The 54,885-nt window shown below is 46.2% G+C and carries 56 protein-coding genes and 21 tRNA genes (2 of these 77 running past the window's edge); 32 read left to right on the top strand and 45 right to left on the bottom strand.

Annotated features, from left to right (window positions below):
- Together FIU99_RS12295 and flgP are read left to right on the top strand one after the other, a co-directional pair.
- Nucleotides 1-189, top strand: partial view of a FlgO family outer membrane protein gene (locus tag FIU99_RS12295; protein ID WP_019274762.1) — the final stretch only. Its footprint begins 447 nt before the window's first position; only the last 189 of its 636 coding nucleotides appear in the window; its start codon lies beyond the left edge, outside the window; the stop codon is at nucleotides 187-189.
- 9 nt (nucleotides 190-198) lie between these two features.
- Complete coding sequence (gene flgP / locus FIU99_RS12290) at nucleotides 199-630, top strand: flagellar assembly lipoprotein FlgP (RefSeq protein ID WP_006957411.1); 432 nt, start codon at nucleotides 199-201, stop codon at nucleotides 628-630.
- 65 nt (nucleotides 631-695) lie between these two features.
- Here the strand turns inward: flgP and FIU99_RS12285 are convergent, their stop codons facing one another.
- From FIU99_RS12285 to flgA, 3 genes are all read right to left on the bottom strand, one after another.
- Nucleotides 696-1,121 (bottom strand): flagella synthesis protein FlgN, encoded by a 426-nt coding sequence (locus tag FIU99_RS12285; protein WP_006957412.1) that lies wholly within the window; start codon nucleotides 1,119-1,121, stop codon nucleotides 696-698.
- A 12-nt stretch (nucleotides 1,122-1,133) separates the two neighbouring features.
- Entirely contained in the window at nucleotides 1,134-1,448 is a 315-nt protein-coding gene (gene flgM, locus FIU99_RS12280; protein ID WP_006957413.1) for a flagellar biosynthesis anti-sigma factor FlgM, read from the bottom strand.
- Between the two features lie 82 nt (nucleotides 1,449-1,530).
- Nucleotides 1,531-2,277 (bottom strand): flagellar basal body P-ring formation chaperone FlgA, encoded by a 747-nt coding sequence (flgA, locus tag FIU99_RS12275; RefSeq protein WP_006957414.1) that lies wholly within the window; start codon nucleotides 2,275-2,277, stop codon nucleotides 1,531-1,533.
- A gap of 81 nt (nucleotides 2,278-2,358) precedes the next feature.
- Here flgA and FIU99_RS12270 point away from each other — a divergent pair, with 81 nt between their 5' ends.
- The 15 genes from FIU99_RS12270 to FIU99_RS12200 all read left to right on the top strand — a co-directional run bounded on the left by FIU99_RS12270 (nucleotide 2,359) and on the right by FIU99_RS12200 (nucleotide 18,366).
- Entirely contained in the window at nucleotides 2,359-3,285 is a 927-nt protein-coding gene (locus FIU99_RS12270; RefSeq protein ID WP_152472295.1) for a chemotaxis protein CheV, read from the top strand.
- Between the two features lie 10 nt (nucleotides 3,286-3,295).
- A complete protein-coding gene (locus tag FIU99_RS12265) occupies nucleotides 3,296-4,123 on the top strand; it encodes a protein-glutamate O-methyltransferase (RefSeq protein ID WP_006957416.1) in 828 nt (275 codons plus the stop codon).
- Nucleotides 4,124-4,343: 220 nt separating this feature from the next.
- Entirely contained in the window at nucleotides 4,344-4,742 is a 399-nt protein-coding gene (flgB, locus tag FIU99_RS12260; RefSeq protein WP_006957417.1) for a flagellar basal body rod protein FlgB, read from the top strand.
- On the top strand, nucleotides 4,743-5,159 hold the full coding sequence (gene flgC, locus FIU99_RS12255) for a flagellar basal body rod protein FlgC (RefSeq protein ID WP_006957418.1): 417 nt from the start codon (nucleotides 4,743-4,745) through the stop codon (nucleotides 5,157-5,159). It begins immediately after the preceding gene.
- 16 nt (nucleotides 5,160-5,175) lie between these two features.
- A complete protein-coding gene (gene flgD / locus FIU99_RS12250; protein WP_019274764.1) occupies nucleotides 5,176-5,889 on the top strand; it encodes a flagellar hook assembly protein FlgD in 714 nt (237 codons plus the stop codon).
- A 28-nt stretch (nucleotides 5,890-5,917) separates the two neighbouring features.
- Nucleotides 5,918-7,222, top strand: coding sequence for a flagellar hook protein FlgE (flgE, locus tag FIU99_RS12245; protein ID WP_006957420.1), 1,305 nt, complete (start codon nucleotides 5,918-5,920; stop codon nucleotides 7,220-7,222).
- A gap of 215 nt (nucleotides 7,223-7,437) precedes the next feature.
- Entirely contained in the window at nucleotides 7,438-8,187 is a 750-nt protein-coding gene (locus tag FIU99_RS12240) for a flagellar basal body rod protein FlgF (protein ID WP_006957421.1), read from the top strand.
- 21 nt (nucleotides 8,188-8,208) lie between these two features.
- The gene (gene flgG, locus FIU99_RS12235; protein ID WP_006957422.1) at nucleotides 8,209-8,997 is read left to right on the top strand and encodes a flagellar basal-body rod protein FlgG; all 789 of its coding nucleotides are present in this window, start codon (nucleotides 8,209-8,211) and stop codon (nucleotides 8,995-8,997) included.
- A 24-nt stretch (nucleotides 8,998-9,021) separates the two neighbouring features.
- On the top strand, nucleotides 9,022-9,801 hold the full coding sequence (flgH, locus tag FIU99_RS12230) for a flagellar basal body L-ring protein FlgH (protein ID WP_006957423.1): 780 nt from the start codon (nucleotides 9,022-9,024) through the stop codon (nucleotides 9,799-9,801).
- Nucleotides 9,802-9,852: 51 nt separating this feature from the next.
- Nucleotides 9,853-10,944 carry a flagellar basal body P-ring protein FlgI gene (locus tag FIU99_RS12225; protein ID WP_006957424.1) on the top strand — a complete coding sequence of 364 codons (1,092 nt, stop codon included), beginning with the start codon at nucleotides 9,853-9,855 and terminating at the stop codon, nucleotides 10,942-10,944.
- A gap of 11 nt (nucleotides 10,945-10,955) precedes the next feature.
- A complete protein-coding gene (gene flgJ, locus FIU99_RS12220; protein WP_006957425.1) occupies nucleotides 10,956-11,870 on the top strand; it encodes a flagellar assembly peptidoglycan hydrolase FlgJ in 915 nt (304 codons plus the stop codon).
- Between the two features lie 264 nt (nucleotides 11,871-12,134).
- On the top strand, nucleotides 12,135-14,009 hold the full coding sequence (gene flgK, locus FIU99_RS12215) for a flagellar hook-associated protein FlgK (RefSeq protein ID WP_006957426.1): 1,875 nt from the start codon (nucleotides 12,135-12,137) through the stop codon (nucleotides 14,007-14,009).
- 12 nt (nucleotides 14,010-14,021) lie between these two features.
- Nucleotides 14,022-15,215, top strand: a complete 1,194-nt coding sequence (flgL, locus tag FIU99_RS12210) for a flagellar hook-associated protein FlgL (RefSeq protein ID WP_006957427.1) — start codon at nucleotides 14,022-14,024, stop codon at nucleotides 15,213-15,215.
- 374 nt (nucleotides 15,216-15,589) lie between these two features.
- Nucleotides 15,590-16,729: a flagellin gene (locus FIU99_RS12205; protein ID WP_006957428.1), complete on the top strand. Its 1,140-nt coding sequence runs from the start codon at nucleotides 15,590-15,592 to the stop codon at nucleotides 16,727-16,729.
- A gap of 503 nt (nucleotides 16,730-17,232) precedes the next feature.
- Nucleotides 17,233-18,366: a flagellin gene (locus FIU99_RS12200; RefSeq protein WP_006957429.1), complete on the top strand. Its 1,134-nt coding sequence runs from the start codon at nucleotides 17,233-17,235 to the stop codon at nucleotides 18,364-18,366.
- A 147-nt stretch (nucleotides 18,367-18,513) separates the two neighbouring features.
- Here FIU99_RS12200 and FIU99_RS12195 read toward each other — a convergent pair.
- The 26 genes from FIU99_RS12195 to lolB all read right to left on the bottom strand — a co-directional run bounded on the left by FIU99_RS12195 (nucleotide 18,514) and on the right by lolB (nucleotide 25,571).
- Nucleotides 18,514-18,598, bottom strand: a tRNA-Leu gene (locus tag FIU99_RS12195).
- Nucleotides 18,599-18,644: 46 nt separating this feature from the next.
- A tRNA-Met gene (locus FIU99_RS12190) sits at nucleotides 18,645-18,721 on the bottom strand.
- A gap of 13 nt (nucleotides 18,722-18,734) precedes the next feature.
- A tRNA-Leu gene (locus FIU99_RS12185) sits at nucleotides 18,735-18,819 on the bottom strand.
- Nucleotides 18,820-18,871: 52 nt separating this feature from the next.
- Nucleotides 18,872-18,946 (bottom strand) — tRNA-Gln (locus FIU99_RS12180).
- Nucleotides 18,947-18,976: 30 nt separating this feature from the next.
- A tRNA-Leu gene (locus tag FIU99_RS12175) sits at nucleotides 18,977-19,061 on the bottom strand.
- 53 nt (nucleotides 19,062-19,114) lie between these two features.
- A tRNA-Gln gene (locus FIU99_RS12170) sits at nucleotides 19,115-19,189 on the bottom strand.
- Between the two features lie 31 nt (nucleotides 19,190-19,220).
- Nucleotides 19,221-19,305, bottom strand: a tRNA-Leu gene (locus tag FIU99_RS12165).
- Between the two features lie 29 nt (nucleotides 19,306-19,334).
- Nucleotides 19,335-19,419, bottom strand: a tRNA-Leu gene (locus FIU99_RS12160).
- Between the two features lie 47 nt (nucleotides 19,420-19,466).
- A tRNA-Met gene (locus FIU99_RS12155) sits at nucleotides 19,467-19,543 on the bottom strand.
- A gap of 13 nt (nucleotides 19,544-19,556) precedes the next feature.
- A tRNA-Leu gene (locus FIU99_RS12150) sits at nucleotides 19,557-19,641 on the bottom strand.
- Nucleotides 19,642-19,693: 52 nt separating this feature from the next.
- Nucleotides 19,694-19,768 (bottom strand) — tRNA-Gln (locus tag FIU99_RS12145).
- A 30-nt stretch (nucleotides 19,769-19,798) separates the two neighbouring features.
- Nucleotides 19,799-19,883, bottom strand: a tRNA-Leu gene (locus tag FIU99_RS12140).
- 52 nt (nucleotides 19,884-19,935) lie between these two features.
- Nucleotides 19,936-20,010 (bottom strand) — tRNA-Gln (locus FIU99_RS12135).
- 30 nt (nucleotides 20,011-20,040) lie between these two features.
- A tRNA-Leu gene (locus FIU99_RS12130) sits at nucleotides 20,041-20,125 on the bottom strand.
- A gap of 62 nt (nucleotides 20,126-20,187) precedes the next feature.
- Nucleotides 20,188-20,262: transfer RNA gene (locus tag FIU99_RS12125), tRNA-Gln, on the bottom strand.
- Between the two features lie 31 nt (nucleotides 20,263-20,293).
- Nucleotides 20,294-20,378, bottom strand: a tRNA-Leu gene (locus FIU99_RS12120).
- 29 nt (nucleotides 20,379-20,407) lie between these two features.
- Nucleotides 20,408-20,492, bottom strand: a tRNA-Leu gene (locus FIU99_RS12115).
- Between the two features lie 47 nt (nucleotides 20,493-20,539).
- A tRNA-Met gene (locus FIU99_RS12110) sits at nucleotides 20,540-20,616 on the bottom strand.
- Between the two features lie 79 nt (nucleotides 20,617-20,695).
- Nucleotides 20,696-20,770, bottom strand: a tRNA-Gln gene (locus tag FIU99_RS12105).
- 31 nt (nucleotides 20,771-20,801) lie between these two features.
- Nucleotides 20,802-20,886 (bottom strand) — tRNA-Leu (locus FIU99_RS12100).
- 37 nt (nucleotides 20,887-20,923) lie between these two features.
- Nucleotides 20,924-21,000 (bottom strand) — tRNA-Met (locus tag FIU99_RS12095).
- A gap of 268 nt (nucleotides 21,001-21,268) precedes the next feature.
- Entirely contained in the window at nucleotides 21,269-22,360 is a 1,092-nt protein-coding gene (gene ychF / locus FIU99_RS12090) for a redox-regulated ATPase YchF (protein WP_006963107.1), read from the bottom strand.
- 10 nt (nucleotides 22,361-22,370) lie between these two features.
- Complete coding sequence (pth, locus tag FIU99_RS12085; protein WP_008075196.1) at nucleotides 22,371-22,961, bottom strand: aminoacyl-tRNA hydrolase; 591 nt, start codon at nucleotides 22,959-22,961, stop codon at nucleotides 22,371-22,373.
- A 149-nt stretch (nucleotides 22,962-23,110) separates the two neighbouring features.
- Nucleotides 23,111-24,055 carry a ribose-phosphate pyrophosphokinase gene (locus FIU99_RS12080; protein ID WP_006963105.1) on the bottom strand — a complete coding sequence of 315 codons (945 nt, stop codon included), beginning with the start codon at nucleotides 24,053-24,055 and terminating at the stop codon, nucleotides 23,111-23,113.
- 29 nt (nucleotides 24,056-24,084) lie between these two features.
- A complete protein-coding gene (gene ispE / locus FIU99_RS12075; RefSeq protein ID WP_006963104.1) occupies nucleotides 24,085-24,957 on the bottom strand; it encodes a 4-(cytidine 5'-diphospho)-2-C-methyl-D-erythritol kinase in 873 nt (290 codons plus the stop codon).
- On the bottom strand, nucleotides 24,954-25,571 hold the full coding sequence (gene lolB, locus FIU99_RS12070) for a lipoprotein insertase outer membrane protein LolB (RefSeq protein WP_006963103.1): 618 nt from the start codon (nucleotides 25,569-25,571) through the stop codon (nucleotides 24,954-24,956). Before lolB ends, ispE begins: the two co-directional genes overlap by 4 nt.
- A gap of 162 nt (nucleotides 25,572-25,733) precedes the next feature.
- Here lolB and hemA point away from each other — a divergent pair, with 162 nt between their 5' ends.
- From hemA to ybaK, 8 genes are all read left to right on the top strand, one after another.
- On the top strand, nucleotides 25,734-26,990 hold the full coding sequence (gene hemA / locus FIU99_RS12065) for a glutamyl-tRNA reductase (RefSeq protein ID WP_006963102.1): 1,257 nt from the start codon (nucleotides 25,734-25,736) through the stop codon (nucleotides 26,988-26,990).
- Nucleotides 26,991-27,042: 52 nt separating this feature from the next.
- Entirely contained in the window at nucleotides 27,043-28,131 is a 1,089-nt protein-coding gene (prfA, locus tag FIU99_RS12060) for a peptide chain release factor 1 (RefSeq protein WP_006963101.1), read from the top strand.
- A 3-nt stretch (nucleotides 28,132-28,134) separates the two neighbouring features.
- A complete protein-coding gene (gene prmC / locus FIU99_RS12055; protein ID WP_006963100.1) occupies nucleotides 28,135-29,004 on the top strand; it encodes a peptide chain release factor N(5)-glutamine methyltransferase in 870 nt (289 codons plus the stop codon).
- A 2-nt stretch (nucleotides 29,005-29,006) separates the two neighbouring features.
- Nucleotides 29,007-29,390 (top strand): SirB2 family protein, encoded by a 384-nt coding sequence (locus FIU99_RS12050; protein WP_006963099.1) that lies wholly within the window; start codon nucleotides 29,007-29,009, stop codon nucleotides 29,388-29,390.
- A gap of 19 nt (nucleotides 29,391-29,409) precedes the next feature.
- Nucleotides 29,410-30,219 carry a SirB1 family protein gene (locus FIU99_RS12045; protein WP_006963098.1) on the top strand — a complete coding sequence of 270 codons (810 nt, stop codon included), beginning with the start codon at nucleotides 29,410-29,412 and terminating at the stop codon, nucleotides 30,217-30,219.
- A gap of 44 nt (nucleotides 30,220-30,263) precedes the next feature.
- A complete protein-coding gene (kdsA, locus tag FIU99_RS12040) occupies nucleotides 30,264-31,115 on the top strand; it encodes a 3-deoxy-8-phosphooctulonate synthase (protein WP_006963097.1) in 852 nt (283 codons plus the stop codon).
- Between the two features lie 401 nt (nucleotides 31,116-31,516).
- Nucleotides 31,517-33,178 carry a bifunctional UDP-sugar hydrolase/5'-nucleotidase UshA gene (gene ushA / locus FIU99_RS12035; protein ID WP_006963096.1) on the top strand — a complete coding sequence of 554 codons (1,662 nt, stop codon included), beginning with the start codon at nucleotides 31,517-31,519 and terminating at the stop codon, nucleotides 33,176-33,178.
- 85 nt (nucleotides 33,179-33,263) lie between these two features.
- Nucleotides 33,264-33,737, top strand: a complete 474-nt coding sequence (ybaK, locus tag FIU99_RS12030) for a Cys-tRNA(Pro) deacylase (RefSeq protein ID WP_006963095.1) — start codon at nucleotides 33,264-33,266, stop codon at nucleotides 33,735-33,737.
- Nucleotides 33,738-33,808: 71 nt separating this feature from the next.
- Here the strand turns inward: ybaK and FIU99_RS12025 are convergent, their stop codons facing one another.
- Nucleotides 33,809-35,053 (bottom strand): uracil-xanthine permease family protein, encoded by a 1,245-nt coding sequence (locus tag FIU99_RS12025; protein ID WP_006963094.1) that lies wholly within the window; start codon nucleotides 35,051-35,053, stop codon nucleotides 33,809-33,811.
- A 249-nt stretch (nucleotides 35,054-35,302) separates the two neighbouring features.
- Here FIU99_RS12025 and FIU99_RS12020 point away from each other — a divergent pair, with 249 nt between their 5' ends.
- Entirely contained in the window at nucleotides 35,303-36,523 is a 1,221-nt protein-coding gene (locus FIU99_RS12020; protein ID WP_006963093.1) for a DUF2066 domain-containing protein, read from the top strand.
- Nucleotides 36,524-36,554: 31 nt separating this feature from the next.
- On the opposite strand, the gene FIU99_RS12015 is transcribed toward FIU99_RS12020, so the two are convergent.
- The 4 genes from FIU99_RS12015 to FIU99_RS12000 are packed head-to-tail and all read right to left on the bottom strand — an operon-like array spanning nucleotide 36,555 to nucleotide 39,388.
- A complete protein-coding gene (locus FIU99_RS12015; RefSeq protein ID WP_006963092.1) occupies nucleotides 36,555-36,974 on the bottom strand; it encodes a DUF2069 domain-containing protein in 420 nt (139 codons plus the stop codon).
- A gap of 3 nt (nucleotides 36,975-36,977) precedes the next feature.
- On the bottom strand, nucleotides 36,978-37,544 hold the full coding sequence (wrbA, locus tag FIU99_RS12010; RefSeq protein WP_006963091.1) for an NAD(P)H:quinone oxidoreductase: 567 nt from the start codon (nucleotides 37,542-37,544) through the stop codon (nucleotides 36,978-36,980).
- Nucleotides 37,541-37,885, bottom strand: a complete 345-nt coding sequence (arsC, locus tag FIU99_RS12005; protein ID WP_006963090.1) for an arsenate reductase (glutaredoxin) — start codon at nucleotides 37,883-37,885, stop codon at nucleotides 37,541-37,543. The genes wrbA and arsC overlap by 4 nt, the downstream gene beginning before the upstream one ends.
- 48 nt (nucleotides 37,886-37,933) lie before the next feature.
- On the bottom strand, nucleotides 37,934-39,388 hold the full coding sequence (locus FIU99_RS12000) for a M48 family metallopeptidase (protein ID WP_039952595.1): 1,455 nt from the start codon (nucleotides 39,386-39,388) through the stop codon (nucleotides 37,934-37,936).
- Nucleotides 39,389-39,689: 301 nt separating this feature from the next.
- Between FIU99_RS12000 and FIU99_RS11995 the strand changes: the two genes are divergently transcribed.
- From FIU99_RS11995 to FIU99_RS11985, 3 genes are all read left to right on the top strand, one after another.
- On the top strand, nucleotides 39,690-39,926 hold the full coding sequence (locus FIU99_RS11995; RefSeq protein WP_006963088.1) for a sulfurtransferase TusA family protein: 237 nt from the start codon (nucleotides 39,690-39,692) through the stop codon (nucleotides 39,924-39,926).
- Nucleotides 39,919-40,995: an AI-2E family transporter gene (locus FIU99_RS11990; RefSeq protein ID WP_006963087.1), complete on the top strand. Its 1,077-nt coding sequence runs from the start codon at nucleotides 39,919-39,921 to the stop codon at nucleotides 40,993-40,995. The genes FIU99_RS11995 and FIU99_RS11990 overlap by 8 nt, the downstream gene beginning before the upstream one ends.
- Nucleotides 40,996-41,204: 209 nt before the next feature.
- The gene (locus FIU99_RS11985) at nucleotides 41,205-43,076 is read left to right on the top strand and encodes a methyl-accepting chemotaxis protein (RefSeq protein WP_006963086.1); all 1,872 of its coding nucleotides are present in this window, start codon (nucleotides 41,205-41,207) and stop codon (nucleotides 43,074-43,076) included.
- 54 nt (nucleotides 43,077-43,130) lie between these two features.
- Here the strand turns inward: FIU99_RS11985 and bcp are convergent, their stop codons facing one another.
- Entirely contained in the window at nucleotides 43,131-43,601 is a 471-nt protein-coding gene (bcp, locus tag FIU99_RS11980; RefSeq protein WP_006963085.1) for a thioredoxin-dependent thiol peroxidase, read from the bottom strand.
- Nucleotides 43,602-43,613: 12 nt separating this feature from the next.
- On the bottom strand, nucleotides 43,614-44,156 hold the full coding sequence (locus FIU99_RS11975) for a glycine cleavage system protein R (RefSeq protein WP_006963084.1): 543 nt from the start codon (nucleotides 44,154-44,156) through the stop codon (nucleotides 43,614-43,616).
- Between the two features lie 300 nt (nucleotides 44,157-44,456).
- On the opposite strand from FIU99_RS11975, the gene dapA reads away from it, so the two are divergent.
- Together dapA and bamC are read left to right on the top strand one after the other, a co-directional pair.
- Nucleotides 44,457-45,335 carry a 4-hydroxy-tetrahydrodipicolinate synthase gene (gene dapA, locus FIU99_RS11970; protein ID WP_006963083.1) on the top strand — a complete coding sequence of 293 codons (879 nt, stop codon included), beginning with the start codon at nucleotides 44,457-44,459 and terminating at the stop codon, nucleotides 45,333-45,335.
- A 55-nt stretch (nucleotides 45,336-45,390) separates the two neighbouring features.
- Nucleotides 45,391-46,416 carry an outer membrane protein assembly factor BamC gene (gene bamC, locus FIU99_RS11965; RefSeq protein ID WP_006963082.1) on the top strand — a complete coding sequence of 342 codons (1,026 nt, stop codon included), beginning with the start codon at nucleotides 45,391-45,393 and terminating at the stop codon, nucleotides 46,414-46,416.
- Nucleotides 46,417-46,490: 74 nt separating this feature from the next.
- Here the strand turns inward: bamC and FIU99_RS11960 are convergent, their stop codons facing one another.
- Complete coding sequence (locus tag FIU99_RS11960) at nucleotides 46,491-47,816, bottom strand: Na+/H+ antiporter family protein (protein WP_006963081.1); 1,326 nt, start codon at nucleotides 47,814-47,816, stop codon at nucleotides 46,491-46,493.
- 28 nt (nucleotides 47,817-47,844) lie between these two features.
- Complete coding sequence (gene rnt, locus FIU99_RS11955; protein ID WP_006963080.1) at nucleotides 47,845-48,504, bottom strand: ribonuclease T; 660 nt, start codon at nucleotides 48,502-48,504, stop codon at nucleotides 47,845-47,847.
- A 204-nt stretch (nucleotides 48,505-48,708) separates the two neighbouring features.
- Between rnt and FIU99_RS11950 the strand changes: the two genes are divergently transcribed.
- The gene (locus FIU99_RS11950) at nucleotides 48,709-49,590 is read left to right on the top strand and encodes an OmpA family protein (protein ID WP_006963079.1); all 882 of its coding nucleotides are present in this window, start codon (nucleotides 48,709-48,711) and stop codon (nucleotides 49,588-49,590) included.
- Nucleotides 49,591-49,637: 47 nt separating this feature from the next.
- Here the strand turns inward: FIU99_RS11950 and FIU99_RS11945 are convergent, their stop codons facing one another.
- The 7 genes from FIU99_RS11945 to rsxC form a co-directional block, all read right to left on the bottom strand.
- Complete coding sequence (locus FIU99_RS11945; RefSeq protein WP_006963078.1) at nucleotides 49,638-50,075, bottom strand: DUF2753 domain-containing protein; 438 nt, start codon at nucleotides 50,073-50,075, stop codon at nucleotides 49,638-49,640.
- Between the two features lie 116 nt (nucleotides 50,076-50,191).
- Nucleotides 50,192-50,608, bottom strand: a complete 417-nt coding sequence (gene gloA / locus FIU99_RS11940) for a lactoylglutathione lyase (protein ID WP_006963077.1) — start codon at nucleotides 50,606-50,608, stop codon at nucleotides 50,192-50,194.
- Nucleotides 50,609-50,620: 12 nt separating this feature from the next.
- Nucleotides 50,621-51,262, bottom strand: coding sequence for an endonuclease III (gene nth, locus FIU99_RS11935; protein ID WP_006963075.1), 642 nt, complete (start codon nucleotides 51,260-51,262; stop codon nucleotides 50,621-50,623).
- Nucleotides 51,263-51,295: 33 nt separating this feature from the next.
- Nucleotides 51,296-51,988, bottom strand: a complete 693-nt coding sequence (locus FIU99_RS11930) for an electron transport complex subunit E (protein WP_019277143.1) — start codon at nucleotides 51,986-51,988, stop codon at nucleotides 51,296-51,298.
- The gene (gene rsxG, locus FIU99_RS11925) at nucleotides 51,981-52,616 is read right to left on the bottom strand and encodes an electron transport complex subunit RsxG (protein WP_152472294.1); all 636 of its coding nucleotides are present in this window, start codon (nucleotides 52,614-52,616) and stop codon (nucleotides 51,981-51,983) included. The genes FIU99_RS11930 and rsxG overlap by 8 nt, the downstream gene beginning before the upstream one ends.
- Nucleotides 52,617-52,624: 8 nt before the next feature.
- Complete coding sequence (gene rsxD / locus FIU99_RS11920) at nucleotides 52,625-53,671, bottom strand: electron transport complex subunit RsxD (protein WP_006963070.1); 1,047 nt, start codon at nucleotides 53,669-53,671, stop codon at nucleotides 52,625-52,627.
- Nucleotides 53,671-54,885, bottom strand: partial view of an electron transport complex subunit RsxC gene (rsxC, locus tag FIU99_RS11915; protein WP_152472293.1) — the 3' portion only. 1,557 nt of this gene lie beyond the right edge of the window; only the last 1,215 of its 2,772 coding nucleotides appear in the window; the start codon falls outside the window, past its right edge; it ends in the stop codon at nucleotides 53,671-53,673. Before rsxC ends, rsxD begins: the two co-directional genes overlap by 1 nt.

The following is a 54,885-nucleotide window of genomic DNA, read 5'->3' as shown; positions in this document are numbered from 1 at the left end:
GTTTTGGTTAACGCTCGTGTCGTCGGTATGCAGTCACGTGTGGTCGTTGCCACTGCTCAAGGTTTCTTACCTGCGGATCGAATTGGCCGTGACCTAGACACACTTAACAGTATCCGAACTGAAGATGGCGTTTTGATTCGCTCAGACCCTACAATAAGACAACCTTACACGGTTATTCTGCGTCCATAGGGAGTTGAGATGAAGAAGTTATTTTTACTGGCGGTTGCGTTGATTATGGTTGGCTGCCAACCTTTGCAGAATATGCGCCCAGATGATTGGTTAACAGCGGTTGGCTATGCCAATATCAGTGAGCAGAAAGGCCGCACAGATGAAGAGCGTCAGGTGCGAGCGATGCGCGCCTCTAAGATTGATGCCTATCGAGAACTGGCTGAGCAAGTATATGGTATGCGAGTGAGCGGACGTGCAGATTTACAGGATCAACGTTTAGGGACTGAACTAACCTCAGGTGCTGTAGATGGTGTCATTCGTGGTGCTGAAGTGGTGCGCAGTTACAAAGTGGGCGACAGTTACGTTACTGAATTGCGTTTGGACATCAAGAAGATGAACAAGCTCCGTGATTATGGTGAAGTGCAGGTCGTTCCGGAAAAACGCCAACAAACTCTTTTCTAAATTTCTCTCTAAATCTTCGATCAAAAAAAGCGGCAATCATTGCCGCTTTTTTGTTTTCAGGTTGGTTAGGCTTTGATATTAGTGCCTAAGGTAGTGACATTCTTGGTTTGACCCTCTGCTGTGTATGTCATACCCAGTTTGCCCTGAGTTTGTTGCATTAGGTTATTCAGCTTATTGAAGCTTAATTGTGCGCGTTGCAAAGCTTCACCGTTTACTGCATTCGCTTGTTGGCAATCATGGACGATAGAACGAATTTGATCGACTAGAGGGCTCAACTCTGGATCATTGGTCAAAGTCGCCACATCGGGATGCTGGCTAATACGTTGGTCAGTCTGTTGAAGCTGGTTAATTAAAGTGAGTTTTTCTTTGGCAAGCTGTTCGATTTCTTTAGCGACCCTGCTAGCGATCGCAGCTTTCTCTTTCTCTAACAGCAATGAAAGATCTGTTGCGCTTTTGAGTTGGAACTCAACTAAACTGCTTAGGGCTGCCATGACAGAAACTCGTTACTCGAAACCACCAAGTTCTTTCTCGAACTTGATCATATTATCAGCCAGCTTTTGCGGGTCAACGCTGTAAGAGCCATTTGCAATAGCTTCTTTGATAGCGGCAACTTTTGCTTGGTCAAAGCTTGGCTGGCTAGCAAGTTGGGTATGCATTTCACCGACTGCCTTACCTTGTTTACTTAAGGATACAGAGTCTTGTGCAACTTCTGACTTCTTTGCTGAATCAGTTGCAGAAGGGCTATTTTCATTACGCGCTGTGCTTCTTGTCGACGTTGTTACCGTCTGCCCAGAGCGTATGTTATCAATGCCTGCCATATGTGTGAGCCTTTCGTGTTTAGAATCTTATGTTGTCAATATCGACTAGAGTAGGGATTACTTTAGGCTTTTTTTAAATTGATCAGAAAATAACCGTCACTTCCGAGATCCCTGTGACTCTCCCTTCAATTATACGGTTGGATTTTGTATTTTTCACTCTTATCTGTTCACCATGTGACCCATCTGTGAGGGCTGTGCCCTTAGTTGTGATGGTCATACCAGACTTTACGGCTTTGATTGTGACCGTTTCATTGCGGCAAACTACGCATATATCATTGCTTTCAATAACTTCGCCAGCACGCAGGTTTTTCTTTGTTTTTGCGCCAATTACGGCATCAATGTTGGAAAAGCCTTGCCGCCTGAAGCGTTGCAAGTCTACCATATTAATAGTGACATCTTGTCGTGAGATAATCTGGCCTCGGCTAAGCGGCCCAACGAGCGTAACTTGAGGGCCAGAGCGCGTCAGTCTGACAGGAACATATAATTTCCAGTTATCTTCGCTACACTCTACTAACACAGTGATGTTACTGGCGTTGGGGTTGGTAGAGGAGGAAGAGGCGTCTAAATTGCTTGGGCAATCGGTGGCAAAGACACGGCTATCAATATTTGCCGCTCTTGCCTCTAACGTACCGCCTGTAGGCCATTCGATGGTCGATAAGACGTACTCTTCTGCTGCTTGTTGAATACTGATAATTTGCTCAGGCGTGGCTGATGTTGCTGAAAAACTAAAGAAAAAGCATAAAAAGACGATAGACTTATAAAAGTTTTTATAGAAAGCTCTACAATTAGTTATGGAAAATGAGCATAAGTGTGATTTTGAGTATGTCATTCTATTTCTCTAATAGTTTTACATGGCCGTTAGTAGACTACCATTTTTTTTAGCATGAAAGTTTGAGATGGAGATGAGCTTATGTCGGGTATTCTTGATTCGGTGAATCAGCGTACGCAACTCGTCGGTCAAAACCGATTGGAACTCCTAACGTTTCGTCTGATGGGGCGACAACGTTATGGAATTAACGTATTTAAAGTAAAAGAGGTACTTCAGTGCCCTAAGCTTACTTCAATGCCAAACTTGCACCACCTAGTCAAAGGGGTGGCTCATATCCGTGGCCACACTGTTTCAGTTATTGATTTAAGTTTAGCTGTTGGCGGCCGTCCGACTACTGACGTTGAAAAAGCTTTTGTTGTGATCGCTGAATTTAACCGTACGATTCAGGCTTTCCTTGTAACGTCCGTAGAGCGTATCATCAACATGCATTGGGAAGCGATCCTGCCACCACCTGAAGGTGCTGGTAAATCCAACTATTTGACTGCTGTCACCAACATTGATAATGAGCTCGTCGAAATTCTTGATGTAGAAAAGATCCTTGCAGAAATCGCGCCAGTGGATGAAACAATGGACGCTTCAATCGGTGAGGAGATAGCCCAGGTTGAATCAGAGAAAGAGATAGTTCGCCGTATTTTGATAGCTGACGATTCAACGGTAGCGCGTAAGCAGGTTGAACGTGCAATTACATCACTGGGTTTTGAAGCGATTGCTGTTATTGATGGTAAGCAAGCTTATGAGAAGCTGGTAGAAATGACAGCAGAAGGTAGTATCTATGACCAGATTTCTTTGGTTATCTCAGATATCGAGATGCCTGAAATGGATGGCTATACCTTAACAGCAGAAATAAGGCGTAACCCTGATCTTAAAGATCTTTATGTTATTCTCCATTCATCACTCAGTGGTGTATTTAACCAAGCGATGGTCGAACGTGTGGGAGCCAACTCCTTTATTGCGAAATTCAACCCTGATGAACTTGGTAATGCAGTGAAGACTGCGCTTACTGAATAAAGAGAAGTAAATGACAGCGATAACTATAAGCGATCAAGAGTATCGTGATTTCAGCCGTTTCTTAGAATCTCAATGTGGCATCGTACTAGGTGACAGTAAACAGTACTTAGTGAGGAGCCGGTTAAGCCCTCTTGTGACAAAGTTTAAGCTCAGCTCTTTGTCCGATCTGCTACGAGATGTTGTCACTGGCCGTAACCGAGAGTTACGTGTTGCCGCTGTTGATGCTATGACAACCAACGAAACACTGTGGTTTCGTGATACTTACCCGTTTGAAGTCCTTGCTAATAAATTATTGCCGGAAGCGGCGGCAAACAAACGACCAATAAAAATTTGGTCAGCGGCAAGTTCTTCTGGTCAGGAGCCGTATTCTATGGCAATGACCATTCTCGAAACCCAACAGCGTAAACCAGGAATGTTGCCGAGCGTATCTGTAACGGCAACGGATATTTCCGCAAGTATGTTGGATATGTGCCGTGCAGGTGTTTACGATAATCTTGCCTTAGGGCGTGGTTTGTCTCCTGAACGTCGTCGCAATTTCTTTGAAGATGCTGGCGATGGCCGGATGAAAGTTAAAGACAATGTTAAGCGTCTAGTTAATTTCCGCCCTCAAAATCTAATGGACAGCTACGCTTTGCTCGGCAAGTTTGACATCATTTTCTGTCGTAACGTATTGATTTATTTCTCTCCGGACATGAAATCACAGGTTTTAAATCAGATGGCTAACAGTTTAAACCCTGGTGGATACCTACTACTTGGGGCGTCTGAGTCTTTAACTGGGCTAACTGACCGTTTCGAGATGGTCCGATGTAACCCAGGTATTATTTATAAACTTAAATAAGCCGAATCCATTTAACTCAAGCCCAGCTACTCGCTGGGCTTTTTCGTATTTGGATTATTTCTCTATACTTACAATGACATTCCATTGCTCCACAATTTCACATTTTGGCGTGGTAATTGCTGATGAGCTTATAACAAAGAAATTACGATTCAATTAAAGTTGGTACGCTAATTGCTTTGTTATTCAGTAGTAACGGTCAGTTCTTTATGTAGAGGTTAACATGGCTATATCTTTCGACAATGCATTAGGTATCCACCAATACACGGTGGGCGTACGTGAGCGCAATGCTGAGGTGATTTCCACCAACATTGCTCAAGCGAACACTCCTGGCTACAAATCGAAAGGCATGGACTTCCAAAAGGCATTGCAGGCGGCAACATCGGGGGCAAGCATTGGGCTTAGTCGTACCGACAGTCGGCATATTCCTGCCTCTACGCAAGTGACAGGGGAAGTGCTTTATCGACTTCCGACTCAACCTGACACCGGTGATGGCAACACGGTGGATGTAGATTTAGAGCGTAACTTGTTTATGCAAAATCAAATCAGACACCAGGCATCACTTGACTTCTTAGGAAGTAAATTCAAGAACTTAACTAAAGCATTAAAGGGGAGTAACTAGATGAGCTTGTTTAACGTTTTCAATGTAACTGGTTCTGCCATGAGCGCTGAATCTGTTCGTCTAAATACCACCTCAAGCAACTTGGCAAATGCCGACAGTGTCTCTAGCTCTGCGAAAGATACTTATAAAGCTCGCCATGCTGTGTTTGGTGCTGAGTTAAGTAAGGCTAAGTACGGTCGAGACCATACGGTGCCGGTACAAGTGTTAGGGATAGTTGAAAGTGATAAACCGCTTGATGCGGAGTACAACCCAGAGCACCCACTCGCAAATGACGATGGCTATATCTACAAGCCAAACGTTAATGTGATGGAAGAAATGGCTAATATGATTTCTGCTTCTCGTTCATACCAAACGAATGTTCAAGTAGCAGATGCAAGCAAACAAATGCTGCTGCGTACGCTGCAGATGGGTCAATAAGGATAGGAGGTAACATATGGCCGGGGGCATTAATAATAATGTTGGTCAGAGTGGCTTGTCCTATGTTGACCAGCTTAAACAACTTCAGGACAAGAATAAGCCTGATGAAACAACAGGTAAGCAGGATCTTAAACAAGAAGACTTCTTATCGTTGCTCACCAAGCAGCTTGCCCAGCAAGACCCGTTTAAGCCGGTTAGCAATGACCAGATGATTGCTCAGATGGCGTCGTTTGCGACGGTAGATGGCATCGGCAAAATGAACAATCAGTTTGAAACACTGAATGCGTCGATGACTTCTAACCAAGCACTTCAGGCATCATCACTTGTTGGTCGAGACGTATTAGTCCCGGGTGCAGCAGGGGTGAAGGCTGATGATGGCTCCATGGCTGCTATGGTCAAACTACCTCAATCTGTTGATAACCTGATGGTGCGAGTAGAAGATCAAATGGGGCAGCTGATCCGTACCTTCGATGTCGGTTCTAAACCTGCAGGTGACAACCGCGTTGAGTGGGATGGTAAAGATCAAAACGGTAATCCATTGCCGGCTGGCAAATACAATGTGAAAGCATCAGGTTTGTTGGACGGGCAGGCGAAAGATTTTGAAGTTTCGACTTACGCTAACGTAAATAGCGTATTGCTTGGTAAAGGTGATGGTAACGTACTACTCAATCTGGCTGGCTTTGAGTCGCCAGTTCGACTTGCTGAAGTACTAGAAGTTGGCAAAGCGTAATCACGCTGGCTAGATAGGAGATTTTGGAATGTCTTATGTTGCATTAAGCGGCTTGTCCGCAGCTCAGTTAGATCTGAACACAACCAGTAACAACATTGCGAACGCGAACACATATGGCTTTAAAGAGTCCCGTGCCGAGTTTGGTGATGTTTACTCTAATTCACTGTTCACCCATGCTAAGACCACGCCTGGTCAGGGTGTACAAGCCGCTAAGGTTGCACAGCAATTCCATGAAGGTTCAAGTATTTATACCAATAACCCAATGGATTTGCGTGTCTCTGGTACTGGCTTCTTTGCTGTTGCTAAAGATCGTCTGGCACCAACGACCAACGAGTTGACACGTAATGGCGCGTTTCACCTGAACAAAGATAACTACATGACAACAGCGAATGATGAGTTCCTGTTAGGTTATCAGGTCAACAAAGACACGGGCGATGTACTGTCTTACGAGCCTTCACCAATTAATATCCCGAAAGAGTTTGGTAAACCTAAGCAGACTTCGAATATTGATGTAGGCGTTAACTTGCCTGCTGGTGGGGAGTTGAAAGACCCTGCATTGTTTGATTTTTCTGATCCGGAAACCTACAACCGTTCAACGTCTTCGACTATCTATGACTCCATGGGTCAGTCGTACAAGTTGACGACTTACTACTTGAAAGATCAGAACCAAGCCAATACTTGGCAAACGTATTACACCGTTACTGATAGCGCTGGTGAGAAGCCAATCAACATAGTTGGTGGTGATGCAACGGCGCCTACGGGTCATGTTGGTCACACTATGCGATTCAATAATGATGGTACGTTAGCAAGCCTGAACAACGGTCAGAATATTGTTTCTGAGCCACTTGGTACAGGTGCAACCCCAGTAGAGCTAAATGGTGCGGATGTCAACCAAGCGCTATCATTCGGCCTGCAGGATGCGACACAGTTTGCCGCTCCATTTGAATTAACCAAGTTTGATGAAGATGGTGCAACGACTGGCTTCCTGACCAAAGTTGATTTCGATGAGAACGGTAGCGTGCTTGGCACTTATTCGAATGGTGAGAACATTATCTTAGGTCGAGTTGCATTAGTCCGAGTGCCTAATGAGCAAGGTCTGGATAAGAAAGGTGGTACTCAGTGGGATTCAACTCAGTTCTCTGGCAACAAGATTTGGGGCGAATCAAACAAGGGCTCCTTTGGTACGATTTCGAGTGGTGTGCTTGAGCAAGCCAACATCGATATGACACAGGAGCTGGTGGATCTTATCTCTGCTCAACGTAACTTCCAAGCGAACTCACGTTCTCTGGAAGTGCACAACCAAACTCAACAGAACATCCTGCAGATTCGTTAATCACGGTTCTGAGAGTTTAAAGACATTCCGCAATCATCTGAATAGCAGGCTAGTGGCAACAACCAGCTTGCTATTATTGCCACCTATGGCAATTCTTTTCATCTATTACTCTTCATGATACAAAATCACTAGTTAACTTGTTGATAATTAACGGTATATAAAACTGGCACACCATTTGCTTTAATTGATCTGAATTGTGATTATTGGAGCAAATTATGGATCGTGCACTGTTTCTCGCTATGAGTGGCGCAAAGCAGAATATGCAGGCTATGCAGCTTAGAGCGAACAACCTAGCAAACGTCAGTACCACGGGTTTCCGTGCTGATTTGGCGCAAGCCCGTTCTATGCAAGCATACGGTGATGGCATGCCAAGCCGCGTATTCAGCATGACAGAGCGTCCGGGCCATAATTTCCAGCAGGGTAGTGTGATTACTACTGGGCGGGACTTAGACGTCACCATTCAAGATCAAGGTTGGATCTCTGTTCTTGATAACACAGGCAAAGAAGGCCTTACTCGCAACGGCAACATGAAAGTTGATGTCAATGGCATGCTTACCACGGGGAATGGCAACTTAGTCTTAGGAGAGACTGGGGCGCCAATTACGATACCTATCCCAATCAGCAAAATTGAAGTTGGCACTGACGGTACGATTTCTGTAGTCCCTCAGGGCGCGCCAGCCGATGCGATAGAAATCGTCGATCGAATCAAGCTCACTAGCACTAATAATCAATCACTATACAAAGATGTTAACGGGTTATTCCGTTCCAAAGATCCTAATGCCGCATACGAGATGGATGCCGGCGTCAAACTGCTGACCGGTGCGCTGGAGGGCAGTAACGTCAATGCAATTGGCGAAATGACCAATCTGATTGACCTTCAGCGTCAGTTCGAGATGCAGGTCAAGATGATGAGCACGGCAGAAGAAATGGACAAAGCGTCTGACTCTTTGCTTCGTATGAGCTAACCAGATTATTAGGAGAGAGATATGCATCCTGCATTATGGGTAAGTAAAACGGGTTTGGATGCCCAACAAACCAATATTTCTACGATTTCAAATAACCTGGCGAACGCGTCAACGGTTGGTTATAAAAAGAGCCGTGCGGTATTTGAAGATCTGTTTTATCAGAACATTAATCAGCCGGGTGGTCAGTCTTCACAAAACACCGAGTTACCAAGTGGTTTGATGTTGGGTGCGGGTTCTAAAGTGGTCGCAACTCAAAAGGTTCACACTCAAGGTAATACTCAAACGACCAATAACAGTCTTGACATGATGATTGAAGGTGATGGCTTCTTCCAGATCCTAATGCCAGACGGCAACATTGGTTACAGCCGCAACGGCCAATTTACTGTTAACGATGAAGGTGTCGTGGTGACTTCAGGTGCTGGTTATCCACTAGAGCCAGAAATCGCCATCCCTGAAGATGCAATCAGCATTACGATTGGTACGGACGGTGAAGTGTCAGTGCGTGTTCGTGGCCAACAAGATAATCAGGTCGTAGGGCAAATTGCGACCGTGGATTTTGTTAACCCAGGTGGCCTTGAGCCAATCGGGCAAAACTTGTACTTACCAACTGGTGCTAGTGGCGATCCTCAAGAAGGTGTTCCTGGCTTTGATGGGTTTGGTGACATTCGTCAATCCATGTTGGAAACCTCTAACGTGAATGTGACGGAAGAGCTAGTCAACATGATCGAAGCGCAGCGTGTATACGAAATGAATTCTAAAGTCATCTCTGCCGTCGACAAGATGATGAGCTTCGTTAACCAGCAACTATAAGCCTGGAATATTGAGGAATTGCTAATGAATCGCTTACTGACCATTTTGGCTATTGCCCTGTTATCGGGCTGTTCGATGCTTGAAGCGCCAATTGAAACATCCGATGTTGTTCAGGGTACGACTACGGTAGATGCTGTTGAAGGGGATAAGTCTCAAGACGAAAGTTCAGGCATCGTTGATACGCTTCGCGGCAGAACCGATCCGGTTGCAGGTGATCCCGCTTGGGCGCCAATTCACCCCAAGCATCAGCCAGAGCACTATGCGGCAGAGACAGGGTCTCTATTCAATACGGTTCAAGCAAGCAGTCTTTACGATGATTCCAAGCCGCGTGGTGTAGGTGACATCATCACCGTAACTTTGGATGAAAATACTAAGGCAGCCAAAAGCTCGGATGCGGATCTGTCGAAAAACAACGACGCATCAATGGACCCGCTTGAAGTTGGTGGTCAACAGCTTAACATTGGCGATTACAACTTCTCATACAATTTAAGTAACGATAACAAATTCAGTGGTAGCGCAGCGGCCAACCAGAGTAACAGCATTTCTGGCTCGATTACTGTTGAAGTGGTTGAAGTACTGGCCAATGGCAATCTTGTGATTCGAGGTGAGAAATGGTTAACGCTCAATACGGGGGATGAGTATATCCGCTTAAGCGGCACGATCCGTCCAGATGATATCTCTTATGAGAATACAATTGCGTCAAACCGCATATCAAACGCAAGAATTCGCTACTCAGGCACAGGTACTCAACAAGATATGCAAGAGCCGGGATTCTTGGCACGATTCTTTAATGTGGCTTTATAAAGCCATCTGAAGTCGAAGTTTTGGCACAGAGTATTTAAGAAAGGTATCCCGATGAAGAAGCTGATTCTGTTATTGACGAGTTTGATCATTGCATCCACACCGGCTTATGCCGCACGTATCAAAGATGTGTCACAGGTGGCAGGTGTACGAAGCAACCAATTGGTCGGCTACGGCTTGGTCACGGGTTTACCGGGTACAGGTGAATCAACACCTTTTACCGATCAAAGCTTTAACGCTATGCTCGAAAATTTCGGTATTCAGCTTCCACCTGGTACCAAGCCGAAATCTAAGAATGTTGCGGCTGTGATTGTTACGGCTGACTTAGCGGCTTTTTCTAAGCAAGGCCAAACTATCGACGTCACAGTCTCCTCTATCGGCTCAGCAAAAAGCTTACGTGGTGGCACCTTAATGCAGACCATGTTGAAAGGTCTTGATGGGCAAATTTATGCCGTTGCACAAGGCAACTTAGTCGTGAGTGGATTTAGTGCTACTGGCGCGGATGGATCTAAAATCGTTGGTAACAACCCAACAGCGGGTATGATTTCTAATGGTGCGATTGTCGAGCGTGAAATCCCGTCACCATTTGGTCGTGGCGACTACATTACCTTTAATCTACTTGAGTCTGATTTTACAACAGCGCAGCGTATGGCTGATGCAGTGAATAATTTCCTTGGCCCACAAATGGCTCAAGCGATTGATGCTACTTCTGTCAAAGTCCGTGCTCCACGTGATATCTCTCAACGCGTTTCTTTCCTCTCTGCCATCGAGAACCTTGAGTTTAATCCGGCCGAGGGTTCAGCGAAAATTATTGTTAACTCTCGCACCGGAACGATTGTGGTTGGTAAACATGTGCGCCTTAAACCAGCTGCGATTACCCATGGCGGCATGACGGTCGCAATCAAGGAAAACCTTAATGTAAGCCAACCAAATGCATTTGGTGGTGGTGAAACGGTGGTGACACCCGATACGGATATCGAAGTTACTGAAGAACAGGGCAAGATGTTCAAATTCGAACCTGGCTTGACCTTAGATGATTTGGTCCGCGCCGTAAACGAGGTTGGTGCAGCACCGTCAGATCTTATGGCTATCCTCCAAGCGCTCAAACAGGCGGGTGCGATTGAAGGTCAGTTGATCGTAATCTAAGGAGAAGCGTTATGATTAACAATGGAAAAGACATCGGTTTCATCCACGACATCGCTAATCTCGACAAATTACGTCAGAAAGCGGTGGATGGGGATGAAAACAGTGAAAGAGAAGCACTGACTGCGGCAGCCAAGCAGTTCGAATCCATCTTTACTTCCATGCTGTTTAAATCGATGCGTGATGCTAACTCAACGTTTGAATCAGGGTTGATGGACAGCCAAAATCAGCAGTTTTATCGCCAGATGATGGATGAACAAATGGCGAGTGAACTTAGCTCCTCAGGCTCTCTTGGACTGGCTGATATGATCGTAGCTCAGCTTACTTCTGGGTCAGTGGAAAACCCTAATGCTGCCAGTCGCGAAGCCGACTTCGAAGCTTTGATGAACAAAATTGATAATGTCCGCCAGTCTCGCCGAGAGAATGCAGAGCTTGCTCCTGTTACTGCGGCTGCTTCAACACCCACTTCATTCGAGTCTCCAGAGTCTTTCGTGACATCCATGAAGCCGTATGCTGAAAAAGCAGCACGAGCATTGGGTGTGGACTCTTCATTGCTATTGGCTCAGGCCGCGTTGGAAACGGGGTGGGGGCAAAAAGTGGTCAGTAATAGCCGTGGTAGCAGCAACAACTTGTTTAACATCAAAGCTGATAAGAGCTGGGTTGGAGATAAGGTTGCGACGCAGACCCTAGAATATCATCAAGGTGTGCCGGTAAAAGAAAAAGCGGCATTCCGCTCGTACTCTAACTTTGAAGAAAGCTTTAATGATTATGTGCGTTTCTTGAATGATAACCCTCGCTACACCATGGCACTTCGCCACCAAGGCAACAGCGAGCAGTTTATTCATGGTATTCATCAGGCAGGCTATGCGACAGACCCGCAGTATGCTAGCAAGGTACTGAGAGTTAAAGCGCAAATCGATCAGATGTAAGCAGACTCACCTTCGGGTGAGTTTGTTTTTTAAGCACAGGTGCTTTACAGAGAGTGCTGACTACAATTTTGTTTTGTCGCAAAAATATTGACAGGAATAGCTTTCAGAAAAGCAAAATAATCCCGCATCCCGCATCCCGCATCCCGCATCCCGCATCCCGCATCCCGCATCCCGCATCCCGCATCCCGCATTTGGCACATATATTGCTATCAGTTAACTAAGTTATTCAGTTCTACTGATTTTATTGGGTTTCCTGGGGGCTATATGGCGTCTGATCTTCTGAATCTTGGTTCGCAAAGCGTACTGACGGCTCAGAGACAACTTAACACCACGGGTCATAACATCTCTAATGTAAATACAGAGGGTTATAGCCGTCAGTCGGTGATCCAAGGTGCGAATATGCCACGCCAATACGGCGGGGAAACCTATGGCATGGGCGTGCATGTGGAAAAAGTTCGCCGCTCTTGGGATCAGTTTGCCGTCAATGAGATGAACATCTCAACGACTAACTACGCTCACAAGGTCGATGATGAGGCTAACTTGGAAATGCTATCCAACATGTTGTCATCCGTCGCGTCGAAAAAAATTCCTGAAAATCTCAATGAATGGTTTGATGCGGTCAAGTCACTAGCGGATAGCCCTAATGATGTTGGCGCACGAAAAGTAGTGCTGGAAAAAGCAGATCTGATTACGCAGAACCTCAATGACTTCCACGAAACTATACGCAGACAGTCTGATGTCACGAACAAAAAACTCGATCTCGGCATTGAGCGAGTAAACCAGCTTGCCCTTGAAATCAGGGACCTGCATCGCTTAATGATGCGTACACCTGGCCCGCATAATGATTTAATGGATCAGCATGAAAAGCTGATAGCGGAGCTGTCTGAGTACACAAAGGTAACGGTAACGCCGCGCAAAAACGCTGAAGGTTTTAACGTTCATATTGGTAACGGACACACCCTAGTCTCGGGTACTGAGGCTAGCCAGCTAAAAATGATTGATGGCTACCCTGATGTTCATCAGCGTCGTTTGGCGATGATCGAAGGTAAAGGCATCAAAGCCATCACTACCAAAGATATCGACGGTAAGCTTGGTGCGATGCTGACGATGCGTGACGAGAAAATTCCGTACCTGATGGACGAATTAGGTAAGATGGCGACCGCGTTTTCTTATGATGTGAATGCACTTCAATCTCAAGGTCTGGATCTTAGGGGTAATATCGGTGGGTTAGTTTTTACTGATGTGAACTCTGAAGTAGTGGCCAAGTCCCGTGTGGTGACATCATCTAATTCAACTGCCGATCTGGAAGTGTACATTGAAGATACGAATAAATTGGTAGGTGGTCAGTACTCGCTTCAGTTTAACGGTGGTGATTACTATATAACTCGCCCTAATGGAGATATGTCGATTGTTCCTGTAGTTGGAAACTCAATATCACTTGACGGCATTCGTATTGATATCAACAACGGCCTGCAAGCGGGTGAACGAGTGTTGATCAGACCGACACGAAACGGTGCGGCGCAGATGAAGATGGCAACTAATGACCCATCTGCTATTGCCGCTCAGAGTTACGAAGCTTCAACGACGTTTGCCCAAGGTAGCGCGACTTTCTCTATTGATACTGCGGGCGATTTACGCGAATTCGAAGTGATCATCTCGCCGGACGGGAAGCAGTTTGCCGTCACAGACACCAAAGGCAAGATTCTACTTCAGCCTCAGGCTTACCCGCCAACAGGACCAGTGACTGTACAGGGCACCACGTTTGAGTTGTCTGCAGGGGCGATTGCTAATGACAAGTTCACCGCAAACCTTGTCCCATCCGAAGGTGATAACGGCAACTTACTTAAAATGCAGAATATCCAGACCAACAAACACCTCAATGATGGTGAATCAACGGTATTGGATATCTACCACAACCTGAATACTGACGTAGGCCTGCAAATGTCCACGGCGTCTCGCTTAACCGACGTATCACGTCTGGAGAAAGAAGCCGCGCAAGAAAGGGTCGCTTCTATCTCCGGGGTGAACCTCGATGAAGAAGCTGCCAACATGATGAAGTTTCAACAGGCTTACATGGCATCATCGCGCATTATGCAAGCGGCGAACGATACCTTTAACACCATATTGGCGTTGAGATAGGGGGGCAGATAAATGATGAATCGTATTTCCAGCTTCCATAACTATCAATCGGTACAGAATGATTTACGCCGCCAGGAAGCCAAAGTTCACCACAACCAAGCTCAGCTAGCTTCGGGTAAGAAGTTAATGCGAGCCAGTGATGATCCGCTAGCGACGCATTACATCCAAAACATCGGTCAACAGAAAGAGCAGTTACGCCAGTTTACCGATGCGATTGTACTTAGTCGCAACCGTCTAGAGCACCATGAAGTAATTATTTCCAATGCGGAACAGTATGCTGATGAAGCTAAGCGTACTGTCATGGAGATGATTAATGGTTCTTTATCACCTGAAGATCGAATCGCGAAGCGTCGTGAGTTGTTGGAAATTTCGAATAATTTCCTCAACCTCTCTAATGTGCAAGATGAATCAGGCAACTATATCTTTGCTGGAACTAAGCCGAAAAACCAGCCGTTTTTCCGTGATAAAGATGGTGATGTGGTTTACGCCGGTGATGATTACCAACGTAAGATGAAGATCTCTAACAGCTTGGAAATGCCAATCAACGATCCGGGCAGCAAACTGTTTATGGAAATCGACAATCCTTATGGAGACTTTGAGCCTCAATATGATCTCAAAGGTGTCTCAGAGTTGCTGCTTGAGCGAGCGATAAATACCAATCCAGATGACCAATCGACGTACAAAGTCACGTTTGTTGACATGCCTGATGGAAATTATGGCTATCAGCTTGAGCGTGATGGGGCGGTAGTTAAAGCAGATAACTTTGACCCTGCAATTGGGATTAAGTTTGAAGATGTCACGATTCAGGTCAAGGGCCAAATAACCAAAGGTGATGCGATTACCTTAGAGCCGCGAAAAACGTACAGCATCTTTGATACGTTTAAGCAAGCGATGAAATTAGCAGAAGGCTCAGTATCAGATACGTCAAATACTGCGGAGCTTCATCAGATTACTCAAGAGTTCCATGCGGCATTTATTCATCTGAACAAGGCAAGGACTGATGTCGGCGCTCGCCTGAATACGCTGGATATTCAAGAAGAACAACACGATGACTTTAAAATGACCTTGGCAAAATCCAAGAGTAACTTTGAAGACCTCGACTATGCCGATGCCATTATTGAGTTCAATGAAAACTCACGGGCGCTTCAAGCTTCTCAACAAGCATTCGGTAAAACCAAAGATTTAACATTATTTAATTACATCTAACTTCAATGCCATACGTGCTAAGCCGTATGTGCGAAGTCAGGTATTGCCCTTTGGTCAGAAACATCGCCTGTATGGCAATGGCAACTAAGTGGCAAATAGGCGGCAAGGTCATTGCCGCTACTGTGTGGCGATAAAATGAACATCTATACGATAAAGTATGGTTGTCATTAAGGGATTGAAAATAAAGAATAAAATTATTTTATTATTCGTTTTCTAAAGTTGGCACACTACTTGTATTGATAAAACCAAGAGTTTAACGAACAGGTTTTAAGCAGGCGTTTCCTGCTTAGCAAGTCATTTACGGTCAGTGCTTCCAACTGAGATTAAGCTGGCCGCTTCGCAAAGCACTTGCGAACTCATTAGGAGAGCAAACTATGACCATTACTGTAAATACTAACGTATCGGCAATGACTGCTCAGCGTTATCTGAATAAGGCCACAGGTGATTTAAACACCTCGATGGAAAGATTGTCTTCAGGTCAGAAAATCAACAGTGCAAAAGACGATGCTGCGGGTCTTCAGATCTCTAACCGCTTGACAGCACAGTCTCGTGGTCTGGATGTTGCCATGCGAAATGCTAATGATGGTATTTCCATTGCCCAGACAGCGGAAGGTGCGATGAACGAGTCGACATCTATCCTACAGCGTATACGTGACTTGTCATTGCAATCAGCGAACGGAACAAACTCTGCGTCTGAGCGTCAGGCTCTTAACGAAGAAGTCGAAGCACTGCAAGATGAGCTAAACCGTATTGCGGAAACAACATCTTTTGGTGGCCGAAAACTGCTTAACGGCTCATTTGGTGAGGCATCGTTTCAGATAGGTGCGAGTTCAGGTGAAGCAATTATCATGGGCCTAACCAGTATTCGTGCGGATGATTTCCGTATGGGTGGACAGTCATTTATTGCTGAACAACCTAAGAATAAAGATTGGGGCGTTCCTCCTACTGCGAAAGATCTCAAGTTTGAGTTCACGACTAAAGATGGTGAAGCAATCACGTTAGACATCATTGCAAAAGATGGTGATGACATCGAGGAGTTGGCGACGTACATCAATGGTCAGACTGATAAATTGAAAGCGTCTGTGGATGAAGAAGGTAAGCTGCAGATCTTTGCCGCAGAGCCGAACTTGGAAGGTAACCTAAATATTTCCGGCGGTCTTGCTTCAGAACTGGGTTTAAATGGTGGGCCAGGCCTGAACACAACTGTTCAGAATATTGATGTAAATACTGTTGGTGGCGCGCAGAATGCGGTTGGCATTGTGGATGCAGCTCTGCGATACGTTGATTCCCAACGTGCAGACTTAGGTGCGAAGCAAAACCGACTAAGCCACAGTATCAATAACTTGGCCAACATCCAAGAAAACGTAGAGGCATCAAACAGTCGAATCCGCGATACAGATTTTGCGAAAGAAACGACCGCGATGACCAAAGCACAAATCCTGCAACAGGCTGGTACTTCGATTCTAGCCCAAGCAAAACAGTTGCCAAATTCTGCAATGTCATTATTGCAGTAGCAGTAGATATCTTCACTAGCATTAACCTAGACGTGGGGCTAGCGAAGATGTTTCGGCAAGCATAGGTGATAAGGTAATTAGAGTTCTCTCTCACACCTGCTCTAATTAACCAAGTGACTTATGCACACGGCAGCCAGGCTGTGATCATTTCTCTCGATCTCCACAATGGCTACCACACTAGCCCCGGTTCTCTCAAAGGAAAAGGGGCTTTTCTTTTGCCTGTCACACAGGCTAGCCTACCTCTGCTATTCTTAAACAAACACCCTTTTACCCTCTCACTCCCCCGGCTGTTTTAGCAAAAACTTTAGCAATAGATTTCATATCTGCTGATTTGATCAACATATTTACTCTTCTCCCTAGTTTTCGTAGGAATTTTTAAAATTGCTCTAAAGATAATCATTTTATCGTCGCTAATAAGGTTACTTTGAGAGAACTTGGTTTACCGAGACGTCGGAAACCTTTCGAAACTTCCGATCTACGGAAAATCAATAGGAGTAACCACTATGGCGGTTAATGTAAACACGAATGTTGCGGCAATGACTGCGCAGCGCTACCTAAATAGCGCATCTAATGCACAGCAATCCTCAATGGAACGTTTATCTTCTGGTTTTAAAATCAATAGTGCTAAAGATGATGCAGCAGGCTTGCAGATCTCTAACCGTTTGAATGTACAAAGCCGAGGTCTAGACGTTGCTGTACGTAACGCGAATGATGGTATTTCCATGGCGCAGACAGCTGAAGGTGCTATGAATGAAACGACTAACATTCTGCAACGTATGCGTGATCTGTCACTACAATCTGCAAACGGCTCGAACTCTAAGTCTGAACGTGTTGCGATTCAGGAAGAGATCACTGCACTGAACGACGAGCTGAACCGTATTGCTGAAACCACATCATTCGGTGGTAACAAGCTACTGAACGGTACATTCTCAACTAAGTCATTCCAGATTGGTGCTGACAATGGTGAAGCAGTTATGCTGACACTGAACAACATGCGTAGTGACAACAGCATGATGGGTGGTAATAGCTATTCTGCGGCCAATGCCAAAGACAAAGACTGGGCTGTGCAAGCAGGTTCCAATGACTTGACTATTGCACTGACAGATGTATTTGGTGAGCAACAAAACATCACTATAAATGCGAAAGAAGGTGATGATATTGAAGAGCTGGCTACGTACATCAATGGTCAGACTGATATGGTCAAAGCATCTGTTGGAGATGACGGTAACTTACAAGTCTTTACTGATAATAACCGTGTCACCGGTGATGTGACATTCGGTGGGGCACTGGCTGGTGAATTGAGCATGGGCCCAGCCCAAGCGGTAACGGTTGATACTATCGATGTCACTACGGTTGCAGGCTCTCAAGAAGCGGTTGCGATTGTCGATTCAGCGTTGAAATTTGTGGATAGCCACCGTGCAGAACTTGGTGCTTTCCAGAATCGATTCAGCCATGCGATTAACAACTTAGATAACATTAACGAAAACGTAAATGCGTCTAAGAGCCGAATCAAAGATACTGATTTCGCCAAAGAAACTACAGCACTAACAAAAGCTCAGATCTTGTCTCAAGCATCTAGCTCCGTTCTTGCTCAAGCAAAGCAGGCGCCCAACTCAGCGTTGGGGCTTCTAGGCTAAGAAAGTAATTTCGTAGCATATTAGAAAGTCATGACTTTAAGTAAAATCCAGCTTCGGCTGGATTTTTTATATCTGGGGAAAGAATGAGTAAAACGCTTTATTCAGATAAAAGAAAACCCAGCATAAAGCTGGGTTTTACAATAGATATGGTGCGGAAGGAGAGACTTGAACTCTCACACCTTGCGGCGCCAGAACCTAAATCTGGTGCGTCTACCAATTCCGCCACTTCCGCGTTTTAACCTGCAGGATTGTTAGTCGGAACTAGCAATCTAAAATAATGGTGGCTACGACGGGATTCGAACCTGTGACCCCATCATTATGAGTGATGTGCTCTAACCAGCTGAGCTACGTAGCCAAGTGATTAAGTATGGTGCGGAAGGAGAGACTTGAACTCTCACACCTTGCGGCGCCAGAACCTAAATCTGGTGCGTCTACCAATTCCGCCACTTCCGCAACTTAATCGTAGTTATCAAGACAATTGGTAAAGTCTCAATAACATTGAATATGGCAGGTCTACCTGGATTCGAACCAGGGAATGGCGGCATCAAAAGCCGCTGCCTTACCGCTTGGCGATAGACCTACGGGGTGATAGCAAAAGCTATCTATATAATGGTGCGGAAGGAGAGACTTGAACTCTCACACCTTGCGGCGCCAGAACCTAAATCTGGTGCGTCTACCAATTCCGCCACTTCCGCAACTTAATTTGTAGTTACTAAGACAATTGGTAAAGCCTCAATAACGTTGAATATGGCAGGTCTACCTGGATTCGAACCAGGGAATGGCGGCATCAAAAGCCGCTGCCTTACCGCTTGGCGATAGACCTGCAGGGCATAGTCAAAAGACTATTCAATTTATGGTGCGGAAGGAGAGACTTGAACTCTCACACCTTGCGGCGCCAGAACCTAAATCTGGTGCGTCTACCAATTCCGCCACTTCCGCATAAATTGTTTACGTAGATTATATCAAGATGGTGCGGAAGGAGAGACTTGAACTCTCACACCTTGCGGCGCCAGAACCTAAATCTGGTGCGTCTACCAATTCCGCCACTTCCGCGTCTTGAATCTACAGGACTGTTAGCCTTAGCTAGCAATCTAAATTAATGGTGGCTACGACGGGATTCGAACCTGTGACCCCATCATTATGAGTGATGTGCTCTAACCAGCTGAGCTACGTAGCCAAGTGATTAAGTATGGTGCGGAAGGAGAGACTTGAACTCTCACACCTTGCGGCGCCAGAACCTAAATCTGGTGCGTCTACCAATTCCGCCACTTCCGCAACTTAATCGTAGTTATCAAGACAATTGGTAAAATCTCAATAACGTTGAATATGGCAGGTCTACCTGGATTCGAACCAGGGAATGGCGGCATCAAAAGCCGCTGCCTTACCGCTTGGCGATAGACCTACGGGGTGATAGCAAAAGCTATCTAGATAATGGTGCGGAAGGAGAGACTTGAACTCTCACACCTTGCGGCGCCAGAACCTAAATCTGGTGCGTCTACCAATTCCGCCACTTCCGCAACTTAATCGTAGTTATCAAGACAATTGGTAAAGTCTCAATAACATTGAATATGGCAGGTCTACCTGGATTCGAACCAGGGAATGGCGGCATCAAAAGCCGCTGCCTTACCGCTTGGCGATAGACCTACGGGGTGATAGCAAAAGCTATCTATATAATGGTGCGGAAGGAGAGACTTGAACTCTCACACCTTGCGGCGCCAGAACCTAAATCTGGTGCGTCTACCAATTCCGCCACTTCCGCAACTTCCGCAACTTAATTTGTAGTTACTAAGACAATTGGTAAAGCCTCAATAACGTTGAATATGGCAGGTCTACCTGGATTCGAACCAGGGAATGGCGGCATCAAAAGCCGCTGCCTTACCGCTTGGCGATAGACCTGCAGGGCATAGTCAAAAGACTATTCAATTTATGGTGCGGAAGGAGAGACTTGAACTCTCACACCTTGCGGCGCCAGAACCTAAATCTGGTGCGTCTACCAATTCCGCCACTTCCGCATAAATTGTTTACGTAGATTATATCAAGATGGTGCGGAAGGAGAGACTTGAACTCTCACACCTTGCGGCGCCAGAACCTAAATCTGGTGCGTCTACCAATTCCGCCACTTCCGCGTCTTGAATCTACAGGACTGTTAGCCTTAGCTAGCAATCTAAATTAATGGTGGCTACGACGGGATTCGAACCTGTGACCCCATCATTATGAGTGATGTGCTCTAACCAGCTGAGCTACGTAGCCACTCGTGAGCGAGACAATATAAACCTTCACGCTCTTAGTGACAAGCCCTTTTTCCAAAAGGCCTAACACTTTAAATAAATGGCAGGTCTACCTGGATTCGAACCAGGGAATGGCGGCATCAAAAGCCGCTGCCTTACCGCTTGGCGATAGACCTGCAGGGCATAGTCAAAAGACTATTCAATTTATGGTGCGGAAGGAGAGACTTGAACTCTCACACCTTGCGGCGCCAGAACCTAAATCTGGTGCGTCTACCAATTCCGCCACTTCCGCATCTATTCCTAAATACTTTCGTAAAAGTCTTTAGGAATGGTGGCTACGACGGGATTCGAACCTGTGACCCCATCATTATGAGTGATGTGCTCTAACCAGCTGAGCTACGTAGCCATACCATTTTTTGTTCTTTCAGATAATTGACCTTATCGTTGGGAACGGCGCGCATTATGCGAAGTTGCAGCAAAGCCGTCAATAGTTTTTTTGAATAAATCGGGATAAATCAACTGTTCGGTTTCTTTTTAAACAAAGAGGCGTGTTAATCATCGAAAAGTGACAACAAAATGTTATCCATTAGCCAACTTAATTTAATTGCCAAAGTTCCAGAAACAACAAAGCCAGCACGAATGCTGGCTTTGAAAGTCAATGACTTGCGAAGAAATTATACGTTAAAGCGGAAGTGAACAACATCACCATCTTTCACGATGTATTCTTTACCTTCTAAACGCCATTTACCTGCATCTTTTGCACCACTTTCACCGTTGAATTCGATGAAATCATCGTAACCAACGACTTCAGCTCGGATGAAGCCTTTTTCAAAGTCAGTGTGGATCTTACCTGCTGCTTGTGGCGCTGTTGCTCCAACTGGAATTGTCCATGCTCGAACTTCTTTAACACCTGCAGTGAAGTAAGTGTGTAGTGTCAGCAGCTCGTAACCCGAGCGGATTACACGGTTCAGGCCTGGTTCTTCGATCCCCATATCTGCTAGGAACTCTTCACGATCTTCATCATCCAGTTCAGATAGTTCAGATTCAATGGCCGCACAAACTGGGACAACAACGTTGTTTTCTTTTGCTGCAAACTCACGTACTGCGTCTAGGTATGGGTTATTTTCAAATCCATCTTCGTTGACGTTGGCAATGTACATTGTTGGCTTGAGGGTTAAGAAGTTCAGGTAACCAATCGCTGCCAGCTCTTCTTTTGCCAGCTCAACAGTGCGAGCCATGCCACCTTCAGTCAGAACAGGAAGCAGTTTTTCCAGAACAGTTAGCTCAAACTTAGCGTCTTTGTCGCCACCTTTTGCTTTCTTGTTGTTACGTTGAATTGCACGTTCACAAGAATCTAGATCCGCCATCGCAAGCTCAAGGTTGATAACCTCAATGTCTTCAATAGGAGACACTTTACCAGCTACGTGAACGATGTTTTCGTTCTCAAAACAGCGCACTACGTGGCCAATCGCATCAGTTTCGCGGATGTTCGCTAGGAATTTGTTACCTAGACCTTCACCTTTAGATGCACCGGCAACCAGACCTGCAATGTCAACGAACTCCATCGTTGTTGGCAGGACTTTCTGTGGGTTAACGATCTTCGCCAGTGCGTCTAAGCGCAGATCGGGTACAGGTACAACGCCAGTATTTGGCTCGATAGTACAGAACGGGAAGTTTGCCGCCTCGATACCTGCTTTAGTTAGTGCGTTAAACAGAGTTGACTTACCTACGTTTGGTAGACCAACGATGCCACATTTAAAACCCATGATATTAACCTTATTCTGCTTTGAACGTGTGTAGACGGTTTTGCGCTTTCGATAAGCCATCCTTTATTAGGATGTCTAGACAGCGAACAGATTCATCAGCCGCTGCATCAAGTAGCTCTTGCTCTTTGGCAGGCGCTTTACCTAGAACAAATCCCGCTACTTTATCTTTGTGTCCCGGATGGCCAATACCAATCCTCAGACGATAGAAATCTTTGCAATTACCAAGCTTACTAATTGTGTCACGTAGACCATTGTGCCCACCATGGCCGCCACCTTTCTTAAATTTGGCGACACCGGGAGGTAAGTCTAGCTCATCGTGTGCGACCATGATCTCTTCTGGTTTAATCTGGTAAAACTTCGCCAATGCGGCAATGGATTTGCCAGAGAGATTCATAAAGGTCGTTGGGATAAGCAAGCGGAGATCTTGACCGTTCATCATAATGCGTCCAGTCAGGCCAAAAAACTTCGCTTCGTTTTTCAGTGTGATGTTATGAACGCGTGCCAGTTCTTCTACTACCCAAGCCCCAGCGTTATGACGGGTTCTGGCATATTCAGGCCCAGGATTGGCAAGGCCGACAAGAAGTTTGATCTGTTGACTCAAGGTTAGAATCTCTCTTGGAATCTCAAAAAGCGCAGTATGATAGCACAGAATTCTTACCTCGGGCGAGGTGTGGATTGACTGCCAGTTTGTTGCCATAAAAAAACACCCCAAAGTGGGGTGTTTTTAAGTCATTCTTATCTAATCTAAGATTAGTTGAACATTGCTGAGATAGACTCTTCGTTGCTAATACGACGAATTGCTTCAGCCAGCATACGAGATAAGCTTAGCGTAGTCACTTTACCCGTTGCCTGCATTTCTTTTGACTGAGTAATGGAGTCGGTCACGATGACTTGGTCCAGTACTGAGTTCTTGATGTTATGCGCAGCGTTACCAGAGAATACAGCGTGAGTTGCGTAAGCAAAGACTCGCTTAGCACCGCGCTCTTTAAGCGCTTCAGCTGCTTTACATAGCGTACCGCCAGTATCGATCATGTCATCTACGATCACACAGTCACGGCCTTCTACATCACCAATCAAGTTCATCACTTCGGAAACGTTCGCACGTGGGCGACGCTTATCAACGATAGCGATGTCGATGTCACCTAGTGCTTTAGCTGTTGCACGAGCACGTACAACACCGCCAAGATCTGGAGAAACAACAACTGGATTTTCTAGACCACGCGCTTCCATATCATCCAGAAGAACTGGTGTACCGAAGATGTTATCTACAGGAACATCGAAGAAGCCCTGGATTTGCTCTGCGTGTAGGTCAATGGTTAGGACGCGGTCAACGCCAACGTTAGAAAGGAAGTCAGCAACAACTTTTGCTGTGATTGGCACACGCGCTGAACGTACACGACGGTCTTGGCGAGCGTAACCAAAGTAAGGGATAACTGCTGTAATACGGCCCGCTGAAGCGCGGCGCATTGCGTCAATCATCACTACAAGTTCCATTAGGTTGTCGTTAGTTGGTGCGCAGGTAGATTGGATGATGAAAACATCACTACCACGTACGTTTTCGTTGATTTGTACAGCGACTTCGCCATCAGAAAAACGAGAAACAGTAGCATCACCAAGAGAGATGTATAGACGATCAGCAATACGTTGGGCTAGTTCAGGTGTAGCGTTACCAGCAAATAGCTTCATATCAGGCACGGTGGAAACCTCGGGGTTGCGTCCAGTATTTAGATAGATATATTGTGGGCTAAGCGATACTTAGCCAGTGTCTCGTATAAAGGAGAAATATTTTTCCCTTTAGCCACAAAAGCAGAGACATTGTCAGGTAATTGTTCAAGAACCTTGTTGGCCTCATTTTGGCTCGAAAACTCAGCAAAAACGCAGGATCCGGTCCCTGTCAGTCTTGACGGCGCGTATTGTAGCAGCCATGAAAGTTGCTTATCAACCTCTGGGTACAGCATTCGAACAATTTTTTCGCAATCGTTTACGTAATGGCTGTCAAGAAGTGTTGCCAGGTCACGTTTTGGAGTGTTTCGAGTTAAATCAGGGTGCGTAAAAATATCTGCCGTTGCGATGGCTATATCCGGTCTAACGACCAAATACCACTTTTCTTCAGGTTCTGCTTTTGTGAGCTCTTCACCGACACCTTCAGCAAACGCGGCAAAACCTTGTGTGAAGACAGGTACGTCTGCACCAAGCTTCAATCCAATCTCGGCCAGCTGTTGCTCAGTCAGTTTAGTCTGCCAAAGGTGATTCAAGGCGACTAATACTGTGGCAGCGTTTGATGAGCCACCACCAATGCCTCCGCCCATTGGTAACACTTTATCTAACTCGATTTGGGCACCGTATGAACAGCCTGTTTTCGCCTTCAGTGCCATCGCAGCTTGCCAAATCAGGTTATCTTCAACAGCTACGCCCGGCAGATCGGGTGTTAATTGAATTTCACCACTCTGATTGGCGGTAATGGTGAGGGTGTCACCATGATCAACAAACTGGAATAAGGTTTGTAATTCGTGATAGCCGTTGTCGCGGCGACCTGTGATATATAAGAAAAGGTTCAGTTTTGCCGGTGAAGGCCAATGCGTTGTTTCGCTGATCATTGATCAAGATTCCATTTGGATATAACGATGTTGATTGAAATGTCGCCTTGTTTCAGCTTGAGCTTCTGTGGCAATGGTAAAGCGCTGCCCTGATACTGGATATCTTGATAGTTAAGGTAATCAAGTTGCCAGGTTTGCCCATTCACCTGCTTAGTCAATGAAGCCAGAGTATTGGTGTCATTGAGTCGGTATGTATCAGCGTCAATTGGGCTACCTAAGAACCAGTTATTGAGTTGCTCGACAGGTAGGGTGAGCCCTGTTAGGCGATAAATTAGCGATTGGGCATCGTGTGAAGTGTAGGTTTCGTCTTCATACGTTTCTACCGAAGCACCACTCGGTGTAATTTTCAGGTTCAGTGCCGTTTGACCAATAAAAGTGGTGAGCCTAAGCTGGCTGAAATCGGGGCTGTGTTTCCACTGAAAATTGAGTGACTGGCGCTGCTGTGGTGAAATGTAGCCCAGTTTTCCGTTAGCTTGGTATTGGCTGATACTGTTCAGGCGTTGTTGGTGTGTTTGCCACTCGACATTGGTGGTGCTGGTGTCAAGAGTTGCACATCCCGCAAGAATTAAACTACTGAACAGAAAGATAAAGAAGGGACGAAAATAGGTCGTCATTGTTGGTTATTTATCCATTTGAGTCCTTGTCTTGCGCTACACTATATCATTGAAATCACGAAGTCATGAAAACATATCCCGAATACCCTTTAATTAAATCGGGCCATCAAGTAAAATTCCGTCCTTATTTGTTCATTCGCTGAAAACGAGAACCCTGATTACATGTCTTTGCTTGCTATAGGTATTAACCACAATACGGCTTCGGTAGAGTTGCGAGAGAAAGTCGCATTCGGACCGGAGAAGTTACCTCAAGCACTTAAGCAACTGGGCGATAACCCGCATGTTAATGGCAGTGTGATCATTTCAACCTGCAACCGCACTGAAATCTACTGTGACGTCAAATCTTCTGGTAAAAGCAAAGTAGTGGATTGGCTCGCTCAGTTTCACCAGGTGAGCCCTGAAGACCTGAAACCCAGTTTGTATGTACACGAAGAGCAGGCGGCGATTCGTCACCTGATGCGTGTATCCTGCGGTTTGGATTCTCTGGTGCTTGGTGAACCTCAGATTCTAGGGCAGGTTAAGCAGGCTTATTCAGACTCTCGTGAACACAAGTCGGTTGATACCGCGATGGAAAAGCTATTTCAGAAGACTTTTTCTGTCGCAAAACGTGTCCGTACCGAAACGGATATTGGTGGCAACGCCGTTTCTGTTGCTTACGCGGCCTGTACATTGGCCAAGCACATTTTTGAGTCACTTGAAGATTCTACGGTGCTTTTGGTTGGTGCTGGTGAGACGATTGAGCTAGTGGCGAAACACCTTGCAAGCAATGGTTGTAGCAAAATGATTGTTGCCAACCGCACCAGAGAGCGTGCATTGCCACTTGCTGAGCAGTTTGGTGCCCAAATCATTGGCTTGCCAGAAATACCTGATCATCTTCCTCGTGCTGATATTGTGATAAGCTCCACGGCCAGCCCGCTGCCAATCATTGGTAAAGGGATGGTGGAAAGTGCGCTGAAAGCCCGCCGTCATCAACCCATTTTGTTGGTGGATATTGCGGTGCCTCGTGATATTGAATCGCAAGTGGCTGAGCTTGATGATGCGTATCTCTACTCTGTAGATGATCTGCAATCGATTGTCGAAAGCAATATGGAGCAGCGAAAAGTTGAAGCCATACAAGCGGAAGCGATCGTCAGTGAAGAGAGTGCCACGTTCATGTCATGGCTGCGCTCTCTTCAAGCCGTCGACAGTATTCGAGATTATCGAAAATCGGCCAATGACATCAGAGAAGATCTACTGAATAAAAGTTTGCAGTCTTTGGCAGCGGGGACTGATCCGGAAAAAGTATTGCTGGAGCTGAGTAATAAGCTCACTAACAAGCTGATTCATGCGCCGACCCGAGCATTGCAAAGTGCTGCAGAACAAGGTGAGCCGGCTAAGCTCGCCACATTAAGACAAAGTTTGGGTCTGGAAGACTCCTAATTTCATTGGACGTGAAAACGGCCAATCTATCGAACCCTGAGTTAAGAAAACTATGAAAGCCTCGATTCTAACTAAGCTAGAAACACTGGTTGAACGATACGAAGAAGTTCAACACCTGCTTGGCGATCCTGACGTGATCGGCGACCAAGATAAATTCCGCGCCTTGTCAAAAGAGTACTCTCAGCTAGAGGAAGTGACAAAGTGTTTCCAAGCTTATCAGCAAGCACAGGAAGACCTAGTCGCGGCTGAAGAAATGGCTAAGGAAGACGACGCTGAAATGCGTGAGATGGCTCAGGAAGAGATCAAAGAAGCACAGGAAACTATCGAGCGTCTTAACGACGAGCTACAGATTCTGCTACTACCAAAAGATCCTAACGATGATCGCAACTGTTTCCTAGAAATCCGCGCGGGTGCGGGTGGTGATGAAGCCGGTATTTTTGCAGGCGATTTATTCCGTATGTATAGCAAGTTTGCTGAGAAGAAAGGTTGGCGTGTTGAAGTCATGTCTTCTAATGAAGCAGAACATGGCGGCTACAAAGAAATGATTGCAAAAGTTTCTGGTGATGGTGCTTACGGCGTGTTGAAGTTTGAGTCAGGTGGTCACCGTGTTCAGCGTGTCCCAGCGACTGAATCACAAGGCCGTGTACATACTTCTGCATGTACTGTCGCCATTATGGCGGAGATCCCAGAAGCGGAAATCCCAGAAATCAAAGCAGCAGACCTGAAAATTGATACCTTTCGTGCGTCGGGTGCTGGTGGTCAGCACGTTAACACCACGGATTCTGCAATTCGTATTACTCACTTACCAACAGGTACTGTTGTTGAGTGTCAGGATGAGCGTTCTCAGCACAAAAACAAAGCGAAAGCGATGTCAGTACTGGCGGCACGTATTATCCAGGCCGAAGAAGCTAAACGTGCTGCGGAAGAGTCAGATACTCGTCGTAACCTGTTAGGTTCAGGCGATCGTAGTGACCGTATCCGTACCTATAACTACCCACAAGGCCGTGTTTCCGACCACCGTATCAACCTGACTATCTATCGTCTCAATGAAGTGATGGAAGGGGATTTAGCAAGTCTAGTTGATCCTGTTATCCAAGAGCATCAAGCTGACCAATTAGCGGCGCTGGCTGAGAACAACTAATCAATGACTGCACCACATAGTGTTGAATACACACTAAAGAGTGCCGTAGACAAGCTTCAAGAGAGTGGCAGTGATTCGCCCTCTCTTGATGCCGCGGTATTGCTTTGCCACACCCTCAATAAACCTCGCTCCTTTCTGCTTACGTGGCCTGACAAAATCCTAGATTCAGAAGCAATCTTGGCTTTTGAAGCGAACTTACAGCGTCGCATCAATGGTGAACCTGTCGCTTACATTACCGGTGAACGTGAGTTCTGGTCACTGCCACTGAAAGTGGCACCAAGCACACTTATTCCACGTCCAGATACAGAGCGTTTGGTTGAAATTGCTTTAGAGAAAGCGGTTGAAAATCAGGGTGATATTCTAGATTTGGGTACTGGAACTGGCGCGATTGCACTCGCCATTGCGTCGGAGCTACCAAACCGTCAAGTTTGGGGTGTTGATCTCAAGCAAGAAGCCAAACAGCTGGCTGAGTCTAATGCCGAGCATCTGGGTATTCGCAATACACAATTTTTATCAGGCAGCTGGTTTGAACCGGTAGGAACTGGTACAAAGTTTGCTCTAATAGTATCAAACCCTCCTTATATTGAAGAGCATGACCCGCATCTGGCGCAGGGAGATGTGCGATTTGAACCGTTGAGTGCTTTAGTGGCGAAAGACAACGGGTTGGCTGATATCAAGCACATTTCGAGTCAGGCACTGAGCTTTCTGCAGTGTGATGGCTGGCTGATGTTTGAGCACGGTTACGATCAAGGTATGGCAGTGAGAGAGATTTTAGGCTCACTGGGGTACCAAAACATTACAACTTATAAAGACTACGGCGAAAACGACCGCGTAACCATAGGTCAATTTTCTCCAGAGAAGCAAGAGAGATAATTATGTACGAAGGTTTAAAGCACTTTCATCTGTTAACGATAGCAATCAGTGCCACTTTATTGTCTGTTCGCTATGCGATGATGATGGCCAATTCCAAACTGCTAGAGAAGAAGTTTTTCAAAGTCTTCCCTCACATCAATGACACATGTTTACTGTTGTCGGGTATTGGTCTGATTTTTATCACTGGCTTTATTCCTTTTACAGCCGCAGCCCCTTGGCTGACGGAGAAAATTACCTGTGTGCTGGCGTACATCGCACTGGGTTTCTTTGCTCTTAAGTTGGGTAAAAATAAGCTACTACGTACATTTTCCTTCTTTGGCGCGCTAGGTTGGTTAGCGATGGCAGGTAAGGTGGCTGTAAGTAAAGCACCATTATTTTTAGGTTAAGGCGTACTAGGTAATATTCATGCTTGAGTTATTTGATGAAGATTTTGATGCTATTGAACTGGCAGAAGGGGCGCTGATCTTAAACAAAGCGATCAACCCGTCGACCAATGACCAGTGGGCAGAGAAAGAACTGCATCGATTACTAAAAGAAGCTGAGCTGAGATTAAGCCAAGAGATCGGCGAAAAGCAGCGTTTCGACGCTTTGCTGCGTCTCTTTTATCACGAGTGGGGATTCACTGGTGATCAGGAAGCCTACTACGATTCGTCCAATGCTTTCATTGATAAAGTCTTGGAGCGTCGCAAAGGTATTCCGGTGAGCTTGGGGGCACTATTACTGTACCTCGGGCGCAAGCTAGGTTTTCCAATCAGTGGTGTGACCTTTCCAAGCCAGTTTTTGCTGAAGCTGGAATGGTATGGTGAGCGCCCACAGTTTATTAATCCATTCAATGGTGAATATGTTTCTAAGCACGTACTGGGTGCGTGGCTAATTGGGCATAGTGGCCCTCTGGCGACCTTGGAACCTGAACATCTTAAGTCTGTGGATAATCCAACGGTTATCGGTCGTTGGCTAGCATTGCTCAAGAGCGCTTTACTTCGTGAAGAGCGCTATACTTTGGCTTTGAAATGTACCGATTTAGCACTAACGTTTGTACCTGATGATCCGTATGAAATTCGCGATCGTGGTTTTATCTACCAGCAGCTAGACTGCCATCAGGTTGCGCTGACCGATTACCAATATTTTATTGACCAGTGCCCTGATGATCCGGCGGCTGAGTTGTTAAAGAATCAAGTCAACGCCATGAGTGAAACTCAGGTGACACTTCACTAAGTCCAGCTGCAGGTTGGCATACATAAAGAAATAGAGAGAAAAAAATGGAACAGAAAATCGTTCACGTTGGTGATATCCCTGTAGCTAACGACAAACCGTTTACGTTGTTTGCAGGTATGAATGTTCTTGAATCTCGTGATCTGGCTATGCAGATCTGTGAGCACTATGTCAAAGTGACAGAAAAGCTTGGCATCCCTTACGTGTTCAAAGCGTCATTCGATAAAGCAAACCGCAGTTCTGTTCATTCATACCGTGGTCCAGGTCTGGAAGAAGGTATGAAAATCTTCCAAGAGCTGAAAGATACATTTGGTGTGAAAATTATCACTGATGTACACACAGAGGCTCAGGCACAGCCTGTTGCTGACGTGGTTGACGTGATTCAGCTACCTGCATTTTTGGCTCGTCAAACTGACCTTGTTGAAGCGATGGCAAAAACTGGCGCTGTGATTAACGTTAAGAAACCGCAGTTCATGAGCCCAGGTCAAGTGGGTAACATCGTTGATAAATTCAGCGAGTGTGGCAATGACAACATCATTCTATGTGAGCGCGGCTCTTGTCACGGTTACGATAATCTAGTGGTAGATATGCTGGGTTTCGGTGTGATGAAGAAAGCGTCAAAAGGTAGCCCAATCATCTTTGATGTGACCCACTCACTTCAGATGCGTGACCCTTCAGGTGCTGCATCTGGCGGTCGTCGTGAACAGACTGTTGAATTAGCAAAAGCGGGTCTGGCGACTGGTATTGCGGGTCTGTTTATTGAAGCGCATCCGAATCCTGATCAGGCAAAATGTGATGGTCCATCAGCATTGCCTTTAGACAAGCTGGAACCTTTCCTAGCGCAAATGAAAGCGTTGGACGATCTGATTAAAGGTTTCGACCACATCGACATCAAATAAGTATTCATTGTTAAGAAAAAGGCTAGCCAAATTGGCTAGCTTTTTTGTTTCTGATTACTCCCCAAATCCCTTAGAACCCTAACAAGAAGAAGTCATGTTCCCTTTCTTTGTTGAGTAAACGCTCAATCTCACATTTGCTGTTCAGTGATGTTAACTCACAGTAAAACGTTTGCTTGTGATCATTTGGTAGAACAGGTGCAATTGTGCTGCTTTGTTACACACTTAAATGTCAATTAGGGTGATCTAAGCGGCATAAATATGAAATCAAGATGTCACCCCTAACGGCTTAATTTAAACTAGTTCAAGTTTTACTGAGTTCTCAGTTATTGGTTGCTGAGCGCGTCTGTTCAACAAACTCAGTATAAAGCAGTGGAAATCCCCAAAAATTCAAAGGTATGACAATGAAGCAACGCCTGATTGTAAAAACCGCACTAAGCGCAGCGATTCTTGCAACTCTAGCTGGTTGTGCGACAGCACCTCAGCAAGAGTGGGAAGCGGACAAAACTTATAAGCTGACAGTTCTGCACACTAATGACCACCACGGTCGTTTCTGGCAGAACAAATATGGTGAGTACGGCATGGCTGCTCGTAAAACGTTGGTTGACGAGCTGCGTGCAGAAGTAGAAGCTGACGGTGGTAGCGTGCTACTACTATCTGGCGGTGACATCAATACAGGTGTTCCAGAGTCTGACCTGCAAGATGCCGAGCCAGATTTCAAAGGCATGAACAAGATCGGTTACGATGCAATGGCGCTAGGTAACCACGAATTTGATAATCCGCTTGAAGTTCTGTTTAAGCAGAAAGAGTGGGCAAACTTCCCAATGCTATCTGCAAACATCTACGACAAAGAAACTGGCGAGCGTATGTTCCAGGCTTACCAGATGTTTGATAAGCAGGGTATTAAAATTGCTGTAATCGGTCTGACTACTGAAGATACGGCTAAGATTGGTAACCCAGAATTCATTGGTGGTATCGACTTCCGCGATCCTAAAGAAGAAGCGAAGAAGTTGATCGCTGAGATCGAAGAAACTGAAAAACCAGATCTGATCTTTGCTGTGACTCACATGGGCCACTACGAAGATGGTAAGCGTGGTGTTAATGCTCCGGGTGACGTGGCTCTTGCTCGCTACCTAGACGAAGGCTCTCTGGACATGATCGTAGGTGGTCACTCTCAAGAGCCAGTATGTATGGAAGCGCCAAACGTTGTTAAGAAGAACTTCAAACCTTCTGACGAGTGTAAGCCAGACCTACAAAATGGTACTTACATTGTTCAGGCTCACGAGTGGGGTAAATACGTAGGTCGTGCTGATTACGAATTCCGTAACGGTGAGCTAGAAATGGTGAGCTACGACCTGATCCCAGTTAACTTGAAGAAGAAAGTTAAGATCGACGGTAAGAAGCAACGTGTTCTTATTGAAGATGAAATCAAGCAAGACGAAGAACTGCTTGAATTCCTACGCCCTTACCAAGAAAAAGGTAAAGCGCAGCTGGATGTGAAGATTGCAGAAACTAACGGCAAGCTTGAAGGTGATCGTAACGTCGTTCGCTTTAAGCAAACTAACCTAGGCCGTCTGATTGCAACTGCTCACATGGAGCGTGCAAAAGCGGACTTCGCGGTAATGAACTCTGGTGGCGTTCGTGACTCTATTGAAGGCGGCGATGTAACGTACAAAGACGTACTGACTGTACAACCATTCGCTAACATCCTGACTTACACTGACATGACGGGTAAAGAAGTTCTGGACTACCTAAACGTAGTTGCAACTAAACCTGTTGATTCTGGCGCGTACGCACAGTTTGCTGGTATCTCTATGACAGTAGCAAACGGTCAGGTATCTAATGTTGTTATCGGTGGCGAACAGCTTCGTTTAGATGAGACTTACCGCTTCACAATCCCAAGCTTTAACGCAGCGGGCGGTGATGGTTACCCTAAACTTACAGGTCACCCTGGTTACGTTAATACCGGTTTCGTAGACGCTGAGGTCCTAAAAGAGTATCTAGAAGCGAACAGCCCAGTTGATGTTAACAAGTACGCACCTGCTGGCGAGATTGTTTACAAGTAAGTTGACTAAAACTTCGAAATCTCATTAACTTAAAAGCGCTGCACATTTTGCAGCGCTTTTTTGTTATTTACCCAATGGAATCAAGATGACCCCGGCAATCAATCTCGCTAAGAAGAAAAAAGTCACCCATACCATTCATCAGTATGATCACGACCCTCGTGCAGATAGCTATGGCTTGGAGGCGGTTGAAGCATTGGGGCAAGATCCGGAGCAAGTGTTTAAGACTTTGCTGTTTTGTATGAACGGTGAGCCTAAAAACTTGGCGGTTGCTGTAATTCCGGTCGACCAAAAACTGAATCTGAAGCTTGCCGCTAAAGCCGCTAAAGCTAAGAAGGCAGAAATGGCGAATCCTGAGATCGCGCAGAAAACGACGGGTTACGTGGTGGGAGGAATTAGCCCGCTTGGTCAGAAAAAAGCGTTGCCTACTTTTATTCATCAGAGTGCGGTAAACAGAGAGACTATTTGTGTCAGTGCTGGTAAGCGTGGTTTGGAAATTGAATTAGCACCGAAAGATTTGGCTACATTGACTCGTGGGCAATTTGCAGAGCTGTGTCTGTAACGAGCGATTCTTATCGTCTGATAGGTTCTTTTAAAAAGGGTTGATGTCCATACATCAACCCTTTTTCGATTCTACTTGGCTTCGTCTTCCATTTGAGCGTTATCCACGACGTGGTTTTCGCCCAAATCTTTTGGAAGGAGGAGGTTAAGTAGTATTGCAACGATGCCACATAAGCTGACGCCTTGCAGGCTAAATTCGCCAATACCAAAAGCCATACCGCCGATACCAAATACTAGGGTGATCGCAACGATAACTAGGTTGCGGGATTTGTGCAGGTCGACATTATTCTTAATAAGTGTGTTTAAGCCGACAGTTGCAATTGAACCAAACAGCAGAATCATAATGCCGCCCATGACAGGCATAGGAATGGTTTGTAAAACCGCACCAAGCTTACCTACCAGTGCTAAGACAATTGCGCTCACTGCTGCCCAAGTCATGATGACAGGGTTAAACGCTTTAGTCAGCATGACCGCACCCGTTACCTCTGAGTAGGTGGTATTCGGCGGTGCGCCAACCATAGAAGCGGCAATGGTTGCCACCCCGTCACCTGCGATAGTGCGATGCAATCCTGGCTTTTTGATGTAGTTCTTACCTGTTACGTTCGAGATTGCCAACATATCTCCTACGTGTTCAACCGCAGGCGCAATGGCGACGGGAATCATGAATAAGATGGCGTTGATGTTAAATTCCGGAGTAGTGAAGTTTGGTAATGCAAACCAAGCTGCTTCATGGACTGGCGTAAAGTCAACGATACCGTAACTAAGGCTTAGCGCATAACCGACAACGATACCGCCCAGAATCGGTGTTAACTTCAGGAAGCCTTTGGCGAAAACACTCAGAATGATAGTTGTTAACAACGAGGCTACTGAGATGACCAGCGAGGCATTTGCATCAATGACCTGTGCCCCATCTACTTTACCGAGAGCCATGTTCACAGCGACGGGTGCGAGACCTAAACCAATCACCATGATGACCGGACCGACTACAACGGGCGGCAGTAACTTATGAATAATGTCTACACCGCGTACTTTAATGAGCGCCCCCATTGCAACGTATACACAACCGGCCGCCATTAGACCACCCATAGTTGCAGGTACACCCCAAGTTTGAACTCCGTAAAGAATAGGTGCAATAAAAGCAAAAGATGAGGCAAGGAAGATAGGAACAGAGCGGCGAGTAACAAGTTGGAAAAGAAGGGTTCCGACACCTGCACCAAATAGAGCGACACTAGGATCTAATCCTGTCAGCAGTGGGACCAACACGAGAGCCCCAAATGCGACAAATAGCATCTGCGCACCTTGAATGGCGTTTTTCATGGCTTATTCCTTTATGTGGTGAATCGAAGAGCAGTAGGTAAATACTCAACAGAAAAATAAAATTCGCGGGATTTTATCACCTTGGCAATCGTTTGCAATCTGAAGTGGATCAAATAAACAATAATTAACCAATCAGTAAGCGTGATGGTTTAAGGGTGCCAAAACACATAAATCCGACCTTTAGTTGCTCAAGATTGGATAGTTGCTTATCATCCGAAGCTGCAATGAAGAATTGACCTTAGGAAAGCTATGCGCCATTTAGTTTTGTTGGCTTTAGGGCTGGTGGGATTCCCTGCCGCTGCTTTGACCAATGTAGATTTATATCAGACAGAGATTGTACTTGATCAAAGCGTTGAAAATGCGGATGCCCAAGCTCGTGTGGATGGGATGAAAGAGATTATCGTCCGTGCTTCTGGCGATCAAAGTGCGGTATCAAATCAGGTCGTGCAAAAGGCTCTGAAACAAAACTCTCAGTACCTTTCGCAAATCAGTTATGGGCAACTTGATGGCCAGCAAACACTTCGTTTGGGTTTCAGTGCGCCTCATATCCGTTCTCTGTTAAGTCAGGCTCAATTACCTATTTGGCCTGCTGCTCGCGCCAATCTGCTGGTTTGGTTGGTTGAAGAGACTCAATATGATCGTAATATCAGCTGGGAACATTCTGATTCACCAGTGCTTGGCCAGATGAAAGTGGAAGCCGAAAAGCGCGGCCTACCGCTGACGGTTCCAGTTGGAGATTTTGATGATATTACAGGTGTAGCTGCCTCTGACCTTTGGGGCGGTTTTGCGCGCCCTGTTGGTGAAGCAAGCCAACGTTACCCTGTTGATGCTGTATTGGTTGTGAGAGTACAGGGTAACTCGCTACGTTGGACTTTGTACGACCAAAAACCCACCACGATTGGTATAACGCGTCAAGCACCAGTATCTGGCTCAAACAGCGGTGCGGATTCTGCGACTAAGATGGTGAACCAGATCAGTGACTACTATGCGAGAAAGAGCGCAGTAGTCGTTGCAAGTGAGTCTTCTGAAACTGTGAAAGTTCGTTTTACTTCGTTAAATAATGCGGTGGATTTTTTCACGTTAGAGAAACAGCTGAAAAAACTCAGCTCAGTAGCCGCAACGGATATTCTAAAGATTCAAGGTAATCAGGTAACGTTCAACGTGCATCTGTTGGCTTCTCAAGCGGAATTTGAGCAGGAAGTCAGCCGTATGGGGCAGGTGACTCAACTGGAAAATAGCACTGAGTCTCAACCCGTTGTTATTGACGAACCACAAATTGAATCGCCTGATGATTCGGTCAGTGGAGCGCAACCGAATATTGACACTCCTGTTGAGGTTCCAGCTGTCATTCCATCGGAGCAAATTCTGACATTTGAATGGTTAGGGGCTCCCGCGACAGAAATAGAGCATGAAGCTGAATTGATAGATTCAGAAGAGGTTCAAGAAGCGCTCGAAGACGCAATTGAATAACGAAAAAGGTCTGGCAAATGCCAGACCTTTTTTATTCGAATCGTTCTTTTTCTTCTTTTTCGACTTTCGATAACCGTTTGAGCTTAAGCCCTAACTCTTTACCACGGGAGCGTGCATAAAGAATGTTACCGGCGAAGGCCGCTGCTGTAAGGATTAGTTCTATACCTGCTAGCCAGCGCTCACCACCATCGATATAAAGAATGGTTAACGCATGCAGAAAGTACAGCATCAGCACGAAGTTGGCCCAAGCGTGTGTGTACGGTTTACCAGCAAGAATGCCGGGTAACGGCAACAGCAGAGGAATACTCCAGGCAATGGCAAGTGTAATGCCGCTGATGTGAGGGTGAGGAGATAGGCTAAGTTGCCACAGGGCCACCCAAGCAAGCAGACCGAGGTTTCCACATAACGCCAGAAGCCGGAATAGTTTGGTTTGTGATTGCATTTCCTGCATGCATCAGTCCTTCATTTTTAACGCAGTGGTCGCCAAGCGTTTACCGAGTTGTTGAGCCAGTTCGATTTCATCTTGACTGAGTGAAGCCCCGTCGTGAGTCACAGACGTTGCGCCGTAAGGTGTTCCACCGGTTTGCGTGGTATGCAGCGTCGGCTCAGAGTAAGGAATCCCTAAGATCATCATTCCGTGGTGTAACAGAGGTAACATCATGGTTTGCAATGTCGTTTCCTGCCCGCCATGTAAACTGGAAGAGGAGCTAAAGACACATGCAGGCTTATCGATCAAATCTCCAGAGACCCACAAAGACGTCGTCTGGTCCCAGAAGTGTTTGAGTGATGCGGACATGTTGCCAAACCAGACCGGGCTACCCATCGCTAGGCCATCACAGGCTTTTAGTTCATTTAAAGTCACTACAGGATCTTGAGCTTGTTGCCTTTCATCTATGTCTTCAACCGAACGAATCAAGGCTTCGCAGTGAGGGATAGATTCTATCCCTCTGGCAATTTGCCGCGCTAATGCGCGGGTAGAACCGTGTCGGCTGTAATAAAGGACGACAATCTGGCAACTCATAGAATATCGAGAACCTGCTCTGGTGGACGACCATGTTTTGCCTGACCATTGCTAACGACAATTGGACGTTCAATCAGTTTTGGATTAGCAGCCATGGCTTCGAATAGTTGTTCGTCTGTCGCATCTGCTAGATTGAGCTCTTTGTAGATGTCTTCTTTAGTACGCATCATAGCGCGAACATCATTTAGGCCGAGTTGTGTGAAAAGTGACTTCAACTCAGCCACGCTCGGTGGTGTGTCGAGGTATTTGATGATTTCTGGTTGGATATTTTTTTCTTCGAGAAGTGCCAAGGTTTGGCGGCTTTTTGAGCAACGAGGGTTGTGATAAATCACGACTGACATAAGTTGAGTCTCCGAGTTATTGGGAACGGTGTTCTATCCGTTCCATCATTATTGTAGAGCCATAAAACGATCGCGCTGAACCATAAGCTGATCGATGCGTGCATCGTAGCGTGCTTGCTTTAAGCTGCCAAGTTCGGCCAGTTGACTGGCTTGAGTGTAATACTGAATCGCCTTATTCCAATTAGCTTTCAAAGCTAAAATTTCCGCGCGAGCAGCGAGGTCTTCGTCACTTCGGCCAAGATGAATGCTGGCTTCAGACAGTAAATGCCAACCATTCACATCGTTAGGATTGTCATGGGTGTAGCGCTGAAGGACACGAACCGCTTCTGCATTTTTATCCTGTTTCATCAAAGCATTAGCATAATTGATGGTTAATACGGCGTTGTTTGGCTTACTTTTCAACGCTGTCTGCAGCATTTTCTCTGCTTCACCAGCCTTTTTCTGCGCAATATACAAATCGGACATGGCGTCTAGGTAGAAGTTGTTGTCCGGTTGCTGTTGGATCAAGGATTGTAAAATCGTGTTAGCTTCATCCAGTTCATTGTTGTCTAAGTGAACCAGAGCTCGGCCATATTGGAAAGAAGATTTCAGGCTTGCTGGCGCTTTCTTCTCTGTGCGAGTCAACCAATCCATGGCGGCTTTGGCACTGATGCCAGCATAGCGGGCGACAATACGAGCGCGAGCAAGGTTGTAATTCAGTGATGGGTCAATTCTTCTCGCCGGATAGTTTTGCGCTCTCGCTCGACTGTCGGTAATACGATCTTCCGGCAGCGGGTGCGTCAGCAGCATTGGAGGTGGTTTACTGGCGTATCGGTATTCATCGGCTAAGCGACTGAAGAAACGTGGCATCGCATTGACGTCAAACCCAGCTTTGGCTAGCGTGTCGATACCAAAGCGATCGGCTTCTTTCTCGTTACTACGTGTGTAGTTTATCTGGCCCTGAATATTACCAGCAGTGGTTGCGGTAATCGCTGCGATACCCGCTTCAGGCGCAGCGATAGCGAGAAGCAGTGAGCCTGCCAATGCCGCCATTGTCGCGGGAGATCGTCTTGCCTGTTCTTCCATACTGCGTGCGAGGTGGCGTTGAGTAACGTGCGCTATTTCGTGTGCGACAACGGAAGCCAACTCGCTTTCACTTTTGGCATGAAGAAATAGCCCGGTATGCAGAGCTACGTAACCACCAAAAAACGCGAAGGCGTTGATATTACGGTCACGGATCATAAAGAAGGTAAACGGGGTTTTTACGTCACTGGCGCTAGCAACCAACTGATGGCCTAAGCTGTCGATGTATTCATTCAGAACTGGGTCATTGACGATAGGCTGGTTGTTACGCAGCATGCGCATGTAGGCGTCACCGTATTGTAGCTCTTGATCTATGGTCAAAGTGCTACTGGCTGCCGTACCAATATCAGGTAAATCGAGTGTATTGGCGTAGGTTGGTGTCTGTATACCCAGCGAAGCTGCGACGCATAAGCAGACAAGTGAGCGCGTACGTCTAAACATATTTTATTGGTGATACTCCATGATCATTTGGTCTATCCACTCAGTCTGAGTCATTTGGTTATAATGAACGGTGTCAGGCTGGAGGTATAGCTTTTTGACACTCTTTTACTGAGATGGTTTCACCGTCGATTGGCTGCTGTTTTGTGAATTATGCGCCTATCATTCATCTATCGAGTGTAAAGTGTTCCATTGAATTGAGTTATGTCAAAGTGAAACTTTTCGATGCATCGGTGTATTTGCACTGACGCTTGGAAAAAAACACTATACAATATTCCTCCTATGATAAGCATCGGGCTGAAGAATGGAACTGAATCTTTTGGATTTGCGTCAAGAGCGCTGCCCTATGGCACTATTACTTGCCAAGCGTCACACTAAAGGGCTGTGTGAAGGACAACAAACAACCATTTATGTTTCAGACCCCAGTTCTATGTCAGATATAAAACATTTCCTGCTTAAGCAATCCTTCGAGTTGGTCTGCGAAGAGTTGGATAGTTATTACTGTTTGCAAGTGACTAAAGGAACCTTGTCGAATGTTTGAGATGGTGAGTCGTTGGTACAAGCGACGTTTTTCTGATCCACATGCTGTGAGCTTGGTTGCGATTCTGCTCTTCGGCTTTATCACGATTTATTTCTTCGGCAATCTTATTGCGCCTTTGCTTGTTGCGATTGTTTTGGCTTACTTATTGGAATGGCCTGTTTCTCAGTTGTCCCGCTTGGGTATTCCAAGAACGTTATCGGTCATCTTGGTTATTCTTGGTTTTACGAGCTTAATGATGGTGGCGGTATTTGGCCTGGTCCCGACGATTTGGCAGCAAGTCGGCAATCTCATCAATGATATTCCTTCCATGTACACTGGGCTGCAAAAGGTGATTGCAGAGTTACCGCAACGTTATCCTGAATTGGATAATTTCCAGATTGTCGAATCGCTAGTGACCAACGCGAAGAACCAAGTGATCGTGATGGGTGAGACGGTCGTTAAGGGTTCTCTAGCGTCTTTAGTGAGCATTGCAACACTGGCGGTTTACTTGATTCTGGTGCCACTACTGGTGTTTTTCCTGCTCAAAGATAAGCAAGAGATGATTGCCATGGCGAGTGGTGTATTACCGCGCAACCGTAAGCTGGCAACCAAAGTTTGGCATGAAATGAACGATCAAATCTCTAACTATATTCGCGGCAAAGTGATGGAAATTCTGATTGTCGGCGGTGTGAGTTATGTGACATTCGCAATTTTAGATTTGCGCTATTCGGTACTACTTGCTGTTGCAGTCGGTCTATCTGTGTTGATTCCGTATATCGGTGCGGCTGCGGTAACAGTACCTGTGGCAATGGTTGGCTTGTTCCAGTGGGGGCTGACTCCTCAATTCTATTGGCTGCTGATTGCCTATGGCATCATTCAGGCCCTGGATGGAAATGTTCTGGTTCCGGTTCTGTTCTCTGAAGCGGTGAACTTGCATCCAGTTGCTATCATTGTTGCCGTACTGGTCTTTGGAGGGTTGTGGGGCTTCTGGGGCGTGTTCTTTGCTATCCCGTTAGCAACCTTAGTGAAAGCGGTGTGGAATGCTCTGCCAAGTAACGACGAAGACGAAGTCTATTCACACCCCGGATAGGCCAAATTACAATTTCATCAAATAAAAAGCCTCAAAGCTTTCGCTTTGAGGCTTTTTATTTGCGCAAACGGTATATACTTTTTAAAAGATTGTTTTACAAAGTATGAATTTTGTAAGAAATTTCTTAAGTCTGCTGTGGTTAGGACGATAATAATAGATACGACATAACAACTATAAATTAAAAAACGAATTAATCTTTGAGGGACACTATGAGATTTAGTCAAAAGATCGTTGCTGCATCATCAGCATTGCTGTTAGTAACCGTTGTGTTACTTTCGGTGCAACAACTTAATACAGTAAAGGATGAAGTAGAGGACTTGGTCGATACCAGTCTAATTGAGATGGTGAAAGGGGTAAAAAACACCGTCACTTCAGAAATGGAGAGTAAGAAGTCTCTTGCTCAATCCACTACCGAGGTTATTGAACTTGACCCTCAAAACAAAGCACGCGTTAAAGATATTCTTGAGAAACCAAACCTGAAAGGTAGCTTCTTGGCTGTAGGATATGGCTATGAAGCGGATGGTTTTGTTGTAGAAAATGATGATGGCTGGGAAGCTGGTCCTGATTATGATCCGCGTGTCCGACCTTGGTATAAAGATGCTAAAGCCCAAGGCAAGCTTGTAGTCACAGCGCCTTATGTTGATGTTTCCTCGAAGAAAGTCATCATTTCTATCGGTACACCTGTTCGAGACAACGGCCAGTTTACCGCAGCCATGTTTTATGATTTAGAACTGACAGGCTTAGCGGATTTAGTTAATAGCGCTAATCTGCTCGATGCGGGGTATTTGTTTATTATCACCGCTGACGGTACAACCATCGCTCACCCTGATGCCAAGAATAATGGCCAAAATCTTTCCACTTATTTGCCAGAAGCTAGCATTAAAGAAGGCAACCAGCGTATAGAAAAAGATGGTCAGTCATACCTTATCCACTTTACCAAAGTACCAAGTGAAAACTGGTATATCGGTGCAATTGTTGATGAGAGTATTGCGTTTGCGGCTATTGACGATATGCGTAGCAGCTCGATTCTATACGCAGTAATCAGTGTTGTATTGAGTGTTGTGGTACTGAGCTTCCTGATTAAGTTCCTGATGCGCCCTCTAGGTACACTTAATGAAGCGATCAAAGATGTCGCTTCCGGTCAGGGTGACTTAACCAAACGTTTGGATACGAACACTGACAAAGAGTTTGCTGAGCTGGCAGAAGGCTTCAATACCTTTACTGAGACCTTGCAGAAGCAGATTCAGCAGTCGAAAGCGATTGGTGCTGAAATTCTGCGCGGGACTGAAATGACGGTTCAGGGCTCACAAGAGTCAGCAGAAGCGATGCGTAGCCAACTGCAGGAGCTTGAGCAGCTTGCTACAGCGATGAACGAAATGGCTGTGACGGCAACAGAAGTTGCAAATAACGCTCAAGGCGCCGCTGGTGCAGCGAAAGACGCCGATGAAGCAACACAACAAGGCTCTTCAGTGGTGAGTGCTACCACGTCATCGATTGATGCATTGTCGGCGCGAATCGATCAAGCGGTTGAAGAAGTACAAGGTCTGGAATCTGCGACAGCGAACATCGAAACCATCCTTAAAGTGATTAACGACATTGCCGATCAAACGAACCTGCTAGCCTTGAATGCGGCAATTGAGGCAGCACGTGCTGGTGAGTCTGGTCGAGGTTTCGCAGTTGTAGCGGATGAAGTTCGAACGCTCGCGCAGCGTACTCAGGAATCGACAACTGAAATCCGCAGTATGATTGAGCAGCTACAAGCGGGCGCAAGCTCAGTGTCAGCAGCAATGCATGAAAGCAAGAACACAGCGGTGGATGCGGTGGATAAAGCTCAAGCGGCAAATGAATCCTTGCAACGCATTCGTGATGCGATTCAGAGCATTACTGACATGAACATGCAGATTGCTTCTGCGGCAGAAGAGCAGAGCTTGGTGGCGGAAGAGATCAACAGCAATACGGTGAAGATCAAAGATCTGTCGACACAGGTAGCCGACTCCGCAGAAAACGCCAATATTGCCATGCAGGTACAGACGGAAAATGTCCGAGAGCAAGATGCAATACTGAACAAGTTTATTGTTTAAGGTTAAAGAAACAAAAAACGCCAGCGACAAGCTGGCGTTTTTTATGAGTAGAGATTACTTATTTTCATTCAAGTAATCCAAAACCACTTCATGGTGATTTTTGGTTTTGAACTTATTAAATACGTGCTCAATCACACCTTCTTCATTGATAAGGAAGCTGATGCGGTGTAGGCCGTCATACACTTTACCCATGAACTTCTTCTCACCCCAAACACCGAATTGGTCTGCGGCTGCGTGGTCTTCATCAGACAACAGAGTGAAGTTGAGGTTGTCACGCTCGATAAACTTACCTAGGCGTTTTACTGGGTCAATGCTGACGCCCAGCACTACAACGTTATGAGCATCCAGTTCTGCTTTAGTATCGCGCAGACCTTGTGCTTGTACTGTACAGCCTGGAGTCATCGCTTTTGGATAGAAGTAGAAAAGAATCTTTTTACCAGCAAAGTCACTGAGTGACACTGTGTTGCCGTCTTGATCCAGCAGGGAAAATGCCGGAGCCGGAGTGCCAGCTGTTAGCGTGTTCATTGATTTTCCTTTTTATTGACTGTTCTTTATGAAGTTTAATGAGCCTTGAACGCCAAGGCTTGAGCACAATGCTTCGAATTCTTCCTGCAACTGCATCAAATTACAATCTGCATCAACAGTGGCCGTGATAGCAATATGGAACTGGTTTTGCGTAGACTGAATTTTCGCTTTATCTATGGTCTGCGCGCTGAGTGATGCAAGACCAATATTTTTATCAGCGAAGAACTGAGTGAATTTCTCTGTCAGCCCAACTTCATCATCAGACTCAACAAAGACTTCCAAGCTGTAAGAGTTGTCAGCATGAGCATGTTGAGATGTACGTTTCATCATGGTGATGAGATCAAGTTCCTGACCTAATAAAGGCAGTGTAGTTTCGACGCGAGTGACCGCTGCATTGTTGCCGGAAAGCAGCATAATGAGGGTGAATTCGTTGCCAAAAAGCGCAATGCGACTATCAACAATATTGCATCCAGATTGTGTGACCAGGTGAACCACTTGGTTGCAGACACCGGGGCGGTCCGTTCCTACCGCTGTAATCACCAGATGTTGAGTCATAATATCACTTCGAGCATTGTTATGATTATTAATGAGATAGCTTAGCACAGTTACTGAAGAGAAAAATGTCCGCTCAACAGAAATCTGATGCAATTTTCTGCACTCGTTACTGACCCTGCCTGAGGGCTTGATATTTCTAACCTCAGGCTGACAACGGGCTGTAAAAAAGGCGTAAGTTGCCAAAGTTCTAACATCTGATAAATATTCACTCAAATAGGTGATTTAAGCGGGTTTAATCCCTTGTCTTTTTCAATCGCCTTACAGTACCATGCAGAAAGTATCTAAATTAGGGAGAAAGACATGTTTTCAGGAAGTATCGTAGCGTTAATTACACCGTTTAATAATGATGGCGAAGTAGATTACGTAAGCCTGAAAAAACTTGTGGATTTTCACGTCGAATCTGGCTCAGATGGAATTGTGGCCGTTGGCACAACAGGTGAATCTGCAACGTTAACCGTTGAAGAGCATGTCAAGGTTGTTACCAAAGCGGTAGAATTTGCTGAAGGTCGTATTCCTGTGATTGCGGGGACAGGAGCGAATGCTACTCATGAATCAGTCACTTTCAGTCGTTTACTAAACAACTCTGGTATCGCAGGTTGTCTGAGTGTGACGCCGTATTACAACAAGCCAACTCAGGAAGGTTTGTTCCAGCACTATAAGGCGATTGCTGAAGAAAGCGACGTGCCACAAATCCTCTACAACGTGCCAGGTCGCACCGCAGTAGATTTGTTGCCAGAAACAGTTGCTCGTCTGGCAGAAATCGATAATATCGTGGCGCTAAAAGATGCAACGGGTGATTTAAGCAGAATTGCAATTCACCGTGAACTTTGTGGCGAAGATTTTATCTTACTAAGTGGTGATGATTCGAGTGGCCTTGATTTTGTTAAGCAAGGTGGCCAGGGTGTGATTTCAGTTACGAATAACATCGCGGCGGAAGATATGGCGAAAATGATGAAGCTTGCCCTTGAAGGTAAGTACGAAGAAGCCGAGATTATCAACCAACGCTTGATGCCGCTTCATAAGAATCTGTTTGTTGAGTCGAGCCCGATTCCAGTTAAGTGGGCTGCGCACAAGATGGGCTTGATTGCTCACGGTGACTTAAGACTGCCGCTGACAGAGTTGTCTGAAAATGCTCGTCCAATTGTGGCACAGGCAATGACGGAAGCTTGCATCTACTAAATCAGAATGAATTGCCGAAGCACAAAGCTTCGGCATTTACTTATCAGGAGTTTCAATGAAATTGTCTCACCAGCTAGTTGTTAGTTCGCTAGCTGTTTTTGTTTTAAGTGCCTGTTCTGGTGACGCAACTCAGCGTCGTCAGGCGAAGGACGATTTTGATTACCTCAATACTCCGCCTCTGACTGAGTGGAATAACATCGAAGGTGTGAACCCGCGCAACTACACTAACTACCAGATCCCTCAAGGAGAGTTTAGTGGTGGTGTTGGTCGTGATGTGGATATTCGCCCACCACAACAGGTTCTGGAGCTGATCCCAGGCGCGCGTGCAGAGCGAAAGAATGGCGAAGTAACGTTGTGGTTATTGCGTGAAGATGAGCTGGATAAGGTCTGGCAAACGGCGCTGAAGATGCTGCAAGAGCAGAACATTGCTATTCGTGAGCAAACGGATAACCGTATCGAGACGGATTGGGTTAGCTGGCAGTCTGAAGACGAAGACGCTGAAATCGGTTCTCGCTATGAAATCACCAGTGTTGAAGCGAACAATCGCTATGGCTTTAAGATCTCTTTGATTGATTGGCGCGAAGCAGGCAAACAAATGCCAGTCTCCGCGACGAATAAAGAGCGCTATAACGCCTTGATGACCAACCTAGTGACTGCTCGTTACGACTTGGATATTCGTGAGGAAGCAGCTCGTCGTGCTCAAGAGCTGGTTAAGCAGATCCCGATCTCTATGGGCACAGACCGTAGTGGCTTCCCAGTGATCATCGCACGTACTCCTTATAACGTGCTGTGGCCTCGTCTGCCTAAGCTTCTCCCTGAAATGGGCTTCACCATTGAAGAGCGCAACCAATCACAAGGGACAGTGAAAGCTAAGTACGCTGCACCAGATGATGCATTCTGGACTGAGGTTGGCGTTAAGCCGATTGGCCTTTCATCAGGGACTTATACTTTCCTATTTGGTGATTTAGGTAACCGTACTTCTATCAACGTTACTGACTCTTCAGGTAAGCCTGTAGAAGAAGAGCTGCTGAAAGATATGGTACCAGTTCTGTCTGCGGTGGCAGACAAACACGCTAAGTAACCTCCAATAGGTAATAAAAAAGCTGACTATCAAAGTCAGCTTTTTTTATGTCTGTTGTTTTGCTTTTGGCTCGGTTATAGAACCATAGCCGCAATCCAACCAAACACAATCAATGGGATGTTGTAGTGAACAAACGTCGGCACTACGGTTTCCCAAATGTGTTCATGTTGACCATCAGCATTCAGGCCAGACGTAGGGCCAAGTGTTGAGTCAGAGGCTGGAGAACCCGCGTCACCCAATGCAGCCGCTGTACCAACTAGAGCAATTGTTGCCATTGGCGAGAAACCAAATGCTGCAGCCAGTGGTACGTAGATCGTTGCAATGATCGGGATAGTCGAGAACGAAGAGCCAATGCCCATAGTGACCAAGAGGCCAACAACCAGCATAAGAAGAGCGGCTAGTGGTTTGTTATCACCGATACTAGTCGATAGTGCTTCTACCAAAGACTCTACTCCACCTGTTTGCTTCATTACGGCAGCAAAACCAGCGGCGGCAATCATGATGAAGCCAATCATCGCCATCATGTGCACGCCTTTAGTGAACACGTCATGGGTTTCTTTCCAAGCGATAACACCACCAAACGTGAAGACCATGAAACCTGCTAGGGCACCAATGATCATTGAACCTGTGGTTAGCTGGACAGTAAGTGCAGCGATGATACCAGCACAAGCAATTAGGATGTTCTTTTTGTTGATTGACGGCGTGTTTTCTTCAACGTGTGTCAGCTCCGTTTCCTTGTATTGACGAGGCTTACGGTAACTAAAGAAAATGGCTGTTAATAAACCGAAGATCATACCTGCTGCTGGCAGCAACATAGCGACAGGGACTTGGCTTGCGACGACGGACTCCAAGCCATTATCGTGCAGGTTTTTGAGCAGGATGTTATTAAGGAAGATACCGCCAAAGCCAACTGGTAACACCATGTAGGGTGTTACTAGACCGAACGTCAGCACACAGGCAATCATACGACGATCTAGATTGAGCTTCGCAAAAACGCCTAACAGAGGTGGAATAAGAATAGGGATAAAGGCGATATGCACAGGTACGACGTTCTGAGAAGACATAGTCACTAAGATTAGTGCGATTAACACTGCGTACTTAAGACCTGTCGAAGCAGAGCCGTTTTCTTTACCGTGAATACGTTTGATGACACTGTTTGCCAGTAAATCGGTGATCCCCGATTTAGAGATAGCGACAGCGAATGTCCCAAGCATAGCGTAGCTGAGTGCAATCGTTGCACCGCCACCTAGGCCACTTTCAAATGCAGCAACAGCATCATTTAGGTCCATGCCAGCAACGAGGCCACCGACGATAGCACTGAATGTCAGGGCAACCACGACATTCACGCGCATCAGTGCCAGAAGCAGCATGATACATACTGAAATTACAACAGGATTCATAGTTTACTCGATTGTTGTGTTTACTTTTTTATTTATTGTTTTCTGCGTCTTCGTCGATCAAAGGCCAACCACCAAGAGCTTTCCATTTGTTGACGATGCCGCAGAAGAGTTCTGCTGTCTTTAACGTATCGTAAAGGGCAGAGTGGGCTTCTTTGTTGTCAAAATCCATCCCAGCGGTTTTGCACGCTTTGGCTAATACAGTTTGACCATAAGCCAACCCGCTTAGCGTTGCGGTATCAAACGTTGCAAAGGGATGAAAAGGGACGCGTTTTAGCTTGCTACGTTCACTAGCGGCCATCACAAAGTTGTGATCAAAAGTTGCATTGTGTGCAACCATAATTGCTCGGCTACAATCAGCCGCTTTTTGTTCTTTGCGTACAAGCTTGTAGATTTCTTTGAGGGCTTCCGATTCAGGTACCGCACCACGCAATGGGCTAAACGGATCATGAATGCCGTTAAAGTCCAGAGCTTCCTTCTCGAGGTTTGCTCCTTCAAATGGCTCAACATGGAAGTGGATGGTAGAAGCTGGCTGGAGCTCGCCATTTTCATCCATTTTAAGAGTGACGGCACAGATTTCTAACAGTGCATCCGTTTTGGCATTAAACCCTGCGGTTTCAACGTCGATAACGACAGGAAAATAGCCACGAAATCGTTTTTTGAGCGTCAATGCTTCGTTTTCTACAGTCATGTTGGCCTAGTATTATGTGACAAGGGCAGCATTATTGCAGATTCTCAGGGCAAGAAAAACCGGATTGTCTAATTAATAACGTTCCGTTGTTATTGATAGAAGTGCAGCCAATCACTACGTTCTTGGCGAGGTTTTTGCATTGTAGGTGTTGTAGAAGTATCAGCGGCAACATTGCGCCGTGCTAAGTAAGAGAATCCGTACCCCATGAAAAGACTGTTAGCCACTAGCCTAACATTAACACTTGCTTCTGTTGCCAGCTCCGCTTCGGCAATGGATGTTCGCTATGCTGCTAAACCCCAGCAGTCACAGTGGCAGATGATTGCAAATACGCCACTAGAGTGTCGCATGGTGCACCCGATTCCAAATTACGGTGACGCGGTATTCTCATCCCATGCCAGCAAAAAGATCAACCTCGATTTTGAGCTGAAGATGAAGCGCCCTATGGGTAAAACCCGAGATGTGTCTCTGGTTTCAATGCCTCCCGTATGGCGACCAGGGGACAGCGCTGAGCGTATTACTAATATTCGTTTCTTCCAGCAGTTTGATGGTTATGTAGGTGGGCAAACTGCATGGAGCATTCTCACAGAGCTGGAAAAAGGGCGTTACCCAACTTTTAGTTATCAGGAATGGCAAAGTCGTGATCAGCGTATAGAAGTCTCATTGTCTTCTGTCTTGTTCCAGCACTCCTACAATGCGTTTAGCGACTGTATTGCAAATCTGCTGCCATATAGCTTTGAAGATATTGCTTTCACCATTCTGCATTATGACCGTTCAAGTGTGCAGCTAAACAAAGCGTCGCAGAAACGGTTGGCACAGATAGCAGAATACATTCGCCATAATCAGGATATTGATTTGGTCTTGGTATCGACATACACCTCGAATGAAGAAAGTAAGAGCGCCAGCCAGAATTTGTCTGAGCAACGGGCGGAAGTACTGCGTGACTACTTTAAATCGCTCGGTTTACCTGAGGATCGGATTCAAGTTCAGGGATACGGCCGCCGTCGTCCGGTTGCAGACAACGCTTCACCGCTTGGTAAAGATAAAAACCGCCGAGTAGTGATATCACTGGGGCGGACCCAAGTCTGATAGTAAAAAAGCCAGCGTAATGCTGGCTTTTTTACTGTTCATTCCGATTAGTTAAGTCGGAACTTAGCGATTAGGTTACAGTTAGTGGCAGTGTCTATATCCTGCACCAGTTTCGCTATCTTAGGATTTGGGTGTCGTTTCATGAATTCGATCAGCGCTTTTTTACAGCAGCCCATTGAGTCGACGAAGGCATCACAGTCGCTGTTTGGACATTGAGGCACCAAGGTAAGGACTTTTTCTGAAGCTAGCTGAAGGTATTTGAGTTCGTATTTAGTATCGCCAACCGTTCGCCAAAACGAAGCCATGTTGTGACAGGAAATCACAGAGATCATCAGTCGGTCTTCAACATCAATCTCATTGGAATCACCAATTCGCTCACTTAACGTCAGCGCTTGTTGGTAGTGAAGGATGCTACGCAGGTGATCATCATCGTTCATTGCTAAATCAGCCAGTAGCGTGTGTTTTTCCCACTCGGTGATGCCCATTGTCTTATAACTCTCCGAATTCACAATATTTCGAGATTAAATGATAATTATTATCATGTAAAGTAAAAATAATAGGGCAGCTAAATGCTGCCCTATAGAATCAATGGTGGAGGCGATTATCCCTCAAGGCCTGCCGACGCTTGTTTGTTTTGGATAAGTTCCAGCATATAACCATCAGGATCTTTTACGAAAGCAATATGAGTTGTTCCGCCTTTTACAGGTCCCGGTTCACGAGTGACATTGCCACCGGCGGCTTTGATGGCATCACAGGTTTTGTAGATGTCTTCAACACCAATCGCGATATGGCCGAATGCGCTACCCAAATCGTATTCTGTTGTGCCCCAGTTGTAAGTCAGTTCAATCACAGCACCTTGAGATTCATCACCGTAACCCAAGAAAGCGAGAGTGTACTCATACTCTTTATTTTCGTTGGTGCGTAGTAGCTGCATTCCCATGACTTCAGTATAAAACTGAATTGATTTATCTAGATCACCTACACGTAGCATGGTGTGTAAAATACGCCCGTTTGACATTGCCTTGCTCTCCTAGTTTTCTGGGTAGACTTTTTCTTTAAATTCGCACAAATCTTCGATGATACAACTGCCACAACGAGGTTTACGTGCAACGCAGGTATAACGCCCATGAAGGATCAACCAATGGTGTACATCGAGTTTGAATTCTTTGGGTACGACTTTGAGTAGCTTTTCTTCAACCTGATCGACATTTTTCCCCATCGCAAACTTAGTACGGTTTGAGACGCGGTAAATATGAGTATCAACGGCAATCGTCGGCCAGCCAAACGCAGTGTTGAGTACAACGTTGGCGGTTTTGCGCCCAACACCTGGCAGAGCTTCTAGCGCTGCTCTGTCTTCGGGTACTTCACCATTATGTTGGTCAAGCAGGATACGGCAGGTTTTAATTACGTTCTCTGCCTTTGAGTTAAACAGGCCGATAGTTTTGATGTACTCTTTGACGCCATCGACACCCAAATCAAATAACCCTTGCGGTGTGTTAGCCACAGGGTAAAGTTTGTCGGTCGCTTTATTCACGCTGACATCGGTAGCCTGCGCGGACAAGAGCACAGCAATTAAGAGTTCGAAAGGTGTACTCCAGTTGAGCTCAGTCTGAGGGTTTGGGTTGTTCTCCCTCAGACGTTCCAGTATTTGTACTCGTTTTTCTTTATTCATTTTGAAGCTGCTTTCCAGTGTGTAAACCAGATATTACTGGTTAGTGACGCGAGCTCGTTCAATGGTCGGTTTTTCTTGTTTTGGCTGACGAGCTTCTAGTTGTTTATCTATGATGTTTTTCAGTGCAATGAGTAACCCAACGCCAATAAAGGCACCAGGCGGAAGTAGCGCCAGTAAGAAGCTGTTATCAAACTGGAATATTTCAATGCGCAGGGCACTTGCCCAGCTGCCAAGCAATAGGTCAGCGCCATCAAATAGGGTGCCGTTACCAATCACTTCACGCATGGCACCTAAGACAACGAGGACGCTGGTCATGCCTAGGCCCATCCAGAAACCATCTTGTGCAGAAGGCAATAAATCGTTCTTCGAAGCAAACGCCTCGGCTCGGCCAATGATGATACAGTTAGTCACGATAAGAGGGATGAAGATACCCAAAGACAGGTAAAGACCGTAGGCGTAGGCGTTCATCAGCAGTTGAACACACGTTACCAGAGCAGCAATGATCATTACGAAAACTGGGATACGTACTTCTTTTGGCACGTAATCACGTACCAGAGAAACGGTGACGTTAGAGCCGACCAAGACCAGTAAGGTAGCGATGCCTAACCCCAAAGCATTGGTCACTGTTGAAGACACAGCCAACAACGGACAGAGACCCAGCAGCTGAACTAGTGCCGGGTTGTTGTCCCACATACCGTTTTTAATCAGTGTTTTGTGATCACTCATTGTTGCCTCCACAATTGCGTGGCTGGTTCTGAATTTGTGCACGATTTTTGTTCACAAATTGTACTGTATTTTTCACTGCTTTGACGACGGCTCTCGGGGTAATTGTTGCGCCAGTAAACTGATCGAATTGCCCACCATCTTTACGTACTTTCCAATCGGCTTCGTTTTCTGGCGTAACTTTCTTGCCAGCAAAGCTCAGGATCCAGTCGGTAACTCGTAAGTCAATTTTGTCCCCTAGTCCAGGTGTTTCTTGATGACTCAGAACTCGTGACCCTAGAACCATCCCATCTTGCTTGATGCCAACAATGATCTTGATTGCGCCGTTATAACCGTCTGGGGCGATCGCCTCTATGGCCAATGCTGTCGGCTCGCCATTTTTACTCGCCATATAGACGGGCATAGCTTCATCAGTTCCCAAAGCGGGATCTGAGACCATTGTGCAGGACTCGTACAAGCTGTTGTCATGCATCTCAGGAGGAATCACTTGGTTGAGTACAGACAGCAGTTGAGCCTGTTCTTGCTGGCTGATTTGGTCTTTAGTCAAATAGTGCGTGAGCGCAACGACACCTGTTGAAGCACAGGCGAAAATCGCGAGTATTGCACCGTTCTTGCGAATAGCGTTTAACATGCTGCTCCTTAGTGGCCGTACGTTCGAGGCTTAGTGTAGTAATCAATCAAAGGCACACACATGTTGCCAAGCAGTACTGCGAAGGCGACACCGTCAGGGAAGCCGCCCCAGCTGCGGATAATGAATACCATAGCGCCAATGAACGCACCGAAAATCAGTCGGCCTTTCACCGTCGTAGACGCAGACACTGGATCAGTGGCAATAAAGAAAGCGCCAAGCATGGTCGCTCCGGAGAGTAGGTGGATCAGCGGAGACGCCGTCTCTCCCGGAGTTAAGATAGCAAACAAGCCGCTCATCACCGTCAAACTGACAACGAAGCTAACCGGAATATGCCAGTTAATGACTTTTAATTTGATCAGCAGTAGGCCACCCACTAGGTAGGCTAAGTTAACCCACTCCCAACCGATACCTGCCAGACCACTGAACTGAGGCTGGTGGAGAGCTTCTGCAGCGGTATTACCTGTATGGAGTGCGGTCTTGAAGGCATCGAGTGGCGTTGCCATGGTAATGCCATCTACACCTGTTCGAATCTGCTGAAGTGATAAGCCATCAAGATTGAAACCAGTGAAAATCAGTGAAAACGCATCGCCTAAAGAGCTCGTTGTCGGTTGCAGTTCGGTAGGTGAGATCCAACTGGTCATTTGTACCGGGAAGGAGATCAGCAGTACAACATAAGCAACCATTGCGGGGTTAAATAAGTTTTGGCCAATACCGCCATAGAGGTGCTTCGCTATCAAAATCGCAAAAATAAGACCAATGGTGATGAGCCACCACGGCGACAGAGGTGGAATCGCAACCGCAAGCAGCCACGCAGTTACAATCGCGCTATTGTCCCGCAATGCCGACATCGGATGGCGTTTACGAGCCAACATGACACCAGCCTCAAGCAAAAGCCCAAGAATGATGGCAAAGCCGAGCTGAATTAATGTTCCCCACCCAAAAAAGTAGGTCTGGGCGAATAAGCCGGGTAATGCACACAGCGCTACCCATTTCATCAGGTCGGGGGTGCTTCTGCGACTATGAGCGTGGGGTGAGCTGGCAATGAAAAAGGCCACTACTCGTTCTCCTCAAATTTATTATTCTGTTCGCGTTCAGCTTTGCGTGCTTTGGCGCGTGCGATAGCGGCAGCCACAGCCGCTTTCTTCGGATCCTCTGCGGCTACTTCTGTGCTTTCAGGTACTGCTGTGACGGGTTCCGATTTGCCTTCCCGCTGAGCTTTACGTGCTTTGGCACGCGCAATGGCGGCAGCAACCGCGGCTTTCTTCGGATCCTCTTCGGCAACTTCAGCGCTTTCAGATTCAGTGGTGACGGGTTCCGATTTGCCTTCTTGCTGCGCTTTACGTGCTTTAGCGCGCGCGATTGCGGCAGCTACAGCAGCTTTCTTAGGATCCTCTTCGGCTACTTCGGTGCTTTCAGGCTCAGCGGTGACGGGTTCTGACTTACCTTCCTGCTGCGCTTTACGTGCTTTAGCACGCGCAATAGCGGCAGCCACCGCGGCTTTCTTTGGATCCTCTTTGGCAGGCTCAGTGCTTTCAGGTTCTGCTTCCTGCTGCGCTTTTCGTGCTTTGGCACGTGCGATAGCGGCAGCGACCGCGGCTTTCTTCGGATCCTCTTCGGCAACTTCAGCGCTTTCAGATTCAGTGGTGATGGGTTCCGATTTGCCTTCTTGCTGCGCTTTACGTGCTTTAGCGCGCGCGATTGCGGCAGCTACAGCAGCTTTCTTCGGATCCTCTTCTGTCACTTCAGCGCTTTCAGGCTCAGCGGTAATTGGTTCCGATTTACCTTCCTGCTGTGCTTTACGTGCTTTAGCGCGTGCAATAGCGGCAGCGACTGCCGCTTTCTTCGGATCCTCTTCGGCTACTTCAGCGCTTTCAGGCTCAGTGGTTACTGGTTCCGATTTATCTTCTTGCTGCGCTTTGCGTGCTTTAGCGCGTGCGATAGCGGCAGCGACCGCCGCTTTCTTCGGATCCTCTCCTGCTTCAGCGTTTTCCGGTTCAGCGGTGACGGGTTCCGGTTTACCTTCTTGCTGCGCGGCTTTTTTCGCTTTAGCGCGCGCAATAGCTGCTGCAACCGCATCTTTCTTATCACCGGATGAAGTGGTTGGCGTAGCCTCTTGAGTCTTCTGAGCTTTTTTCTCTCTTGCCTGACGTTTGCGTTCTTCACGCAGTTTTGCCATTTCAGAGTTGTCTGGCTCCGCATCACCTGCTTGCATCGCAGCCGCTTGCTTAGCTTTCGCTTTAGCGATTGCGGCCGCTACCGCAGGTTTAAC

The organism is Vibrio sp. THAF64 (assembly GCF_009363455.1).
GTDB lineage: Bacteria > Pseudomonadota > Gammaproteobacteria > Enterobacterales > Vibrionaceae > Vibrio > Vibrio coralliilyticus.
Note: the sequence above shows the minus strand (reverse complement) of the source record. Positions and strands in the feature narration are given on the sequence as shown.

What these genes read in the sequence shown, in the direction of transcription:
- flgP (WP_006957411.1), top strand. Translation starts at nt 199, where the DNA reads ATGAAGAAGTTATTTTTACTGGCGGTTGCGTTGATTATGGTTGGCTGC.
- FIU99_RS12285 (WP_006957412.1), bottom strand. Translation starts at nt 1,121, where the DNA reads ATGGCAGCCCTAAGCAGTTTAGTTGAGTTCCAACTCAAAAGCGCAACA.
- flgM (WP_006957413.1), bottom strand. Translation starts at nt 1,448, where the DNA reads ATGGCAGGCATTGATAACATACGCTCTGGGCAGACGGTAACAACGTCG.
- flgA (WP_006957414.1), bottom strand. Translation starts at nt 2,277, where the DNA reads ATGACATACTCAAAATCACACTTATGCTCATTTTCCATAACTAATTGT.
- FIU99_RS12270 (WP_152472295.1), top strand. Translation starts at nt 2,359, where the DNA reads ATGTCGGGTATTCTTGATTCGGTGAATCAGCGTACGCAACTCGTCGGT.
- FIU99_RS12265 (WP_006957416.1), top strand. Translation starts at nt 3,296, where the DNA reads ATGACAGCGATAACTATAAGCGATCAAGAGTATCGTGATTTCAGCCGT.
- flgB (WP_006957417.1), top strand. Translation starts at nt 4,344, where the DNA reads ATGGCTATATCTTTCGACAATGCATTAGGTATCCACCAATACACGGTG.
- flgC (WP_006957418.1), top strand. Translation starts at nt 4,743, where the DNA reads ATGAGCTTGTTTAACGTTTTCAATGTAACTGGTTCTGCCATGAGCGCT.
- flgD (WP_019274764.1), top strand. Translation starts at nt 5,176, where the DNA reads ATGGCCGGGGGCATTAATAATAATGTTGGTCAGAGTGGCTTGTCCTAT.
- flgE (WP_006957420.1), top strand. Translation starts at nt 5,918, where the DNA reads ATGTCTTATGTTGCATTAAGCGGCTTGTCCGCAGCTCAGTTAGATCTG.
- FIU99_RS12240 (WP_006957421.1), top strand. Translation starts at nt 7,438, where the DNA reads ATGGATCGTGCACTGTTTCTCGCTATGAGTGGCGCAAAGCAGAATATG.
- flgG (WP_006957422.1), top strand. Translation starts at nt 8,209, where the DNA reads ATGCATCCTGCATTATGGGTAAGTAAAACGGGTTTGGATGCCCAACAA.
- flgH (WP_006957423.1), top strand. Translation starts at nt 9,022, where the DNA reads ATGAATCGCTTACTGACCATTTTGGCTATTGCCCTGTTATCGGGCTGT.
- FIU99_RS12225 (WP_006957424.1), top strand. Translation starts at nt 9,853, where the DNA reads ATGAAGAAGCTGATTCTGTTATTGACGAGTTTGATCATTGCATCCACA.
- flgJ (WP_006957425.1), top strand. Translation starts at nt 10,956, where the DNA reads ATGATTAACAATGGAAAAGACATCGGTTTCATCCACGACATCGCTAAT.
- flgK (WP_006957426.1), top strand. Translation starts at nt 12,135, where the DNA reads ATGGCGTCTGATCTTCTGAATCTTGGTTCGCAAAGCGTACTGACGGCT.
- flgL (WP_006957427.1), top strand. Translation starts at nt 14,022, where the DNA reads ATGATGAATCGTATTTCCAGCTTCCATAACTATCAATCGGTACAGAAT.
- FIU99_RS12205 (WP_006957428.1), top strand. Translation starts at nt 15,590, where the DNA reads ATGACCATTACTGTAAATACTAACGTATCGGCAATGACTGCTCAGCGT.
- FIU99_RS12200 (WP_006957429.1), top strand. Translation starts at nt 17,233, where the DNA reads ATGGCGGTTAATGTAAACACGAATGTTGCGGCAATGACTGCGCAGCGC.
- ychF (WP_006963107.1), bottom strand. Translation starts at nt 22,360, where the DNA reads ATGGGTTTTAAATGTGGCATCGTTGGTCTACCAAACGTAGGTAAGTCA.
- ispE (WP_006963104.1), bottom strand. Translation starts at nt 24,957, where the DNA reads ATGATCAGCGAAACAACGCATTGGCCTTCACCGGCAAAACTGAACCTT.
- lolB (WP_006963103.1), bottom strand. Translation starts at nt 25,571, where the DNA reads ATGACGACCTATTTTCGTCCCTTCTTTATCTTTCTGTTCAGTAGTTTA.
- hemA (WP_006963102.1), top strand. Translation starts at nt 25,734, where the DNA reads ATGTCTTTGCTTGCTATAGGTATTAACCACAATACGGCTTCGGTAGAG.
- prfA (WP_006963101.1), top strand. Translation starts at nt 27,043, where the DNA reads ATGAAAGCCTCGATTCTAACTAAGCTAGAAACACTGGTTGAACGATAC.
- prmC (WP_006963100.1), top strand. Translation starts at nt 28,135, where the DNA reads ATGACTGCACCACATAGTGTTGAATACACACTAAAGAGTGCCGTAGAC.
- FIU99_RS12050 (WP_006963099.1), top strand. Translation starts at nt 29,007, where the DNA reads ATGTACGAAGGTTTAAAGCACTTTCATCTGTTAACGATAGCAATCAGT.
- FIU99_RS12045 (WP_006963098.1), top strand. Translation starts at nt 29,410, where the DNA reads ATGCTTGAGTTATTTGATGAAGATTTTGATGCTATTGAACTGGCAGAA.
- kdsA (WP_006963097.1), top strand. Translation starts at nt 30,264, where the DNA reads ATGGAACAGAAAATCGTTCACGTTGGTGATATCCCTGTAGCTAACGAC.
- ushA (WP_006963096.1), top strand. Translation starts at nt 31,517, where the DNA reads ATGAAGCAACGCCTGATTGTAAAAACCGCACTAAGCGCAGCGATTCTT.
- ybaK (WP_006963095.1), top strand. Translation starts at nt 33,264, where the DNA reads ATGACCCCGGCAATCAATCTCGCTAAGAAGAAAAAAGTCACCCATACC.
- FIU99_RS12025 (WP_006963094.1), bottom strand. Translation starts at nt 35,053, where the DNA reads ATGAAAAACGCCATTCAAGGTGCGCAGATGCTATTTGTCGCATTTGGG.
- FIU99_RS12020 (WP_006963093.1), top strand. Translation starts at nt 35,303, where the DNA reads ATGCGCCATTTAGTTTTGTTGGCTTTAGGGCTGGTGGGATTCCCTGCC.
- FIU99_RS12015 (WP_006963092.1), bottom strand. Translation starts at nt 36,974, where the DNA reads ATGCAGGAAATGCAATCACAAACCAAACTATTCCGGCTTCTGGCGTTA.
- wrbA (WP_006963091.1), bottom strand. Translation starts at nt 37,544, where the DNA reads ATGAGTTGCCAGATTGTCGTCCTTTATTACAGCCGACACGGTTCTACC.
- arsC (WP_006963090.1), bottom strand. Translation starts at nt 37,885, where the DNA reads ATGTCAGTCGTGATTTATCACAACCCTCGTTGCTCAAAAAGCCGCCAA.
- FIU99_RS12000 (WP_039952595.1), bottom strand. Translation starts at nt 39,388, where the DNA reads ATGTTTAGACGTACGCGCTCACTTGTCTGCTTATGCGTCGCAGCTTCG.
- FIU99_RS11995 (WP_006963088.1), top strand. Translation starts at nt 39,690, where the DNA reads ATGGAACTGAATCTTTTGGATTTGCGTCAAGAGCGCTGCCCTATGGCA.
- FIU99_RS11990 (WP_006963087.1), top strand. Translation starts at nt 39,919, where the DNA reads ATGTTTGAGATGGTGAGTCGTTGGTACAAGCGACGTTTTTCTGATCCA.
- FIU99_RS11985 (WP_006963086.1), top strand. Translation starts at nt 41,205, where the DNA reads ATGAGATTTAGTCAAAAGATCGTTGCTGCATCATCAGCATTGCTGTTA.
- bcp (WP_006963085.1), bottom strand. Translation starts at nt 43,601, where the DNA reads ATGAACACGCTAACAGCTGGCACTCCGGCTCCGGCATTTTCCCTGCTG.
- FIU99_RS11975 (WP_006963084.1), bottom strand. Translation starts at nt 44,156, where the DNA reads ATGACTCAACATCTGGTGATTACAGCGGTAGGAACGGACCGCCCCGGT.
- dapA (WP_006963083.1), top strand. Translation starts at nt 44,457, where the DNA reads ATGTTTTCAGGAAGTATCGTAGCGTTAATTACACCGTTTAATAATGAT.
- bamC (WP_006963082.1), top strand. Translation starts at nt 45,391, where the DNA reads ATGAAATTGTCTCACCAGCTAGTTGTTAGTTCGCTAGCTGTTTTTGTT.
- FIU99_RS11960 (WP_006963081.1), bottom strand. Translation starts at nt 47,816, where the DNA reads ATGAATCCTGTTGTAATTTCAGTATGTATCATGCTGCTTCTGGCACTG.
- rnt (WP_006963080.1), bottom strand. Translation starts at nt 48,504, where the DNA reads ATGACTGTAGAAAACGAAGCATTGACGCTCAAAAAACGATTTCGTGGC.
- FIU99_RS11950 (WP_006963079.1), top strand. Translation starts at nt 48,709, where the DNA reads ATGAAAAGACTGTTAGCCACTAGCCTAACATTAACACTTGCTTCTGTT.
- FIU99_RS11945 (WP_006963078.1), bottom strand. Translation starts at nt 50,075, where the DNA reads ATGGGCATCACCGAGTGGGAAAAACACACGCTACTGGCTGATTTAGCA.
- gloA (WP_006963077.1), bottom strand. Translation starts at nt 50,608, where the DNA reads ATGTCAAACGGGCGTATTTTACACACCATGCTACGTGTAGGTGATCTA.
- nth (WP_006963075.1), bottom strand. Translation starts at nt 51,262, where the DNA reads ATGAATAAAGAAAAACGAGTACAAATACTGGAACGTCTGAGGGAGAAC.
- FIU99_RS11930 (WP_019277143.1), bottom strand. Translation starts at nt 51,988, where the DNA reads ATGAGTGATCACAAAACACTGATTAAAAACGGTATGTGGGACAACAAC.
- rsxG (WP_152472294.1), bottom strand. Translation starts at nt 52,616, where the DNA reads ATGTTAAACGCTATTCGCAAGAACGGTGCAATACTCGCGATTTTCGCC.